We start from the raw sequence: 56,086 nt of genomic DNA on the forward strand, positions 1-56,086 counted from the left end.
GGATCACCTGGCACGGTTCTCTGAGTACAAAACCAAATTCCCCGAAATCACTTTGCTGCCGTTGTTTCTGCCGCAACTGTGTGATGAACGATGTGTTTTTATTGATGCCGATACTTTGGTCGTGTCCGACATCTGGGAATTGTTGGACATGGACCTTGAAGGGCAGGCCTTTGCCGCTTGTGTGGATATGGGTTTGGCGACCCTGGGTGAAGGGCGGTTCCTGCGTCCATCCTTGCAGCACATGTTCAACCCCTCCCGAGAGCACAAGAAATCCCTGAGCCGGGTTACCAAAAGCATTCGATTGGGTTTCATCCCCGGCGAAAGGTACTTCAACGCGGGTATTTTGGTGATGGATTGCCCGGCCATTCGCGACAATCCAGAGCTTCGCGAATTGGGAAACTTCGAGAAGTTGATTCCCCACATCCACGATCTGCCGGAACAGGACAGGATGAACGAGCTTTTCTGTGGCCGGTGGTTCCGCCTTCCCATTCAATGGAACACCCGACCCCAGATCTGGTTTGATACTTTCAGCCCGAAGTTCCGGAATATGTCCGAGACGTTCCGTCGGCATCTGGTCGAGGCAAGCCAAACCCCAAAAATCTGGCACTATGTCGGCGGCAAGAAACCTTGGCGGGCACCGCCGATGTCACGGTTCCTGTTCCGCCGTTCCTATCGGGCCTACCAGACCTACATGAAACGCTTTGAAAAGGAGACGGGTTTGACATTCACCATGTAAGGCGACGCGACCTTACATGGCGGCAGCCAAACGCGTCCCCTGGTTGATCGCCCGTTTTGCGTCCAACTCGGCCGCAACGTCCGCGCCGCCGATCACATGCGGGGTGATGCCGCGTTCGATCAAAGCATCTGCAAGGCTGCGCTCGGGCACCTGACCGGAACACAGAACAATTGTATCCGCTGCAATCACTGTCGGGTCAGCGCGCTCTTCGCCAAAGCTGATATGCAGGCCGTCCTCATCAATGCGCTCATAGTTCACGCCGCCCACGAAACTGACGTCTTTCATCTTCAGCGTCGCGCGGTGAATCCATCCAGTTGTTTTGCCCAGACCCTTGCCATGCGCCTGTTTCTTGCGCTGCAGCAACGTGACCTGACGGGCCGGAGCCGCAGGTTGAGGACCCTCGGGTGCCAGGCCCGAGCGATGTTCACCCGGATCGGTCACACCCCATTCCTTCATCCACGCCGGGAGATCGGTGGTGGTGCTGTGGCCGTCCTCCAACAGGAACTCGGACACGTCAAAGCCAATACCGCCCGCGCCGATCACGGCCACGGATTTTCCAACCTCGGCCTTTTCGCGCAGCACGTCGATATAGCTGAGGACATTTTCGCGATCCTGCCCCGGTATCTGAGGATCACGCGGCGAGACTCCTGTGGCGATGACAACCTCGTCGAACCCGGTCAGGTCATCGGCGCCGACGTCCCGGTTCAGTTCCACCCTGACGCCCAGATCATCCATCATGGTGCGGTACCAATCGACCAGCCCCCAGAACTCTTCTTTTCCCGGCACCTGTTTTGCCATGTTCAGCTGGCCGCCAATCTCGGCAGCGCGGTCGAACAGGGTAACGTTGTGGCCGCGCTGGGCAGCGGTCATTGCGGTAGACAGACCCGCCGGTCCCGCTCCGACGATAGCAACGGTCTTTGGTGTTTCGGCTTTGCCAATGATCAATTCGGTTTCACTGCAGGCGCGCGGGTTGACCAGGCAGGATGTCAGCTTGCCGCTGAAGGTGTGATCCAGACAGGCCTGATTGCAGGCAATACAGGGCGCGATCTGTTCAGACCGACCGGCATTGGCCTTGTTGACGAAATCCGCATCGGCCAGCATCGGACGGGCCAGTGAGACCATGTCGGCGCAGCCGGTCGACAGGACCTCTTCTGCCACTTCAGGTGTGTTGATCCGGTTCGAGGTGATCACCGGGATGCCGACCTTGCCCATCAGCTTTTTCGTCACCCATGCAAAGGCCGCGCGGGGTACGCTGGTGGCGATCGTCGGAATCCGAGCCTCGTGCCATCCGATACCGGTGTTTATGATCGTGGCGCCGGCCCTTTCGATCTCTTGCGCCAGTTGCACGACCTCGTCATGGGTCGAGCCGTTGGGGATCAGATCAATCATCGACAGGCGGTAGATGATAATGAAATCGGTGCCGGTCGCCTCGCGCGTGCGGCGCACGACCTCGATGGGCAATCGCATCCGGTTCTCGTAGGACCCGCCCCAGCGGTCAGTGCGCTTGTTGGTATGCGTCACTAGGAACTGGTTCAGAAAATACCCCTCGGATCCCATGATCTCGACCCCGTCATAGCCCGCCTTCCGGGCCAGAACGGCGGCATTCACGATGTCGCTGATCTGCTTTTCGATCCCGTCCTCATCCAGCTCGTGCGGCGGAAAAGGCGAAATAGGGGATTTCACCGGGCTGGGGGCCACGCATTTCGGACCATACGCATAACGCCCCGCATGCAGGATCTGCATCGCGATCTTGCCGCCCGCCTCATGCACCCGTTTGGTGACGATAGAGTGGTTCGCTACTTCTGTGTCATTGGTCATCATCGATGCGCCTGGCAGCACCGAGCCTTCAAGGTTCGGGCCGATCCCGCCCGTCACCATCAGCGCCACACCACCGCGTGCCCGGTCGGCATAAAACTCGGCCACACGGTTCCAGTCACCGGTCTCTTCCAACCCGGTATGCATCGAGCCCATCAGAACGCGGTTGTTAAGCGTCGTGAAGCCCAGATCCAGCGGTGCCAGCATGTTTGGGTACGCAGTCATGGCGAACTCTCCCTCCCGAATTTGGGGTGTAGATTGACGTTCGCGTCACCTTTGTCACGCGAAACCTAACGTCATCCCCTTTGCGCCTGCCTTGGCGCTTGGTAGAGAGGGCCCGAAGCATTTTCACGAGGCTGCGCATGACCCCCGAAGAAATCGCCAAACTGCCCTATCGCCCTTGTGTCGGGCTGATGCTGATGAATGTTGAAGGCAAGATTTTTGTCGGCCAGCGCAATGACCGCCACAAAGAGGCCTGGCAGATGCCGCAAGGCGGCGTGGACAAGGGAGAAGACCCCCGCGACGCGGCGATGCGCGAGCTGTGGGAAGAGACCGGCGTGACCTCTGATCTGGTCGAATTCCTTGCCGAGACCGAGGGCTGGCTGTCCTATGACCTGCCCCATGACATCGTGCCGAAGATCTGGAAAGGCCGCTATCGCGGGCAAAAGCAGAAATGGTTCCTGATGCGTTTCCTCGGCCGGGATGACCAGATTGACATCAAGACCGAGCATCCCGAATTCACCCAATGGAAATGGCAGAAGCCCGAGCAGCTGACCGCCGAAATCGTTCCTTTCAAACGCGATGTGTACCTGCAGGTGACGGAGGCGTTTCGAGGGTATTTATTTGAAGTTTGACTTTTGGCCATATGGTCGAGTTTTGGCCGCTATGCGGACAAAGCAGACATTGACTAGTTAGACGAAGGCCTTTGTACTGGTCAAAACGATGAGGGATACTTTGACCGAGATAGTCCTAACAGATTTGCCTGACGTCGATGACCGCGAAGCCATTCGGGCATTCGCCGCAGATTTCAACGGCTATGAGTATTTTGGCTCGTTCCAAGCTTGTACCGCAGCCGCCAAAACAAGAGCCCGCGACAGCATCATTAGCCTTCGCAACGAACTCTTCTTCTCTTATCGTGCTTCAAATCATCAAGGTACCGACGACTTTGTTGAGACCTACGCTGAGCTATTACCGTATTTGCGTCGGCAGTTGGCAAAGTAGGGCACTTTGGGCTCAAAGCAGTCCTGCTGCACGCAGCAAGTCCAGCATGTTCGTTTCTGGTCTCGGGCCGATATGGCTGATCACCTCGCGGGCGCAGACATTGCCGATCCGGGCGCAGGTCTCATAGTCGCGGCCCGTGGCCATACCGAACAGGAAACCGGCGGCGAACTGATCGCCAGCACCCGTGGCATCCACCGGCACCACCTTTTCGACCGGCACATCGACCCGCTGCCCCTCGTGCAGAACTGTCACCCCATCCCCGGACCGTGTGCAGACGACCAGAGGGCAGATTGCGGCGGTTTTGGCCAGTGCTTCTTCCAGATCTCCCGTCTCGAACAGCGATTTGATTTCGGCCTCATTGCCGATCACAAAATCCAGCTCATTCTCGATCAGCAGCAGGAAATCCACACGGTGTCGTTCCACGCAGAACGGATCGGAAATGGCGATCCCCGCCTTGCCGCCACCCTTGTGGCAGTTCCGCGCCGCCTCAAGAAACGCGGCTTTGCCCTTTTCCTTGTCGAACAGATAGCCTTCGAGGAACATGATCTGGCTGCCGCCCGCAACCTCTGCCGGAACATCCTTGGAGGACAGCTCGGACGAAATCCCCAGATAGGTGTTCATTGATCGCTCGCCATCGGGTGAGACAAAAATCATCGACCGCGAGGTCGGCAGCTCTCCGCCCGGGACCGGCGGGTTGACGAAATCCACCCCATCTTCATTCATCGCATCCGCGTAGAACCGTCCCAATGCATCATCATGCACTCGCCCAATGAACGCGGCGTCCAGACCCAGCGCGCCCGCACCCGCGATTGTATTGGCGACCGAACCGCCCGGTGTCTGCACCCGGCTTTCCATCGAGGCATAGAGCAGCTCACCCCGCTCTTGCTCGATCAGCTGCATGATGCCTTTCTCGATGCCCATCAGTTCCAGAAAACTGTCATCGGCCTGGGAAATGACATCCACAACGGCATTTCCGATACCGGTGAGCTGGTAAGTCTTCATTGGGTTTTGTCCTCGAATTGACAGAGATCACGGATGATACAGGTCGGGCATTGCGGCTTGCGCGCCTTGCAGTGATAGCGCCCATGCAGGATCAGCCAGTGATGCGCATGGAGTTGAAAGTCGGCTGGGATATTGTCTTCGATGGCGCGTTCGACGGCGTCTACGTCTTTGCCGGGGCAAATACCGGTGCGATTGCCGACGCGGAAGATATGTGTATCCACCGCTTGTGCCGGTTGCCGCCACCACATGTTCAGCACCACATTGGCGGTCTTGCGCCCGACACCGGGCAAAGATTGCAGCGCGGCGCGGGAATTGGGCACCTCGCCACCATAGTCTTCGACCAGAATACGGCTCAGCTTGATCACGTTCTTTGCCTTCTGGCGAAACAGTCCGATGGTCTTGATGTGTTGGATCAGACCTTCTTCACCCAGATCCAGCATCTTTTGCGGCGTATCAGCGATCTTGAACAGCGCGCGCGTGGCCTTGTTGACGCCCGCATCGGTCGCCTGCGCCGAAAGCGCCACGGCGACGACCAGAGTATAGACGTTCACATGCTCCAACTCGCCCTTGGGTTCGGGGTCGGCGTCCTGAAAACGCGTAAATATCTCGCGGATCGTATGGTAGTCGAGTTGCTTTGCCATGGCGCGACGGTATGCACGGTTTTTGAGACAGGGCAACCCGATGTTGAAATCACTTCACGGGCGAGAATCTGCCCACCCGCCGCCAAAGCTGCCCGAAGCCCCGGCATCTATGATATGATAAGTCTGCGCATATTTCATTTTTTAGCGCCGTTTTTGACCGCTTTTGCGGAGAATTTTTATTGTTTTGAAAGGAATAACCATGGCCGATTCAGAGCTCGCCCAGAAAATGCAACGCCGTTACCGGTCTGTCGAACTGGCCCATCAAGGGGACGAGGACCTTGGCCCTCTGATGCTTTTGCCCGGCGTATGGAAGAACGCCGAGCGTACGCAAGGGCGCGGCTGGAACATGATCGCTCTGCCTTTCGCAACCGAACCGGACAGCCGGATCAACTATCGGTTGCTGGTCAACCAGTTTGAAGAAACCCTGCAATTCACCACGGTGGACAAGGCCGTGCCGAACCGGGGCATTCAGCGGCCCAATCCGGCCACGGGTGATCCCACCATCAATACCGATCAGTTTGTCGTGACATTGGACTATCAGCAATCCATCGCCCAACTGGTGGCTGAGGATCGCCCTGAAAGTGGCCTGGCCGGGCCAGCAGACCTTGCCATCCATCATGAGCCCGGGTTGTTCCTGCATATGACCAATTTCACCACCGATGATCTGGATGTGGCGCGTCTTGGCACGGTTCCACATGGGGATTCCCTGTTGGGGCTGGGTCAGTCAGCGATCATTGACGGGCCGCCTTCGATTCCAGCGGTTGATGGTCTACCGGAGGGTGCGACCAAGGACCTCGACAGTGGATATCTGTCGCCCTATCGCCACTATCACGACAACCCGTTCATGGGGAATCTCGCCCCGCCATTTCCCGGATTTGATCCCGTACACCCCCAACTTCTGTTGGAGGCCGGAATGCCGGGCAACGTGAAGCGGACAACCGTGCTGCCTTTCAACACTCAGCTTCAGGACGCAGGCATCGTCAATATCCCCTTCATCGTTCAACAGGCCAATGCAGCTGTGATGGATTCGATCTTCTGGATCCTCGAGCTGGATGAACCGGGCATCGGGAGCGAGCCGAAACTGATGTTGATGTATTTGCAGAATGTCGGGCTGGATTTCTTCCCCCGGTTCGACGGTCTACCCGGCCTGATCCGCTGGCCGCATGTCAGCATCAACCTGATGGAAAAGGTCGCGCCGCCTGAGGAGGCGAACCCTTACACCATCATTCCTGCGGTTTGACGGTGTAGTTAGCGCAAGAAACGGGTCGCACTCTTTTGCGGATCGGCTAGATTCAGTTTAGCAAAGGAGTGTGACCATGAACGTCCAGACCCCCGAAAGCGGATACCACTACAACGTCATGCGTCGCGCGATCGATCTGATCGATCAGGGTGGCGAAGCGCTTGGGCTTGAAGATCTGTCGCGTCAGATGGACATGAGCCCGGCCCATTTCCAACGTCTGTTTTCGCGATGGACCGGCGTGTCACCGAAGCGATACCAGCAGTATCTGACGCTGGGCCATGCAAAGGCGTTGCTGCGTGAGCGGTTCACGACGCTGGAAACTGCGCACAATGTGGGCCTGTCCGGCAGTGGCCGTCTGCATGATCTGTTTCTGAAGTGGGAATCGATGAGCCCCGGTGAGTATGCGCGCAAGGGTGCTGGGCTGACGATCTATTGGGGCTGGTTCGAATGCCCCTTTGGCCCCGCGCTGGTCATGGGCACCGACAAGGGTATCTGTGGCATCGCCTTTGGTGCCGAGACCGGCGAAGAACACGCGATGGAAGACATGATCTCGCGCTGGCCCAAAGCTGCGTTCATCGAAGATCCGATGCGGTTGCGCCCTTGGGTTCTGAGTGCCTTTGGCGTTGCCAGCGACAAACTTGAACCAACGCCGCTGTACCTGATCGGTTCACCCCTGCAGATCAAAGTCTGGGAGGCGTTGATGCATATTCCATCGGGTCAGGTCACCACCTATTCCGAGATTGCGCAGCGTGTAGGGTCCCCTCAGGCGGTGCGCGCGGTTGGTACCGCGGTCGGGCGCAACCCGGTCAGTTGGTTGATCCCCTGTCATAGGGCCTTACGCAAATCCGGCGGCTTGGGTGGTTATCACTGGGGCCTGCCGGTCAAACGCGCCATGCTGGCCTATGAGGCGGCGCAGGCCGACGCCTGATTGACAGAACGACCCGAGGCTGCCAAAAGGCGCGGCAGGTTCGGGTCCCCTGCCGTTCGCGGCCTTCTGGCTTTGGTGAAACCCGGTTGATATCACATCTGTTGCCCTTTCCCGGCGCGCGGATGGCAATGCGAACCCCGTCCAGATTTCGCGCCCGTTTCAGGAAACGAGGCACAGTATGACATTGCCAAAAGATATCGCTCCGGTAGAGGAGTTGAAAGAGCAGGCCAAACGCTTGCGAAAACGGCTGCACGATATCGGCGTTCAGCTCTCCCACAGCAAAGCGCTTGAACTGTTGGCGCATCAGCACGGGTTCCGCGACTGGAATACGTTGCACGCAAGGGCGGGCAACCGCCTGCACCTGCGCGTGGGCGATCGGGTCGAGGGTCGCTATCTCGGTCAACATTTCACGGCCGAAATTCGGGGCCTCACGGTATTGGGTGACGGGGCGCATCGACGGGTGACTCTGCAGTTCGATATACCCGTGGATGTGGTGCGCTTCGACAGCTTTTCGGCCTTTCGCCAGCGCGTCACCGGAGTGATCGGCTGGGATGGCCGCTCAACCCGTCACACTTCAGATGGCGCGCCGCAGCTCGTGGTTCGGCCTGTCTGAAAGACAAAGCGAGGCACCCTTGGGGTGCCTCACATTTTAATAGCAGAAAACCGGGGCTACTCGGCAGCCCAGCCGCCAACAGCCTTCACTTCCAGGAAGTCTTCCAACCCCCAGATGCCGCCTTCGCGCCCATTGCCGGATTGCTTCATCCCGCCAAACGGGGACCCGGCGCTGCGCGACTGGCCGTTCATCTCAACCATACCTGACCGCAACACGCGCGCCATACGGTTGGCCCGCGCCCCGTCCTGAGTCTGGACATAGTTGGTCAGGCCATAAGGTGTGTCATTGGCGATCTCGATGGCCTCTTCTTCAGTATCGAAAGGGATCATGGTCAGGACCGGGCCAAAAATCTCCTCGCGCGCGATGGTCATCTGATTGTTGGCATCGGCAAAGACCGTCGGGCGCACATAATAGCCCTTGTTCAGACCTTCTGGCCGTCCGGTGCCGCCGGCAACCAGACGCGCGCCTTCGTCGATCCCTTTCTGGATCAGGTCCTGAATCTTGGTCCACTGCAGCTCGTTCACCACCGGGCCGATGTGGCGTCCTTCTTGCAACGCGGGGCCAACCGAAACCGTATTGGCGACCTCGGCGGCAGTCTCAACCGCCTGATCATAGACCGGTCGCTGCACCAGCATGCGGCTGGGCGCATTGCAGCTTTGGCCGGTGTTGTTCATCATGTGCAGAACGCCGCGTTTGACAGCCTTTTCATCCGCATCTGCGAAGACCACGTTTGCACCTTTGCCGCCCAGCTCAAGATGAACCTTTTTCAGTGTATCGGCGGCGCTTTTGGAAATTGCCGTGCCCGCACGGGTCGATCCGGTGAAGCTGATCATATCCACATCCGGGTGGGCAGAAAGGTGCGAGCCCACGCCCACGCCGTCACCGTTCACCAGATTGAAAACGCCGGGTGGGAAGCCGGCCTCATCCATCAACTCGGCAAAGATCATTGCGTTCAGCGGGCTCTGTTCCGAAGGTTTCAGCACCATCGTGCAGCCCGCAATTGCTGCGGCCCCTACCTTGAGCGTGACCTGGTTCATCGGCCAGTTCCATGGCGTGATCAAACCGGTGACGCCCACGGCCTCGTAGATGATCCGGTCATTGGGGGCGTGATCGCCCAGTGGGCGTTCGAACTGAAAGGCTTTGGCCGCGCCAACGAAGTTCTTCAGGTGATAGATACCGGCACCGGATTGCTGTGTGCGCGCCATATCGATCGGGGCACCCATCTCAAGTGACATGGCCTGCGCCAGATCTTCCGAGCGGGTCATGTAGATTTCGGCCAGTTTTTCGACCAATGCGATGCGTTCTTCGACCGGAGTTGCCATCCAGCCGGGCAGCGCGGCTTTTGCGGCGGCAACGGCGGCATCCGTATCCGCCTGAGACCCAAGGGAAATAACCGCGCAGGGGTCTTCGGTGGAGGGATTTATTACCTCGAAATCGCGGGCCTCCGACGGGGCAACCCACTGGCCGTTGATGTAGAAATTGCGTTTTTCGATCATGGCGAATCCTCCGGGCCGTGATGTCCGAAACTGGTGTTTCGGCACACTCTGTCACCCACCCCAGTGCGCGGCAAGAGGAGAATTTGATCAAACCCATCCCAAGAATATCACAGAAAATGAGCCTGCCGGATTTGCGGATGGTTTAACTCTGGCGCAAAGTGTTTAGGTTCACAGCAATCGACTCGGTTAGTAACCAAAAAAGGAGATGCACCATGGGTTTGCGCATCAACGATACGGTCCCGAATTTCACCGCAGAAACGGATCAGGGCACCATTCAGTTCCACGACTGGATTGGTGACAGCTGGGCGATCCTGTTCTCGCACCCCAAGGACTTTACCCCGGTCTGCACAACCGAGTTTTCGGCTGTGGCCCAGTTGAACGATGAGTGGGCGTCGCGCAATACCAAGGTGATCGGTGTTTCGGTCGATGGGGTCGAGGACCACAGGAAATGGAAAAAAGACATCGAGGAATATGGCAAGGCCAATCCGGGCTTTCCGATCATTGCCGATGACGGTCTGGCCGTGTCGAAAGCGTTCGACATGCTGCCTGCCGAAGCTTACCTGCCCGATGGCCGCACACCGGCCGACAGCGCCACGGTGCGCTCGGTCTTTATCATCGGGCCGGACAAGCAGCTGAAGCTGTCGATGACCTATCCGATGACCGTGGGCCGCAACTTTGCGGAAATCCTGCGCGCGCTGGACGGGTTGCAGATGTCGGCCAAGGGCGTGGCGACACCTGCGAATTGGGTGCCGGGGGAAGATGTGATCATCCCGCCGACCGTGTCGAACGAAGATGCCAAGGCGAAGTTTGGCGAGTTTGAAACGATCTTCCCGTATTTGCGCAAGACCAAGGCACCGTCGTAAGGCGGATGCCGGGTCAGGGGGGCTGTCTGCCCCCCATCGCGCCTTTTGGCGCGATTCCCCCCGAGGATATTGTTAGCCAGATGAAGCAGGTGCGCCTTGTGGGCGCAGATGCAGCTGTGCCCGATAAGTCGCGCGTTTGAATTCTCGGGAAAGCTTGTCGGTGAGGGGCGGTTTTGTCTGGATGGTCGAGCCGCCGATCTCTCTGGCCACTTCCTGATTGCCACTGCCCAACAGTGAATGGATCGGCTGACCTGTGAGCCAATGCATTTGCAGGAATGTATCCACAGGGCGGTCGATTTGATCTGTCGCGGCGAGCAGGCGTTTGGCGGCGTTGCGCCCCACCATCTGACAGACGCATTGCAGGCCGATGATCTTGGGCAGGATCAGACGCAGGTCGCCCTGTTCTGCAAGGGTGCTGACGGCCACTTCGCGCTGTTTCACGGGTATGCGGATGTAGTGATCGGGGGTTGCGATGGGGCGCACCATCCCGAGCGCCTCGGCCATGATCTTGGGATCCACGCGTAGATCATCCTCGGCGATGATGGCAAGGTCGATCTCTTCCTCCACCAGTTTTTGCCAAAGGCGACGATGGCTTTGGAAAACCCCGATTTCTGCAGGGCGAAGAGTAAAAGGGTAGTGGGGTTTGTGCAAAGTGCCGGGATGCAGGCTGACATCCGCAATCTGTTCCGGATCCCGCCCGTTTACCGCTTCGAACAGCTCGGCATTTGGCAGGTCCTGACCCAGTTGGCCAGCATTGGCGCGACGCGCCGTGCTTGCGGACATATGAATGATGAAGGAGCGCATGCCCCGTGCATAGAACAGGTGGACATAGGGGGGAAGCGAAACCGGTGACAAACGTGCGTTCATTGCGGTCAAAAGGTCTCGCCAGGGCCGAAATTGACGTCGAATGCTGTGGGTGCGTCGAAGGGTTTTTGGTCTCAGGCGGTCGACTTAAGTGGCCTTGAACAACAAAGCCGGCAGATTGCTAGTCCTAGTTTTAGGACCGTTCCGTCAGGGGGGCTGACAGCAGTTCCTCGACAAAGAAACTGAGCAGTTGCAGCCGACCTGAAACGCCCGACTTGCGGTAGACGGCGGCGCTTTGGGCTTTGATTGTTCCTTCCTTGGTGTGTCGCAGTTCAGCGATCTCGGAAATCGAAAAACCCTTGAGAGAGAGCATTGCAACGTCGCGCTCGGCTTTGCTGAGCTTCCACTCGTCAAACTGGGTGTCTATGATTTCGGCAAACGCACCCTGCGCCACGCCAAGCTGGCGCTGGATGTCATGGATGCGCTGGGTCTGGGTACGGATCAGAGAAACCGTTGCGACCAAACCACCCAAAAGTGCCAGAGAGAGCAAAAGCTCAAAACTGTGCAAGTATCGGAAGCCGGCGTTTTCGCCCCCGGTCCAATCCAGCAGGGCGTCTGTCAGGAAAAAGGTGGCGCAGAGGGCCTGCACCACCAACAAGAGCCACAACAAAGACGTTTGCGATATCTTCATGACGCTCCTTCGGGGTTGTGCGGTCAGTCGTCATCCTCTTCAAGTTCAATGGCAGTCACGGTGCCATTGGCTTTGTTCAGGACCAGTTCAGTTTCCACGCCATCCTTGCTGAGTTCAACCTCGATCTCATCATCTTCGATCTCGATCTCTTCAACCACATAGCCCTGCGCTTCCAGCGCTGCGCGGATAACAGTCTCTTCCGTTCCCAGCGTCTCGCCCAGCCCGACATTGGCCAAAGCCAGAACCGGTGCGGTTGCAATCAATCCGGCGAGGGCAAGAATTTTCAGGTTTTCCATATCGCATCTCCTGTTTGTGCGTTTCGATGCGATGGAGTTGGGAAGATGGCCGCGTTGTTTCGATTGGGTTTTGGTTGAAATGGGTGCAATTGGACCAAGGTTTATGTGGTCTATCAGGCCTTTTCAAAGTCACAAAGACAGGGGTTTGAGGGCCTCGCGGCACAAAAAAAGGCCCCGGCGGATCACCGGGGCCTTGATCACTTGAATAAAGAGCAGCTTATTCTGCGTCTTCTTTCTTGTCTTTCTTCTCGGGTACGACCTCTTCGCCGGTTTCCTGATCGACCACTTTCATCGACAGGCGTACCTTGCCGCGGTCGTCAAAGCCCAGCAGCTTGACCTTTACTTCCTGACCTTCCTTCAGAACATCCGAAGGGTGGTTCAGGCGGCGGTTTTCGATCTGGGACACGTGGACCAGACCGTCGCGCTTGCCAAAGAAGTTCACGAAAGCACCGAAGTCGACGATCTTGACCACTTTACCGGTGTAGATCTGACCTTCTTCGGGCTCAGCGACGATCGAGTGGATCATCTCATAGGCCTTCTTGATCGATTCCCCATCGGGCGAGGCGATCTTGATCACGCCGTCGTCGTTGATGTCGACCTTGGCGCCCGACACTTCGACGATTTCACGGATGACCTTGCCGCCGGAACCGATCACTTCACGAATCTTGTCGGTCGGAATGTTCATGGTTTCGATGCGCGGCGCGTGGACCGAGAAATCATTGGTCTCGGACAGGGCTTTGCCCATTTCACCCAGGATGTGCATCCGGCCGTCCTTGGCTTGTGCCAGGGCTTTCTCCATGATCTCGGGCGTGATGCCCGCGACCTTGATGTCCATCTGCAGCGAGGTGATGCCGTTTTCGGTACCTGCAACCTTGAAGTCCATGTCGCCCAGGTGATCTTCGTCACCCAGAATGTCGGACAGGATCGCGTAATCGCCATCATCTTCCAGGATCAGACCCATGGCCACACCGGCAACCGGTGCTTTCAGCGGAACGCCCGCATCCATCATCGACAGCGAACCACCGCAGACCGACGCCATCGAGGATGAGCCATTGGATTCGGTGATCTCGGACACGATGCGGATCGTGTAGGGGAAGTCGGTTGCCGCAGGCAGAACCGCCTGCAACGCGCGCCATGCCAGTTTGCCGTGACCGATCTCGCGACGGCCCGGAGGGCCCACGCGACCCGCTTCACCAACCGAATACGGAGGGAAGTTGTAATGCAGCAGGAAGTTCGATTTGAAGTTGCCGTGCAAGGCGTCGATGAACTGCTCATCATCACCGGTGCCCAGCGTGGTCACCGCCAGCGCCTGTGTTTCGCCACGGGTGAACAGGGCCGAGCCGTGTGTTCGCGGCAGCATCGAAGTTTCCGCAACGATCGAACGGATATCGGTGGTCGAGCGACCGTCGATCCGCTTGCCGCCTTTGACGACGTCGCCGCGCAGGATGCCTGCTTCCAGCTTTTTCATCGCCGAGCCAAGGTTCGCGTCTTCCAGCTGTTCCTCGGTCAAGGCTTCTTTGATCGCGTCGCGGGCAGCGGCAACAGCGGCGGTGCGCTCTTGCTTGTCGGTGATCGCGAAGGCTGCGCGCATCTGCTCTTCACCAGCGGCCTTAATGGCAGCGTAGAGGTCCGAGTAGTCCGGCGCCTGGAAATCGAACGGCTCTTTCGCGGCTTCTTCGGCCAGCGAGATGATCAGGTCGATGACGGGCTGAATCTGTGCATGGGCAAAATTCACCGCGCCCAGCATTTCGTCTTCGGACAACTCGTAAGCTTCGGATTCAACCATCATCACGGCGTCTTTGGTACCGGCAACGACCAGATCCAGACGCTGTTCAGGGTTCAGGCGCAGGTCCTGCATGTCGTCTACGGTCGGGTTCAGGATGTATTCGCCATCTTCGAAACCAACGCGGCAACCGGCGATCGGGCCCATGAACGGCGCGCCAGAAATGGTCAGCGCGGCAGAGGCTGCGATCATCGCGACGATGTCGGGATCGTTGACCAGATCGTGGGACAGCACGGTGCACATCACCAGAACTTCGTTCTTGAAACCGTCAACAAACAGCGGGCGGATCGGGCGGTCGATCAGACGCGCGGTCAGCGTCTCTTTCTCGGTCGGGCGCGCCTCGCGCTTGAAGAAGCCACCCGGAACCTTACCGGCGGCATAGTATTTTTCTTGGTAGTGTACGGTCAGCGGAAAAAAGTCCTGACCGGGTTTTTGTTGCTTGGCAAAGGTCACGTTCGCCATGACGCTGGTCTCACCCAGCGTGGCAATCACGCTGCCGTCAGCCTGACGGGCAACCTTGCCGGTTTCCAGTGTCAGCGTCTCTTCGCCCCACTGAACTGATTTCTTTGTTACATCAAACATATGCGTATCCTAGAAGGGAGCACTCCCGCCCCTGCGGGTCTCCCGTTTTGCATGGCGGCCCCATTGCCGCCGACCCCACTTTATCTTCCATTCGAGTGCCGGGGTCAGGGCACAACGTCTCAGATACCGCGCGCATACAGGAGAATGCGCGCAAAGAAAAGAGCAACCGGACAGACTGGGCAAGGTGCCGCCCTGCCGGTATCGTGATCAATGGTGCAGGAATGGACCTGCCAAATTGTGCTGAACCGCCTATATGTTTCCCAGCGACGTGTGATGGTGAAGGTCATGGCCTCGTTTTTGCAGTATTTGATTGTGTTGGGGGTTGCCGTTTGGGGTGTGACCGCATCGGCCACGCCGACCTTGTTGCGCTGGTCCGATTTACCTGACCCGTCGGCGCAGGAATTCGATGACCCTTTTCGCGATCTCAGCGCCGAGCAATTTGACGATTTTCTGTTTGCTGTCCGTTTGCGTGGGCGCTTGCAGCAGGATATCGGAAGCCCGCAGGAGCGGCAGAAATGGCAAGACCTGCTGACAGAAACCGAAGAGGCTTTGGTCGCGGACCAGATTGATGTTGACTGGCTATTGTCCCAGCGCGAAATCGTCAGCCAACGTCGTCAGGTCGCCGCTTCGGCCGGCAATCCCGCGGTTGAGGATCAGATCGTCACACTGGAGGGGTTTGCGCTGCCCGCGCCACCGGATGAAACAGGGCGGGCAGTGGTTTATCTGGTGCCTGCACCCGGCATGTGCAGCCATCTGCCGCCCCCGCCGCCGAACCAGATGATCCGTGTGCTGCTGACCGGGGATTGGACTCCGGGCTACAATCACGAACCAGTGCGGCTGACCGGCAAATTGTCCATCGCCCCAACGCATTACGACATGCATGTTGTGGATGGTCTGGTGCCTATGCACGCCACATTCCAGTTGGATGCCGAGACTGCCGAGCCTCTGGACGATGATCCGCAAAGCCGAGCAAACATTCAAACCCTGGCCGATCGTCTGCGCGCTGCTGTCCACCGCAAAACTGGCGGCGCAGACCTGCAGGACTGATGTCAAAGCCGCCCTATCAAATTCATAAATTTGAATGATTTTGTGAAAATATGATGCCCGTGTAACCTGTTACCACTGACACCCGCGGTCGAAGAGACGGGAGCACGCCAAGGGGGTAACAATCTCACATCCGTCAGCCGACCGAATACCTTGGCGTTTGCACCCAGCAGACAGAGGGGCACTCGAATGGCTCAAACTAAGAAAATGCTGGATCCGGATCCACGGATTTACGATTTCGAAACCGAATACGAACTGGGACAGGATAATGTCCGACCGTTCGGTCTTGATATCCACAATCCGGTCTTCCTGATCTCAAGTATCCTGATCTTTGCGTTCGTTTTGATCGCATTGGCCAATCAAGAGGCGGCGGCTTCGTTCTTCGGATGGCTACGGCCTTGGCTGACCAGCACGTTTGACTGGTTTCTGGTCATGTCCGTCAACGCGATTACCCTGTTTTGCCTCGTATTGATCGTGCTGCCGGTTGGCAGTGTTCGGATCGGCGGCAAAGATGCCAAGCCTGACTATTCCTATGCCGGATGGATTGCGATGATGTTCGCCGCCGGTATTGGTATCGGTCTGCTGTTTTTCGGTGTGATGGAGCCGGTCTACTACAACTTTGCCGAGGGCGGAAACGCCGTGCCGTTGGGGATCGACATTGCGGTTCCGGGCAATGAATACGCTGGCATTGTTGGCACGATCCACCATTGGGGTCTTGAAGGCTGGGCGGTGTACGCCGCCGTGGGTCTGAGCCTTGCGATCTTTGCCTATAATCTGGACCTTCCGCTGACTCTGCGGTCGGCTTTCTACCCGATCCTGGGCGAACGTGTCTGGGGCTGGTGGGGTCACATCATCGACACGCTTGCGGTGTTCGCCACACTGTTCGGCCTGACCACTTCGCTGGGTCTGGGCGCACAACAGGTTGCGGCTGGCCTGAACGAAGTGTTCGGCATTGAACCCAGCCCGACCGTGGTTGTTCTGCTGATCATCGGTATCACGCTGATCGCGCTGGGCTCGGTCCTGATGGGTATGGATGCGGGCGTCAAACGGCTGAGCGAGATCAACATGATCATGGCCGTGGGCCTGTTTATCTTTGTGATCGTCGTCACCGGTGTTGGAACCGCCATCGCGCGGTATTTCAATGTCATGGTGGATTACGTGACGCACCTACCGGCCTTGTCCAACCCGTTCGGGCGCGAGGATACCAGCTATTTCCACGGCTGGACGACCTTCTACTGGGCCTGGTGGATCGCGTGGTCGCCCTTTGTGGGCATGTTCATCGCCCGTATCTCCAAGGGCCGTACGGTGCGTGAGTTCATTCTCTGCGCGCTTCTGGCCCCCACCGCCGTCTGCGCGCTGTGGATGTCGACCTTTGGCGGTGCCGCCATCGACATGCTGAACGCAGGCGGAGCCGAAGGCGTTCGCGCCACGGTGATCGACAGCTACGCTCCTGAAGGTGCGTTGTTCGGCTTCCTCAAGGAACTGCCGCTTTACAGCATCGTTGCCCCGATCTCGCTGGTTCTGATCGTGATCTTCTTTGTCACCTCGTCGGACTCGGGTTCGCTGGTGATTGATACGATCACGGCAGGCGGCAAGATGGACGCGCCGGTTGTGCAGCGCGTGTTCTGGTGCACGCTTGAGGGTCTGGTTGCTATCGCATTGTTGCTTGGGGGCGGGTTGTCCGCGCTCCAGGGTGCTGCGGTGTCGACGGGTATACCGTTTACGCTGGTGGTATTGATGATGTGCTACTGCCTGTGGCTGGCGCTGAAATCAGAGAAGGCCAAGATGTAGTTCTGGCTCTGCGGAAACGCCTGCAAATCTGGCAGGCGTTTCCGACACGCACGGCGCATCGGGACGTGCAGCTGACCTTTGCGCCCGACCTTTCAACACAGCCAACAGATCCGGCGCTGACGCAAGGAGTCAGTCATGTCCGATCCCTATTCAAACCTTGCCGCGCAGGATGCGGACATACAGAAGCGTATCGCAGATGCGATGGAGGCGCGCTGCCTTGAACCGGCGCAGGTCGATATCCGACGCAGGTATCTGGAACCGATTGACCTGCCATCCGGTGCGTTTGCCGTAGAGCTGGGCTCTGGCACAGGTCATGTGACCCAGGAGCTTTTGACCCATACCGGTGCCGAGCGCGCCCTTGGGGTGGAACCCTCGCCGGTCATGATTGAACGGGCCCGAAAAAGCTTTGATGGTCTCGGTCAGCTCAGCTTTGAAGTCGGAGATGCAAAACGGACGGGCTTGCAGGACAACACGGTCGACCTTGTGCTTGCGCATACGCTTTTGTGCCATGTTCCCGATCCGCAGGATGTGATCACCGAGGTGTTTCGTATTCTGAAACCGGGCGGGGTCTTTGCGATTTGTGATGGCGACTACGACACCGCGACAACGCAGATCGGCAACTATGATCCTTTGGATCAGCTTGTTCGTTTCATGATCAATCAGAATGTGACCAACCTGTGGATCATGCGTCAGATTACCGAGATGCTGACAGTCGCAGGGTTCCAGCTCGGTCAACGCCAAGGCCATGGATATGTAGCCGAGGGGGAAGCCACATACTTTCTTACAGTCATAGACCGGGGCGCGGACCGTATGGTCGAGACAGGTTTGTTGGCACGCGCAACAGCAGACGCCCTGAAAGCCGAGGCAAAATTGCGCGTCAAAGCCAAAAAGTTTTTTGGCTACATGTCGTATGTCAGTCAGATTGCATACAAACCCGCCGCAGCCATGTGAACGGCTGAAGACTTGCCGCGTCACAAAACTCGATCCGCACTCCGCATCGGTGGATGCCAGCTATCCGAGTCGCGGCGGGAAATCGGGATTGTACTGAGCAGGGCGCATAGCGGGACCGTTCCCCTTTGAACCGCGCCACCCAATCACGGGCGAACAATAGCAAAGAGACCTGTGGGTATCCTTGCATTGACGATCCGGTCGGCGCATATCCAGAGAGCTTGAAGTGATTGAGGTTTCTCATGCGTCGTTGGATTTTGTTAGCCGTTTCGGTTGCCCTTGCGTCTACTGCCGGTGCCGAAACCCGTGTACCGCAATCCCAAGCCGAGATTTCGCTGGGATTTGCGCCCGTGGTGAAACAGGCGTCGCCTGCGGTCGTGAACATTTATGCCAAGATCGTCCGTCAGGGGCGGGCGCGGCCTTTGTTCACGGACCCCTTCTTTCAGGACTTTTTCGGGCGTGGTTTCGGAGAACCGCAACAGCGGGTTCAGAACTCGTTGGGATCGGGAGTAATTTTATCGGAAAACGGCTATGTGGTGTCAAACTATCACGTGGTCGGTTCGGCGACTGAAATTCGCGTGGTCACGACGGACCGGCGGGAGTTTTCTGCGCAAGTGGTGCTTGGCAATGAGGAAAGCGATATCGCGATCTTGCGTCTGGACGAGGCGCAAGGGTTGCCGTTTCTCAGTTTGCGCGACTCGGATCATGTCGAAGTTGGAGAGCTTGCACTGGCAATTGGTAATCCTTTCGGGATCGGTCAGACGGTTTCGTCGGGTATCATTTCGGGGCTGGCTCGGACCGGGACGGCAACAGGAAATGCGCGCGGGTACTTCATTCAGACCGACGCCGCGATCAACCCGGGGAACTCGGGCGGGGCGTTGATCGATGTGAATGGTGATCTGATCGGGATCAACACGTCGATCCTGACCCGGTCGGGCGGATCGAACGGGATCGGCTTTGCCATTCCGGCCAATCTGGTGGCAGAGTTCCTGCGTCAGGCGCAGGCAGGAAATGACACATTCGTCAGCCCTTGGGCGGGCATGGCAGGCCAACACATGAGCGCAGACATAGCCGAGTCCCTGGGTTTGGCTATTCCTCTGGGTGTGGTGATTTCAGATTTGCACGCGCTCAGCCCGTTGGCCGATGCGGGTCTCAGGGTTGGGGACGTCGTAACGCATGTGGATGGGGATGAAGTCAACTCGCCCGCCGAAATGAAGTTTCGCATGTCTGTTGCAGGTGTGGGCGGAACGTCAGTTCTGACCCGTTTGCGCGGAGACCAGAAGGACGACATTGAAGTCGCCTTGATCAAGGCGCCTGAAACGCCGGCTGCCGACGAAACGACCCTGGATGACCGCACCGTATTGCCCGAGCTAACGGTTTCAGGCGTCAACCCTTCGGTGATCACAAAACTTGGCCTGCTCTTGTCGCAGACCGGCGTGGTTGTCGTCGATCCCGGACCCTATGGCGCGCGCGCCGGTCTGCGGGTTGGGGATGTATTCCTGAGTATCAACGGTTCCGATATCCAACACCCGCGCGACGTGGCGCGCGCGCTGACAGATCCGGGCCGCCGGGTGCAGATGACGCTTCAGCGCGGTGGCCGCTCTGTGTCTTTGCGATTCAGGTTGTAAGCATGAGTGACCTGTTCGACACAGACGCGACCGAGCCCGCACCCTCGCCGCATCGCCCCTTGGCGGATCGGCTGAGACCTCGGACGCTGGCCGAGGTGATCGGTCAGGAACAGGTGCTGGGTCCAGATGCGCCATTGGGTGTCATGCTTGCCTCTGGCAGCCTCTCCAGCCTGATCTTCTGGGGACCTCCCGGTGTTGGAAAGACAACGATTGCGCGCTTGCTGGCACAGGAAACCGATCTGCATTTTGTGCAGATCAGCGCGATTTTCACTGGTGTGCCGGATCTGAAAAAAGTGTTCGAGGCCGCAAAGATACGGCGTCAGAACGGACAAGGCACGCTGCTTTTCGTGGACGAGATACACCGCTTCAACAAGGCCCAGCAGGATGGATTTCTGCCCCATATGGAGGATGGCACCATTCTTCTGGTGGGCGCGACGACCGAGAACCCCTCATTCGAATTGAACGCAGCTGTCCTGAGCCGATCTCAGGTTCTGGTGCTGGAGCGGTTGGGCCTTGGCGATCTGGAACACCTGACACAGAGAGCCGAAAAAGAGCTGGACAGAACCTTGCCATTGACAGCCTCCGCGCGCGCTGCGCTGCACCAGATGGCGGATGGCGACGGGCGCGCGCTGCTGAACCTGATCGAACAAGTGGTCGCGTGGAAGGTGGACGCAGCGCTGGACCCGGATGCGTTGGCGACGCGGCTGATGCGCCGTGCGGCGAAATACGACAAGTCCGGCGATGAGCATTACAACCTGATTTCGGCTTTGCATAAATCGGTGCGCGGCTCGGACCCGGATGCGGCGCTTTATTGGTTTGCCCGGATGCTGACCGGGGGGGAAGACCCGCGCTATCTGGCCCGCCGCATCACCCGAATGGCGGTCGAGGATATCGGGCTGGCCGATCCGCAGGCACAGGCGATCTGCCTGCAATCGTGGGAGACCTACGAACGATTGGGTTCACCCGAAGGGGAATTGGCGTTGGCACAGGCGCTGGTCTATCTGGCGCTGGCCCCGAAGTCGAACGGGGCTTATGTGGGCTACAAGGCCGCGATGCGCCTGGCCAAGCAGTCCGGCAGTGAGCCACCACCCAAGCACATCCTGAACGCGCCCACGTCACTGATGAAGGATCAGGGCTATGGCGCGGGCTACGCCTATGATCACGACGCCGAGGATGGGTTTTCAGGGCAGAACTACTTTCCGGAAACGATGCCGCGGCCTGTGCTCTACCAGCCGGTCGAACGCGGGTTCGAGCGCGAGTTGAAAAAGCGGTTGGACTATTTTGCCAAACTGCGCACGCAGCGCAACGGGTAGCGGACCGATCCTTGACTCTTGCCCCGTTGCAGGTCACAGACGCGCATGTTTTCTAGGGCAATGGCAATAGCACAATCCGGGCGGTCAAACTGCGCGGTGCAAGGGGCAATGGCATGAGTGGCGTGCAGATGATTTCGGTCGCAGAAGGTGATGGCGATCAGCGGGTAGACCGCTGGCTGCGCCGTCTGTTTCCGCATGTCAGCCAGGGGCGCATCGAAAAGATGTGTCGCAAAGGTGAGCTGCGTGTGGATGGCAGCCGCGCCAAGGCCTCGACCCGGCTGGAGGTGGGACAGGTCGTCCGCGTACCACCGTTGCCCGATGCGGATCACAAACCGGCCGAGGTGAAACGGCGCGTGTCCGAGGCGGATGCCAAGATGATCCAATCCTGCGTGATATACCGTGACGATCACGTTCTGGCGCTGAACAAGCCGCACGGCCTGCCCGTACAAGGCGGCAGCGGGCAGACGCGCCACGTGGACAACCTGTCCGAGGCATTGCGTTTCGATCATGACGAAAATCCGCGTTTGGTCCACCGTCTGGACAAGGACACGTCCGGCGTACTGCTGATGGCCCGCACCCGCGAGGCCGCAAAGGGGCTGACGGCCGCATTCCGTCACCGCGACACGCGCAAGATTTACTGGGCCTTGGTGGCTGGTGTACCGACGCCTTATCTCGGTGAGATAAAGACCGGACTGGTCAAGGCCGCAGGGCATGGCACGCAAGGCGAAGGCGAGAAGATGATCCCTGTGCATATGGGCGACATCGACAGCACGCCGGGGGCGAAACGGGCCCATACGCTCTATGCAACGCTATACCGTGTCGCAGGTCGCGCCGCTTGGGTGGCGATGGAGCCTGTCACGGGCCGCACCCATCAGTTGCGCGCGCATATGGCTGCCATTGGACATCCAATCATCGGGGATGGGAAATACGGCGGATCGGGTCAGGAAAACCTCGGCGATGGTTGGGGGGCGCAACTGGGCGGGATCATCAGCAAAAATCTGCACCTGCATGCGCGGCGTCTGTCTTTCAAGCATCCGATGACCGGAAAATCGATCAGCATCCAAGCGCCCCTGCCCGAACATATGAAACACAGCTGGGACACCTTCGGCTGGACCGAAGATCTTGCCGCTGACGATCCGTTTGAGGCGCTGCAATGAGCGCACCCTTGCGGTTGGTCCTGTTCGACGTCGACGGTACGCTGGTCGACAGCCAGGGCAGCATAGTTCATTCGATGACGACCAGTTTTCACGCCGCTTCGGTCGCGGTTCCAAGCCGTGACGATATCCTGTCGATTGTCGGTCTGTCGCTGCCCCACGCGATCGAACGATTGGCTCCGGATCAGCCTGTCGGGGTTCAGGCGGACTTGGTCGATGGCTATAAACAGGCGTACCATGCACACCGGTTGGAAGTTGGGGCAGCCAGTTCTCCGCTCTACCCGGGGGCGCTTGAGGCGCTTGAAGCGCTTCATGCAGTTCCCGAAATCCTGCTGGGCGTTGCCACAGGCAAATCGCAACGCGGTTTGGATGCTTTGATCGAAGCGCATGCGCTGGAGCGCTATTTCGTGACCCGGCAGGTGGCCGACCATCACCCGTCAAAGCCCCATCCCTCGATGGTTCATACGGCGTTGGCGGAAACCGGCGTCGATGCCGCGCATGCGGTCATGATCGGCGATACCAGTTTTGACATGGATATGGCGGCTGCCGCTGGCGTCGCCGGGATCGGCGTGTCCTGGGGCTATCACGCATCCGAAACACTGACTGCCGCAGCCTGTGTGATCGAGACATTCGACCAGCTGCCGGATGCGCTGACCACTCTTTGGGACTGAATAAATGAGCGACTGGAAACCGAAACGCTTCTGGACAAACAGTGCCGTTGTCGAGGTCGAGGGCGGCTACACAGTGGAACTGGACGGTCGCCGGGTCAAAACCCCGGCAAAGGCTGCGTTGATCCTGCCGTCGCCGGCCATGGCGCAGGCCGTGGCCGCAGAATGGGACGCGCAGGAGAAAGAGGTGGACCCGACCACCATGCCCTTTACCCGATCCGCAAATGCGGCGATCGACAAGGTGGGTGTCCAGCACAAAGAAGTCGCGGATATGCTTGCCGATTATGGCGATTCCGACCTGCTTTGCTATCGCGCGACCTATCCGCAGGAACTGCAGGACCGTCAGGTTGCCGATTGGGATCCGGCGTTGGATTGGGCAGCGGATGCCCTGGATGCGCGCTTGGTTCCGATTGCCGGTGTTTTGCACCAGCCACAATCCTCGGATGCGCTGTCAAAACTGCGCCAGCGGGTCCATGCACTGGATTCGTTTCAGCTGGCTGCGTTTCACGATCTGGTCAGCTTGTCAGGCTCGTTGATTCTGGGCTTCGCAGCAGCAATGGATTGGCGCAATCCGAACGAGATATGGCGCATTTCAAGGCTGGATGAAAACTGGCAGGTTGAGCAATGGGGCCATGATGACGAAGCCCATGCCGTGGCCGAAACAAAGAAAGCGGCATTTCTGCACGCCAAACGCTTCTTCGATCTATCGGTTTGATCCTTCCTGTCCCTATTTTTGTGCGATTGTTCAAAAACCTGCTGCGCTGACCTATCGTTTTCACTGATCCAACACTTGACGTTTGTTCATGATTGCGCCCAAACTCATGCGCACTAAAGGGGAGACACCTTTGGACATCCTTTCCGGCATCCACTTGCCGGGCAGAACCGTTCCTTTCGGGATGGATAATCAGGAAGAGGTAAAAATGAAAAAATCCGTAATCTTGGGCGCGGCAACGGTTGCCGGTCTGGCCGCGAGCGCTGCTGTGGCGGGGACTGTAGACGACGTTAAAGCGCGCGGGAAACTGAACTGTGGCGTGAACGTCGGTCTGGTGGGCTTTGCTGCGCCGGATGCCAACGGCGAATGGCAGGGCTTTGACGTTGCAATTTGCCGCGCTGTTGCCGCAGCTGTTCTGAATGACGTAAACGCGATCGAGTTCGTTCCCACCACCGGCAAGACCCGCTTTACCGCTCTGGCCTCCGGCGAAATCGACATGCTGGCTCGTAACACCACGTGGACCTTCAGCCGCGACGTCGACCTGAAGTTCGAATTCACCGGTGTGAACTACTATGATGGTCAGGGTTTCATGGTTCCCAAGTCGCTGGGCGTAAGCTCGGCCAAGGAACTGGACGGCGCGACCGTCTGCATCCAGACCGGCACCACCACCGAGCTGAACCTGGCCGATTTCTTCCGTGCCAACAACATCAGCTACGAGCCGGTTCCGATTGAAACCGACGCCGAAGCGCAGCAACAGTACCTGGCCGGTGCGTGTGATGCGTACACCACCGATGCATCGGGTCTGGCCGCATCCCGCGCCACCTTCGAAAACCCCGATGAGCACATCCTGCTGCCCGAAATCATCTCGAAAGAGCCGCTGGGCCCGCTGGTCCGCCACGGCGATCACGAGTGGGGCGACGTTGTGCGCTGGACTCTGAACGCGCTGATCACGGCTGAAGAGCTGGGTGTGACCTCGGCCAATATCGAAGAACTGTCCGGCGGTACCGACAACCCGGAAATCAATCGTCTGCTGGGCACCGAAGGTACCCTGGGCGAGATGCTGGGTCTGGACGCCGACTGGGCGGCCCGTGTCATCAAGGCGGGTGGTAACTATGGCGAGCTGTTTGCCAAGAACATCGGTGAAGAAACACCGATCGGTCTGGCGCGCGGTCTGAACGCGCAGTGGACCGAAGGCGGCCTGCTGTACTCGCCGCCGTTCCGGTAAGTCATCCACGGAAAAGGGCGCAGGACATCCTGCGCCCTTTTTCACTAAATAATTGCTGCGAGCGGACGCAGAGCGGGGACAACCTCGCCAGAGAACAATAGGTCCGCAAGCTACGGGGATTCCATAACATGTCGACTATGACTGACCCACCGAAAGCTGATTTTCGGTTGTCGATGCTCATAAACGATACGCGGTACAGATCACTGACGTTCCAGGTGATCGCCGCAATCGTGATTGCGCTTTCCATTTGGTATCTGGGCAACAACCTGATCCAGAACCTGCGGGCCGCAGGGCTCAACATTTCCTACACATTCCTTGGCGATGCCGCCGGGTATGACATCAACCAGCGTCTCGTTGAATATGACAGCCAGTCCTCGCACGGTCGGGCCGCTGTGGTCGGTATTCTCAACACGCTACTGGTTGCGGTTCTGGCCTGTATCACGGCAACCGTGTTCGGCGTGATTGCCGGTGTGTTGCGACTGTCGAACAACTGGCTCGTGTCGAAACTGATGGCGGTTTACGTCGAGATCTTCCGCAATATTCCGGTACTGATCTGGATCATCATCATCTTCACGATCATGACGGCTGTTTTGCCGGGGCCGCGGGCGTTCCGAGGCGAAGACCCGTCATCAACGATGCTGTTTGATGCAATGGCCTTCACCAACCGCGGAGTCTACATTCCGCGCCCCGAATTCACCAACGGGCTGTTTGGCGCAACCGTGTTGAATTGGCTGCTGGTTGTTGCGGTCCTGATCGGGTCATGGTTCGTGTCGCGTGAAGTCGACAAACGTGCGAGCAAGAAACAAGAAGAAACCGGTGAACGCCCAAATACTCTGGTCGTGAAACTGGCTGTCTGGTTCGTGCCTGTTGCTCTGCTGATGCTGCTGATGGGGCTGACATGGGATGTTCCCGCCCTGAAAGGTTTCAACTTCAGCGGCGGTATCAAGATTGGCGGCCCGCTGATCGCCTTGTGGTTCGCACTGTCGATCTACACCGGCGCCTTCATCGCGGAAAACGTCCGGGCCGGTATTCAGGCAATCTCGAAAGGCCAGACCGAGGCTGCGGCCGCTCTGGGTCTGCGTCAGGGCCGGATCATGAATCTGGTGATCCTGCCGCAAGCGCTGCGGGTGATCATTCCGCCGCTGATTTCGCAATATCTGAACATCACCAAGAACTCGTCGCTCGCGATCGCCGTGGGCTATGCAGATATCACTGCAACGCTGGGTGGTATCACGCTGAACCAGACGGGGCGCGCAATCGAGTGCGTGCTGCTGCTGATGCTGTTCTATCTGACGGCTTCGCTGCTGATTTCGATGGTGATGAACCTGTACAACGCATCCGTCAAGTTGAAGGAGCGCTGAGCCATGACCGATCAAACGACCAATCCGATCGCTTTCGTGGCCGAAGGCACCATCCCGCCCTCACCGCCACCGGCAAATGAGACGGGTATCGTCAAATGGCTGCGGGACAACCTGTTTTCGGGTGTATCCAACACCATCCTCACGGTGCTGTCCCTGATCCTGATTTATCTGCTGCTGAAAAACACTCTGCCGTGGATTCTGAACGGGGTATGGAACGCAAACTCACTGGCCGAGTGCCGTGAAATTCTGGATGGCACAAAAGGCGCGTGTTTCGCCGTTCTGGCAGAGCGTTGGCCGCAGCTGATCTACGGGTTCAAATACCCGGCTGATGCCTATTGGCGTCCCAACCTGGCTTTTGTGCTGATGCTTGTGGCGTTTGCGCCGGTGCTGTTCTTCGATTTGCCGCGCAAGATGTTGCTGTTCACTGCAATCTACCCGTTCCTGGCGTTCTGGCTGATCTGGGGTGGCACCATCCTTGGGCCGCTTGTCGCTCTGCTGGGCTGTGTGGCTGCATTTGCCGTGTTCCAGAAGCTGGGCAAGAACAGCTTTGCAGTCGGCTTTTTCGGGGGCATCGCCGTCGCGCTGATCGTGTGGAACGTCGGGGCCGCCTTGATCCCCGAGGGAGCATCGGAAAACGCGCTGTTGCCAGCTGTTCCCAGCCGCGATCTGGGTGGCTTCATGTTGAACATGATGCTGGGTGTGACCTGCGTCTCGCTCTCGGTGCCTTTGGGCATTGCGCTGGCTCTGGGTCGTCAATCCGACATGCCGCTGATCAAATGGGTGAGCGTCATCTTCATCGAGTTTATCCGAGGCGTTCCTCTGATTACGCTGCTGTTTGTGGCGTCGGTGATGCTGGCGTTCTTCTTTCCGCCCGAAAGCACGGTCGATCTGTTCCTGCGCGTGGTGATCATGATCACCATGTTCTCGGCTGCCTATATCGCCGAGGTGATCCGCGGCGGTCTGGCAGCGCTTCCGCGCGGGCAGTATGAAGCAGCAGACAGCCTTGGCTTGGATTATCCGCAGGCGATGCGCCTGATCATCCTGCCGCAGGCTCTGAAGATCTCAATCCCTGGGATCGTGAACGTGGCCGTTGGCCTGTTCAAGGATACCACGCTGGTGTCGGTCATTTCGATGTTCGATCTGGTGGGCATGATCCGGGGTCCCATCTCAGCGTCTACCGAATGGAACGGCGTATATTGGGAACTCTGGGGCTTTGCCGCACTTTTGTTCTTCGTCGTCTGCTACGGCATCTCTCAATATTCACAGTGGCTCGAGCGTCGCCTTGCCACCGATCATCGTTAAGGAGTTCAACACATGTCTGAACTTGCAGTAGAACGCGAAATCGACCGCTCCAAAATGCAGGTGAGCGACGAGGTCGCCATCGAAATCAACGGCATGAACAAGTGGTACGGCTCGTTCCACGTGTTGCGCGACATCAATCTGACCGTCAACCAAGGCGAACGGATTGTTATCGCGGGCCCGTCGGGCTCGGGTAAATCCACCCTGATCCGCTGCCTGAACGCGCTGGAGGAACACCAGCAGGGCAAGATCGTCGTGGACGGGATCGAGCTGTCGAATGACCTGAAAAACATCGACAAGATCCGGTCCGAGGTTGGCATGGTGTTCCAGCACTTCAACCTGTTTCCGCATCTGACCATTCTGGAAAACTGCACGCTGGCCCCGATCTGGGTGCGCAAAACGCCGAAGAAAGAGGCCGAAGAGCGCGCGATGCATTTCCTGGAAAAGGTGAAAATCCCGGATCAGGCTCTGAAGTATCCGGGCCAGTTGTCGGGCGGTCAGCAGCAACGTGTGGCGATTGCCCGCTCGCTGTGCATGATGCCGCGGATCATGTTGTTCGATGAACCAACATCGGCGCTGGACCCCGAGATGATCAAAGAGGTGCTCGACACCATGATCGAGCTGGCCGAAGAAGGCATGACCATGCTCTGTGTGACCCACGAGATGGGCTTTGCCCGTCAGGTCGCCAACCGCGTGATCTTTATGGATGCCGGTCAGATCGTGGAACAGAACGAACCGGAAGAGTTCTTCAACAACCCCAAAAGCGAACGCACCAAGCTGTTCCTCAGCCAGATTCTCGGCCACTGAGCGGAAGCAAAATCTGGAAAAGGCGGGGTTTTGCCCCGCCTTTTTCTATTCCAGCAACTCACGTGGAATGGTGAAACCCAGAACCTGCCCGCTGTGCCACACGATGTCGGGCCACCGGTCGATGTCAAATTGGACCACCGTGGTGGCACAGGTCGGGTAGTCGTGAAACCGCGCGTGGTCGGGCGCAGACGCGACGATCTGATTGGTAAAATGCGCGATGCCGGGGTTGTGGCCCAGCATCATCACCGTCCGGCCTGTGGCCGTCTTCAGTTCCGCCATCATCTCATCAGGACCAGCCAAATAGAGGTCGCGGGCGAAATAAGCGTTTTCGGCGTGAAGGCCCATACGCTCCCAGGTTTCCCGCGTTCGGACCGCGTTCGAACTGAGAAGTTCGTCGGGTATCCAGCCATTCTGTCTAAGCCAGTCCCCTATCGCCGGGGCCGAGGCCCGCCCGCGTTTGTTCAGTGGTCGATCGTGATCGTCCAGCTTTGGATCATCCCAGCTGGATTTCGCATGTCGGGTCAGAATCAGAGTGTGGGTCATGATGGATGAAAAGCCCTCATATGGTGAGCGGATTGTTCAGGGTCACGCCCTGAGCGCGCGGTAACGGGACAGGCGAGGCGTGCCAGGCAGCCGCCTGTCATACAGGTCTGCCCCTCGGGCGTGGACAGATGGCCGTGGCAGGCCTCCACATTGTAAAAGCTCTGATCGTTCAAGGCTCCAACCGGGCAGGCCTGTGCGCACGGGGCCGCGCAAGAGAGACATGGAGAGGGTGCTTTGGCCTCGGGGATATCGAATTCCTCGGCGAAATGCAGTGCACCCCGGAATGAGATCATCATACCGACCGTATCATGCACCAAGGCGCCTACCGGACTACTGAACGTGCGCCCGGATTTCAGCGCCCAATCGATGAAAGGTGCGTAAGGGGGGCCACCGAACGGAAAATGGGCCTCTGCCGCCAGCTGCTTTGCCATCTCTCCGATCACGCGCAATGACCAGCGGTCTACCGGATCATCACCCTGCCATTCGGGCGCCGTCTTTAGCGTAGGCCAGAACGCAGATCCGGCCCCCAAAAGCATCAGGGTACCACCGTCCAGCTGCTTGGCTTCGGTCACGCGCGGATGCAGCGCGCCCATGACAATCAGCCCAGCCTTTCGCGCCACCTGTTCAACGTGATCATACCTAGTGCCAGAGGAGTTTTGCCGTTCCGTCATGTCTCCTCCGTTGCGGGCTCAGTCGGGGCGGATCAGAGATCCGGCACCATGTTCGGTGAACAGCTCAAGCAGAACTGCATTAGGAGCCCGCCCGTCCAGAATAACCACCGCCCGCACGCCGCTGTGCAGCGCGTCCAGAGCGGTTTCTGTTTTCGGGATCATACCACCCGCAATCGTCCCTTCGAGAGTCATTTCGCGGATTTGACCGGCTTTCAGCTCGGTTACCACGTCACCAGCGGCGTTCTTGACACCCGAGACATCCGTCAGCAGCAACAGGCGATCCGCTTTCAGCGCCGAGGCTATGGCGCCGGCGGCGGTGTCGCCATTGACGTTGAAGGTCTCGCCATTTGTGCCAGCGCCCAGTGGCGCGATGACCGGGATGACGTCGTGCGCGAACAGGTCGTGCAAAACTTTGGGGTTCATCTCTGACGGCGACCCCACAAAGCCCAACGAGGGGTCCGTCTGCTCGCAGGTCATCAGGTTGGCATCCTTGCCAGACAGGCCGACCGCTGTGCCGCCCTGACGGTTGATTGCCTGCACGATGCGTTTGTTCACGAGCCCCGAAAGGACCATCTCGACCACTTCGACCGTGGCCTTGTCGGTGACGCGTTTGCCGCCCACAAACTCGGACTGGATATTCAGCTGATCCAGCATGGCGTTGATCATCGGGCCGCCACCATGCACGATCACCGGATTCACACCGACCTGACGCATCAGAACCACGTCGCGGGCGAAACTGTCCATCGCTTCGTCGCTGCCCATGGCGTGACCGCCCAGCTTGATGACGACTATCGCCCCGTCATAGCGCTGCAGGTAGGGCAGTGCGCTGTTCAATGTGGCGGCGGTGGCAATCCAATCCCGGTTCATGTCTCTTGTCTTCATGGCTAAGGTCCCTCTGGCCCTCCCTGTTAGGGCCTTTGAACGATGCTGCCAAGGACCAAGCTATTCCAGATGCGCAATGATCGAGCGCAGTGTTGGAATACCGTCGCCTTTTTCGGATGAGGTCAAAACGATCTCGGGGAAGGCGGCGGGGTGTTTGGACAGCGCGGCGCGGACCTGATCCAAAACCTTGTCCCGGTCTTTGGCTTTTACCTTGTCGGCCTTGGTCATGACGCATTGAAAGGTCACCGCACTGGTGTCCAGCAGTTTCATGATTTCGTCGTCCACAGGCTTTACCCCATGGCGCGAGTCGATCAGGACAAAGGCCCGGCGCAGGGTTTGGCGCCCGCTGAGATATTGCTTGAGCAGCCGTTGCCATTTTTCGACCACTTTGACCGGCGCATTGGCATAGCCATAGCCGGGCAGGTCGACCAGATACAACTCTGGTCCCTGAGTGAAGAAATTGATCTCTTGCGTGCGGCCCGGCGTGTTTGATGCGCGTGCCAGCCCCTTGGTTCCGGTCAATGCGTTGATCAGACTGGATTTTCCGACGTTGGAGCGTCCGGCAAAACACACCTCCAACCGATCAGGTTCTGGCAGACCATTCATGGCCACAACCCCTTTGACGAATTCGGACGGGCCTGCGAACAGCTTGCGCCCCCGCTCAAACGCGAACTCATCCGGATCTTCGACAAGTGGAAACGGCAATGCGGTCATAGTACGCGAACCTCGTCGTCAACGCTGATCATGCCGCCCTGAATCACCTCGGCGTAGACGCCAAAGTCCTGGTGGTCCCAATTGCTCAGCGCACCCAATGTGTCTGCATCCCGCACGCCCGTTTCAGGGTTGGCGGTGGTCGCCAGACAGCGGGTGATGCGCTCGCGCACGTTCAGGACAGTCTCTCCGATCTGAATGTCGCGCCCCAGCCAGTCGAACTCTTCCCATAGGGGTAGGCCGTCAAACCAGATGTTTCCACGCCAGCGATTGATCGACAGATCCTGGCCCAGCGTCTGTTCGACAGCGCGATGCGAGGCCATGTTGCACAGGCTGATTGATGGAAAATCACTATCGGTCATGCCGCGACCGGGCACGCGGATGATGCGGGCCGAGGCCGCCCGGTCTGCGGGCATCAATGGGGCTACCCACGTCAGAAAGGTTTCCTGATCGCGATCCGGCTCAAAGCGCAAGTCTGGTCTGCCCGGATGGCTGAGGGTAACGGTCTCGCCCTCCAGCCGTGCCGAGATCGCCATCAAGCTGGGCGCTTTGGATCCCCGGCTGAAATTGGCGCAGGGAACCCATTGCGATCCGTCCGCCTTGGATGCCTCATGCGCGACCGCCCAAACGCGATCCCCGGGCATGGTCTGCCCGGGGGTCAATGCAACGTCGTTTAGCGCTTCGCGCCCATGACTTTTGATGGGATGGCGCCAGAGGCTGGTAATCACACCGGTCATTTGTCATCCGTCTTCGGGGTCCGCTTGAAGCCGGACCTGATATTGCCGAACACATCTGGCTTATAGCCCTGGCTGCGCATGATCAGATATTGCTGAACGAACGTGATCGTGTTGTTGGCGATCCAGTATACCACCAGACCACTGGCGAACCCGCCCAGCATGAACATGAAGACCCATGGCATCCAGGCAAAGATCATCGCCTGAGTTGCATCGGTTGGTGCCGGATTTAGTTTCTGTTGCAGCCACATCGAGATACCCAACAGCAATGGCAGGATGCCAATGAATATCAGCGCCATGAGACTTTCGGGTGCAGGCGCGGCCCAGGGCAGCAGGCCGAAGAAGTTGAAGATCGAGGTCGGGTCTGGTGCGCTCAGATCCTGGAAGGGTCCGAACCACGGGGCCTGACGCAATTCGATGGTGACAAAGATCACCTTATAAAGAGAGAAGAAGATGGGAATCTGCATAAGGATCGGCAAACAACCCGCGGCGGGGTTCACTTTTTCCTTCTTGTACAGCTCCATCATACCCTGCTGCATCTTCTGACGATCATCGCCGGCGGCTTCTTTCAGGGCTTCCATCTGTGGCTGCAATTCCTTCATCTTCGCCATAGAGACGTAGGATTTGAAGGCCAACGGCAGCAGGATCGCCTTGATGATCAATGTCAGGCCAATGATCGACCAACCCATGTTGCCGATCAGGGCATTGATGTTGTGCAGCAGCCAGAAGATCGGCTTGGTCAGGAAGTAAAACCAGCCCCAGTCGATGCTGTCGATGAACTTCTGAACACCTTCTGCCTGATACTCGCGGATGGTTTCCCATTCTTTCGCGCCGGCAAACAGTTGGGTTGTGACCTCTTCGGTGGCTCCGGGCGCAACCAGCAGGGTCGGCAGAACGGTTTCCGTTTGATAAATCTTGCGCCTTGCATCGTATTTTGCAGCTGCCTTGAATGTCGCGCCTTCGGCGGGGATCAGGGTGGTCATCCAGTAGTGATCGGTAAAGCCGACCCAGCCCCCCTCTTTGACCTGAAACACCTCGGCTTGGGCGCGTTCGTTTTGGTCGATGTCAAAGTCGCGCACATCACCATAGTCGATTTCATCCAGCACACCGTCGGCCATGACCATCACGCCTTCATGCAGGATGAAGAAATTCTTGAGGCCGGGCAGGTCGCCATCTTCACCGATACCGTGGCGGGCGAGGATGCCGTAAGGTGCCATCCCAACCTCGGCCTGCGTGTTGTTCTCTACGGCTTGTGTGACTTCGAACATATAGTTCTCGTCCACTGATATTGTGCGGCGGAAGGTCAGGCCATTGTCGTTGTTCCACACCAGGGTAATGGGTGTGTCCACGCTCAATTCTTCGCCGCTTTCCAGTGACCACAAGGTATTGGGACCAGGCACATCGGCTCCGCTCAGGCCTGTACCCGGGGCCCAACCATAGAGCGCGTAATAGGCAGACTCCGACCCGACCGGGGACAGAAGTTCGACAATGGGTGCGCCTTCGTCGATCGAAACCTTATAGTCTTTCAGGAACAGCTCATCGATGCGACCACCCGACAGCGACAGACTGCCTTTCAAGCGGGGTGTGTCGATTTCGACGCGCGGAGCTTGTTCGTCAGGCTGCGTTTCTTCAGCTGACGCCGTCGCCTCGCCCACTGTACCGGTATCTGCGGCGCTGGGTGTCTGAACCTCGGTCCCGTCAGATGTAGAAATCTCGGTCTGCTCGGTGCTGGGTGCAGGTTCCGGCGGGGGGAACAATACGAACCAGACCAGGATCACGAGAAAGCTGAGCGCGGTTGCTAGGATGAGGTTCTTGTTCTGATCGTCCATCGGGGACAGCCACCTTGAGCAGTGAAAGACACCCGCAGGGTTCAACAGAGTGCAGGCCCAAAGGTCAAGCGGAATCGGCCTTCATTTCGTTACGTAGAGGTATTCATGGCCGCTCGTTTGCTGAATTTAACCCGTTTGCCCCCCGATTTTGGGAACGCCCTTCATCTTGCTTTTGTGAGACGCGATCCAATCCAGCGTTTTTTCGAACGGCATCGGCTTTGCGATACCAAACCCTTGAACATGGTCGCATCCAAGCTGGGCCATCAACGCATGTTCGCCCGGAGTTTCGACGCCTTCGGCCAACGTCTCCAAATTCAGACGTTCGGCCATGGTCAGGATTGCGCTTGCCATCTGTTGCTGGCCGGGGTCTTGATCGGACTTGGCCACAAACGTGCGGTCAATCTTGATCCGCGAAACATTGAACCGTTTGATTGATGCGATTGAGGCATGACCGGTGCCGAAATCGTCGAGATCGATACAACACCCCAGTGCGGCCAGCCCGGTGACATTGCGGGTTATTACATCATCGGGACGACGGGAAAACACGGTTTCCAGAACTTCGACCGTCAGTCGATCCGGGGTCAGGTCGAACTGATCCAACTCCCACTTTAGACGGTCGATCAGATTGGGCGCGCGCAGCTCATCTGATGAGAAATTCACCCCGATGCGCGGAACGATCACGCCAGCTTTGTCCCAGGTCTGCATGGCGGCGAAGGCGTGGTGTCGGATGGCCTGTCCCAAACGTTCCATCAATTCGGCCTGCTCGGCGAAGGGCAGGAAGACCTGAGGACCCAGCACGCCCTTATTTGGATGCTCCCAGCGCGCCAGTGCTTCGAACCCCGTGATGCGCCCGGTGTCGGTGGATATCTGGGGCTGAAACCATGGGCGAATATCCCCATTGTCCAACGCTGTTTCGAATTCCCTGCGCAGATTGCTGCGAACCAGCGACCGACGCCGAGTCTCGGTCGAATAGGCGCGAATCGTCGATGGCCCATTTCGTTGGGCTTCGACAAGGGCATCGTGGCTGGCGGTCACCCAGTCTGCGGGCGCGTCGCCCGGCACGGATTTGTTCAAGCTGAATCCGATCGAACAGGACAAGTAGACTCCGGTTCCATTGAGCATGATCGGGTCTTCCACAACGGATTGTATGCGCCCGGACATCTGTATGCAGGCCTCAAGGTCCAAGTGCTGAGAAGGGTTCAAGCCGATCATGATGCCGTCATTCGCCGTGCGCCCGGCAATGTCGTCGTCGCGGATCATCGACAGCACCCGGCTGCAGAACTGTTCGGAAATGTGGGTTGCGGCTGCTTGGCCGTGAATGTCGACAATCTCGGTATAGTCATCGATTTCGACGGATATGCAGGCCGTAATGCTTCCTTGCCGTCGGGCGGTTTCGAATATGTCTGTCAGTGCAGCATCGAACTGATCATTCGGTAGCAGTCCACGGCTTTTTTGATGCGCCTTTTCGCTTGTGCGCGCTTCCAAAATTCCGGCGATGGCAAACATGAGCGGCACGCCCAGTGCGACGCACACCAATGCACGCTCTCCGCCCAGCCAAAATGCCCCGAGGCTGAGCGCGGGAAGAAAGGCCAGCGCGGATGGTCCGCTGAAAGCGGCGGCTACGGGTTTCAAGAAACGATCAAAGACAGGAGATTTCCGCATCAGTATTCCGGGCCTTGGGCATCAAACGCTCAAGAGGAACCGTAAGAGACCAGTCTGAGTCAGACGTTAACGGAGCTGCGGAATTTCATCTGAATTTTCGTCTTTTTTGCCGGCAGTCACGGAAAGCCCTGCAAAATCGAACAGTTTCGGGTCCAGCAAATGAGAAGGCCGCGCATTGGTCAGGGCGCGGAACATGACCTGACGACGCCCCGGACTGTTCTTTTCCCATTGGTCGAGAATCTGTTTGACCTGCTGGCGTTGCAAACCGTCCTGGCTGCCGCACAGATCACATGGAATGATGGGATACTTCATCGCTTTGGCGAATTTTTCGCAATCGGCCTCGGCTACATGGGCCAACGGGCGATAGACAAACAGGTCGCCCTCTTCGTTGACCAGCTTTGGCGGCATTGTGGCCAGACGACCGCCGTGGAAGAGGTTCATGAAGAAGGTTTCCAGAATATCGTCCCGGTGATGGCCCAGTACCACGGCCGAGCAGCCTTCTTCCCGTGCGATGCGATACAGGTTGCCGCGACGCAGGCGTGAACACAGGGCGCAATAGGTGCGGCCTTGGGGAACTTTGTCCATCACGACGGAATAGGTGTCCTGATACTCGATCCGGTGTGGGACACCCATGCGTTTTAGAAACTCGGGCAGGACAGTGGCCGGAAAGCCCGGTTGACCCTGATCCAGATTGCAGGCCAGCAGATCGACGGGCAGCAGACCACGCCATTTCAACTCGTGCAGAACAGCCAGCAAGGTATAGCTGTCCTTGCCGCCAGACAGGCAGACCAGCCAGCGAGGTGGTTTGGCGTCCTTGTCATGGGCCGCCGCATCGACCATCCCGTAATGCTCGATAGCTTCGCGCGTCTGACGCACGATGCGCTTGCGCAGCTTTTTGAACTCGGTCGTCGAGGGCGCGCCCGCAAACAGCGGATGGATATCGTCTGCATCATCAAACATGGGCGTGCCCTACAGCTTTTGAGGCAACCGGGCAAGACGTTCGGCGGATGTCGCAGATTAGCCTTGGTCTTGGCCATTCTCGCAGTCGGGCACCGGATCGTATCCGTCGCCGCCCCACGGATGACACCGCCCGATCCTGCGTGCAGCCAGCCATGCGCCTTTGATCGCGCCGTGCTTTTCCAAAGCCTCAAGCGCATAGGCCGAGCATGTGGGCTGATAGCGGCAATTGAACCCAACCCAAGGGCTGAAGACCAACCGATAGGCCCGCACGGGCAGGGCGAGGATATGCGCGAGCAGGGTCACGTCTTGGAGCCGTGGATTTTGCGAAGCGCGTAGCGCAGGTCTTCCAGCAACGCCTTGTAGTCGCGCGTGGCGGTAACCTCGGCACGTCCGATCAGCACGTAGTCCCAACCTGGATGGCCCTGTACAGGCAAAATAGCGCGCGCGGCTTCACGCAGACGGCGTTTGGCACGGTTGCGGGCCACAGCATTGCCAACCTTCTTGGAACAGGTGAACCCCACCCGAATCCCGGATGCTTCGTCCGGCGCGCGTTTGCGGGCCTGTACCATCATAGAAGACGTGCCCTGCCGACGCGCGCGTGCAGCTTTCAGGAAATCGGACCGTTTCTTTAGAACGGTCAAAGAGCAAGGCGCGCAAACGGACGCCGCCGGGGGCGTCACCCTCGGTTGGTTACTACCATCCTCAGGGGCCTCCGGCGGCGTCATGTTCATAACCTGATCGGTGAGCGGTTTACGCGCTCAGCGACTTGCGGCCACGTGCGCGGCGCGCGTTCAGGATCTTGCGGCCGGCCTTGGTGGCCATGCGCGCGCGGAAACCGTGGCGGCGTTTGCGAACCAGGTTCGAAGGCTGATAGGTGCGTTTCATCGCTCCGTCTCCAATCTATAGCGGTGGGTGCGGCGCGGATTCGCCTGGCCCGAGTGTTCGAAGCCCGTCCTCTACTGCCAAGCGGGGGGTAAGTCAAACCCCAAGGCACGGGTTTTCGTGGCTTTTGCAACAATTCTGTAACCTGACCCGCGCAAAGGTTTCAGAATCCGGGTTTTCTGCTTCAAACCCTCACATTCCCTGCCACATAGTTCAAGGCCGCGTGAGGACCCTGTTGCCGGCGCGGCAGAGGGCGCATGTTGGGGCCAGAATGAAACAGCCAAAACCGGACAGCCAGATGAGCGAAACGACCCAGGCACCGCGCAGCGGGTTTGCACGTCACATTCCCTTGCTTGTGATTCTTGCCGTCGCCACGGCGGGGTTCTTTACGCTTGGGGACTTTCTGACTTTCGAGACCTTGCGGGACAATCGCGAGGCCCTTTTGGCGTGGCGAGACGGTCACTATTGGGTCATGGCCGCGGCGTTTGTGGCGATCTACATCCTCATCGTGGCCTTTTCGCTTCCCGGCGCGGCGGTTGCGTCCATGACCGGAGGTTTCCTGTTCGGCCTGTTCGCAGGCACGGTGTTCAACGTTTTTGCGGCAACAATCGGCGCATCAGCAATCTTCCTCGCCGCGCGCTGGGGTCTGGGTGAAACGCTGACTGCACGGTTGGAATCGTCTGAGGGCTCAATCAAAAAGCTGAAAGATGGCCTGCGGGAAAATGAGATTTCGGTCTTGTTCCTATTGCGGTTGGTGCCGGTGGTGCCATTCTTCGTGGCCAATCTGGTGCCTGCCCTCGTCGGAGTGAAGTTCCGCAACTTTCTGATCACCACGGCGTTGGGCATTATCCCGGGCGGGATTGTCTACACCTGGATCGGCGTCGGTCTGGGCGGTGTTTTTGATCGCGGTGAGACCCCGGATGTCTCATTGTTATGGGAGCCTTTTGTAATCGGCCCGATTGTCGGCTTGTGCGTACTGGCGGCTTTGCCAATTCTCATCAAGGCCCTGCGTGGCAAAAAGGACGCCTGACCAATGAATCAATTGAAAACGGATATCCTGGTTGTCGGCGCCGGGTCAGGAGGTCTGTCCGTCGCAGCCGGTGCGGCGCAGATGGGTACCGATGTGATCCTGCTGGAGGGTCACAAGATGGGCGGCGACTGTCTGAATTTCGGCTGTGTTCCGTCCAAAGCGCTGATCGCCAGCGGCAAGATGGCATACGGGCAGGCCCATTCGGCAGCCTTTGGCGTAGCTGATGTCGCCCCTCAGGTGGACTATGCAGCCGCCAAGGATCACGTCCACGACGTCATTGCCCAGATCGAGCCGATGGACAGCCAGGAGCGGTTCGAAGGGTTCGGCGTCAAGGTGATCCGCGAGTTCGGCACTTTCCTGTCTCCAACACAGGTACAGGCGGGCGAAAACGTCATCACCGCGCGGCGGGTTGTTTTGGCAACCGGATCGTCGCCGCTTGTGCCGCCGATCCCGGGGCTGGACACGGTGCCCTACTACACCAACGAAACCATCTTTGATCTGCGCGACAAACCGGATCATCTGTTGATTGTCGGAGGTGGCCCTATCGGCATGGAGATGGCGCAGGCCCATATTCGGCTGGGCTGCAAGGTTACTGTGATCGAAGGTGCAAAAGCACTGGGCAAGGACGACCCCGAAGCCGCCACCATCGTGCTGGACAGTCTGCGTGCCGAAGGCGTCGACATTCAGGAACAGGCAATGGTCGCTCAGGTCCGAGGCTCGGATGGCGGGGTCGAGGTCGTGACCCAGACCGGGGATATCTTTTCGGGCACGCATCTTCTGATGGCCGTTGGACGCAAAGCCAACGTCGAACGCCTGAATCTGGACGCCGCAGGGATCGAGCGAACGCGCTCAGGCATCAAAGTGGACAACACCCTGCGCACGACCAACCGCAAAGTATATGCCATCGGCGATGTAGCAGGTGGTCTGCAATTCACGCATGTGGCCGGGTATCACGCAGGGATCATCATCCGTTCCGCTCTGTTTGGCCTGCCCTCTAAGGTCAAAACGGCCCACATTCCATGGGCCACCTATACCGACCCCGAACTGGCACAAGTCGGCCAGACCGAGGCGCAGGCGCGCGACCAGTATGGCGGAGCGATGGAGATTGCGCGGTTCGACTATCACCACAACGACCGTGCGATATCGGAACGCAAGACGAAAGGCTTCATCAAGGTAATGGTCGTCAAGGGCCGTCCTGTAGGGGCTACAATTGTCGGGCATCAGGCGGGTGAATTGATCAACTTGTGGTCCCTTGCGCTGGCCAATAATCTGAAGATGGCGCAGATCGCCGCGATGGTTTCACCCTATCCGACGATCGGAGAGCTTAACAAACGCGTCGCGGGGGCTTATTTCTCGCCAAGGCTGTTTGAGAATCAAACAGTTAAACGGGTGGTCCGCTTCGTCCAACGCTGGATTCCCTGATCCGAGGAGGAGCGCAAAGTGAATTCGCTGTCGGGCAGATTTCTGATCCTGACGACGGTCTTCGTGATGTTGGCCGAGGTCTTGATCTTTGTGCCTTCGATTGCGCGCTTTCGTGAAGATTTTCTGTTGAACCGTTTAGAGCGTGCCCAGATCGCATCGCTGGCATTGCTGGCCGATGATATGCTGGCCGACGAGCTTGAGGCAGAGCTACTTGCCAATGCCGGGGTCTACAACGTCGTCTTGCGGCGCGACGAAGTGCGGCAGCTCATGCTTTCCTCACCCATCCCCGAGCAGATCACCAATACTTTTGATCTGCGGGACGCTGGCCCGTGGAGTCTGATCCGGGACGCGATGAACCGGATATTCACTGTCGAGAACGAGGTCATCCGCGTGATCGGTGAACCGGTCAAAGGTGCCGGTCTGCTCATTGAAGTCACCATCGACAGCATGCCCTTGCGCATGGCGATGGTGGATTACGGGCTGCGTATCCTCGGCCTGTCCTTCGTGATTTCAATCATCACCGCCTCACTTCTATTTCTCGCCGTCCGGGTGGTGCTTGTGCGACCGATCAAGAGCGTTGTCGGCTATATGCAGCGCTATGCCAGCGCACCGGAAGATGCCCGCGGCATCATCTCGCCCAACTCCAAGGTGACTGAACTGCGCGAAGCGGAAGAAGCTCTGAAAATGCTGCAAACCGACTTGACGCAAGCGCTGAAGCAGCGCGAGCGCCTGGCGCAGCTGGGCGGCGCCGTGGCCAAGGTCAGCCATGACCTGCGCAACATTCTGACCTCGGCCCAGCTGTTCACGGACCGGATCGAGGCCAGCGACGATCCGTTGGTCAGTCGTATGGCCCCCAAGCTGGTCAATTCGATCACGCGCGCAGTCTCGCTGTGTGAAAGCACCTTGGCCTTTGGTCGTGCAGAAGAGCCCGCCCCCACCCTAACCATGGTGGGTGTCCGCGACATCGCCGCCGATGTCGCCGCAAGTGAACAACTTGCAGTGGCAGATGCCTGTGTCGAAATCCTCAACGAAGTCCCCGAGGAACTGGTCGTGCGGGCTGATCCCGAGCAGTTGTTCAGGGTACTCATGAATCTTGTGCGCAATGCACGCCAGGCTCTTGTTGCCTCCGGCAAACCCGGACGCGTGACCATCGCGGGCTCTGAGCTGGATACGAGCTGGTGCATAGAAGTGCGCGACACGGGCCCCGGCCTGCCGCCAAAAGCCCGCGAGAACCTGTTCACGCCGTTCCAGGGCGGAGTGCGCAAAGGCGGGTCGGGCTTAGGTCTTGCAATATCGCAAGAACTGGTGCGCGGGCATGGTGGCGATCTGGTTTTGAAAGACACGGGATCAGAAGGCACAACCTTCGAATTGACGCTTCCACGCGGGGACGTGACTTTTTGAAGATTTTTTGCAGAATCGGCTTGCGCGTCCCCCGCCCGAGGTCTAAACAGCGCCTCACCAACGCGGACCGATAGCTCAGCTGGATAGAGTACTTGACTACGAATCAAGGGGTCGGGGGTTCGAATCCTCCTCGGTCCGCCACTGGCCTCCTGTTGAACGTCACACGAACCTGACCCAACCGTCATAGTTGGACCAGAAACTAGGTGAACGTTCGACATCAGAAGGCACCCTAACGTTGGACATCAGTTGAATTTGACCTTTGCGTAGTCAACTAACACGCCGCTGCAATTTTCAGACTCCCGTAGACAGTTTCGTTTGATCTGACTTCCCTTCCGGAAATCAGGGCTGATTTGCAGATCAGACGGCGAACCCGCCTGTTCCTGCTGATCTGCTACGTGGCGAACGCGGGAGGGGGCGAGGCAATACTATTCGACAGGGGTGGTGCGGCCCGCAGGCGCAGCCGAGGACACGGCCCTGTCTAATGGGGTTGCCCGAGGGGGAGGGCCGCGCCCTCTCCCTGACGGCCAAGAGCGTTTGGCTTGTCCAAATCCCTCTGGCCCACGAAGGGAAAGTAAGGGGAAAGAGGACCCGCCGCCATTTGCGATTGTACCATTCTGTCAAACTGCAAAAAGCAATAGGGCCACACTGCTGCCGTTCGCTGCATGCGAGAAAAATCCTCTGCTTGTGCAAAGCACTCCGCCGGGCGGGCGGAAAGTGTGAATTCGCCGCTTTGCAGCGCGATTTAGAGTCAACCGTGAAAGCGGACCTTGGTCACCGGGATCTCAGGATTGTCTTGCTTCAGGACAGTTCATTCAGGAAAGCCGACCTTCGCTGCGTTTTCAAGCATGAACGTCACAAAAGGCCAAAAGCAGACTTCCGAACCCGGATCTCCCACATTCTTGCTGCACGGGTTTGCGGCAAATGCTAGCTTCGAGAAAAACGATAGGGAAAACGTGATTTGAGCAGGGCTCTGTTGCAAAGTTTTGGCTGTTGACGCGCTAGGGTTTAGCGCGTGGATGGCATTCGGTCCCAACTAGTCGAAAGCCAGCTCATGATCTCCTGCAATGGCGCACAATATCCCAAGGATGTAGTCCTCTTTGCTGTGTTCTTCTACCTTCGATACGGCGTGTCGTACCGTGACCTTGAAGAAATCATGTCCGAGCGTGACGTTGCGGTAAATTACTCGACGCTGAACCGTTGGGTGACAAAATACGCTAGTACAATTGCTGATGTCGCGCGCAAGCGAAAGGGACCGTGCTACCGTTACTGGAGAATGGACGAGACTTACATCAAGGTAAAAGGAGCGTGGGTTTATCTCTGTCGAGCCGTCGACAAGCACGGCAAGACACTTGATTTCATGCTTTCGCAGCGTCGAAACAAACCCGCAGCCACCAAATTCTTCGGCGGATGCTGAAAGTTTTAGGCCTTCCGAGAAAGATCGTCATCGACAAAAGCGGAGCTAACACGGCCGGTATCAAAGCCATCAACAAAATGCTGAAAGGCTTTGGCTGTCCGATCCCGATCGAGATGGTGAGGCGGAAGTACCTAAATAACAACGTGGAACAAGATCACAGGTTTATCAAAAGACGAACCCGCCCGATGCTTGGCTTCAAGGCCTTCGCTTCCGCGACGGCTACACTGGACAGGATCGAAGTGGCGCACATGATCCGCAAAGGTCAGCTTACGCCCGGAATCTGTCCGTTACGTCAATTTGCAGAACTGGCGGCATGAGCCGGGGGTTCGGTGCCAACTATTTGGCCAGTAAGAAACTTTGCAATAGATCCCGATCAGGTCCAAATATTTGAATAATATGATCGAGCAGGATCACAGATTCATCAAACGACGGGTGCAGCACATGTGTGGGTTCAAGTCGTTCAGATCGGCTTCAGCCAAACTGGATAGCGTTGAGGTAGCCAACATGATCCGGAGGAATCAATTCTCCTTTGAAACGACCTCTGGCTTTCGGATGTTTGCTGAGATTGCGGGATAACTGCATCTAGCATAACGCTGACTTTGGTCTATCGATAAGTTTGCAACACAACCATTTCTTTTCAGTTTCCTGGCAGTGTGAAACGCGCGTTGTGCATCGGCCCGTTTGGGCGACGCCGATGCGTGAGACTTGCGTTCTCGACCCGTTAGTTTAGCTTTCCGCGATCTCTATCAACCAGGTCGTCTTCGATTGTGCGCACGCGCCGTGTCGTTTCGTCATGGGGATCAAAACCCTCGTTGACCACCGCTTCGACCCGGCAGTCTTCGCAGAGTTCTAGGATCTTCAAACGCTGCTCGCCGCTTTCTCCGGTAAACATCCAGTGGTCGGACAGGCGGTCCTGGATGCGCTCGATGCCAGTGGGTGTGGCGAAGGGCTTGCCACAGGTGTTGCAACAAAAGGGGTGCTCTTCCTTGAGAATGCGGCGGGGATTGTCCCAGGCCTTGAAATCGATCTGCGGCTTCAGCGTTATGGCGTTTTCGGGACAGGTCTGTTCGCACAAGCCGCATTGGACGCAGGCCGTTTCGGTGAACCGCAGCATGGGTGTCTCGGGATTGTCGATCAGTGCGTTGGCCGGACACGCACCCGTGCAGGCCATGCAGAGCGTGCATGACTCGCTGTTCAGATGAACTGCACCAAATGGTGCGCCCGGTGTCAGCGACACGGTGTCGGCGGGTCGCGGCGCGCTGCGGTTCATTTCGCTGAAGGCCATCACGAGCAGACCCCGCTTGTCTTCCGGCGGAAGGAACCCGGCGGGGCTTTGGAACCGAGCTGTTTTCGGGAAACTGGACAACGCGTCTTCCAGAACATCCGGATCATCGGTCTCGATAAGCTTGACGGGACCGTGTCCGATTTCAGAGGACACTGTGTTGACGAGCGCGAGACTATCGTGAAGTCCAGTCAGGTCGTGCAAGGGGCGGGCACGGCCCAGCAACGCGACCGCGCCTGCTCCATAGGCCAGCGCTGTGGCCATCACCTCGGGTCCGACCTGCGAGATTTCGTTGACGGCAAATGGGATGACATGTGCTGGAAGCCCACTGCCAAAACGCGCCGAGGCGTCAATAAGCGGTTCGCCGTGGTCGGTGTCATGGAACAGAACCATCGGCGCCCACTTTCCGCCCGCCTGGTGCCATGTGCGTAGACCTGCTCGGAGTTGGTTGGCCAACGTGGCGACGTTCGGCAGGGCATAGGAGGCCGCACCTGTCGGACAGGCTGCTGCGCATTGTCCGCAGCCCGCGCAGATGTTTGGGTCAATCTTCACACTGTCGCCATCCGTTTCTATGGCTCCGGTGGGGCATAGGTTCAGGCATTTTGTACAGCCGGTGATTTCATTGCGGGAATGCGCACAGATGTCAGCGGTGAAATCAATGAACACTGGTTTGTCAAACGTACCGACCATCTGCGCCGCCCTATGCACAAGTCGAGCAACGGCAGTCGGGTCTCGCGGATCGGCCCGGAAATAGCCGGGCCGCAGATCCGCAGCTGGGAACAGCGGGGTCTTGCCGGTCAGGTCGATCACCAGATCGGCCTGTGAAACCGCACCATGCTTAGGGTTTTCAAATTGCAGGAACTGGCGCGACGACGGAGAAGGAGCGGCATAGTTGTCAATGGTTAGCTTGAAGGCTCCAAGATACCCTTCGGCCTTGCCAACTTCGCCTTGCAGGACCGGAAAAATCGTTTGGCGGGGGGGCGCTACCATGGCTCCGGGGGTCAAAAGAACGGTGATGTCGAGCGTCTCAGCCAGATCCAGCGCCGCGGTCACGGCCACGTCGTCGCGGCCAAGTACCAGCGCCACGCCGTTGCTTTCCATGGCCGTGTAGGAAAACGCCGAAGGTGCCACTTCGGCCGCAGCGATCATCGCCGCCATCTTTGGCCCGCTATCAGACGCTTCCGCCGTCCAGCCAGCGGTTTCACGGATGTTGACGAAACTCAGATCGACCTCAGGTGCATCGGCCTCGGCAATCTCGCGAAACAGCGGCGCCTCTTGTGTGCAGGTGACCGTAACCGGATCACCTATCGCCAATGCGGCGCGGAACCGATCAAGATTGGTACGGCAAAGCTGGTTTGCCGCCGGATCACCGCCGCAACCGGATTTGTTCAGTGCCGTTTCGTCCAGGGACATGGTCCCCTCGCATGTACAGGTCAGAACGGTCCGTTTGCGATCAGGGTACATATTGTCGTTGCCTTGTGGTCGGTTGTCGATATCGGCCCTTTGGGGCCAGCACTTGAGGTTAAGGAAAGATGTTCTATGTCTCTCGCAGATCAACCCATGATGTCAGGACCCCGTTGTGCTGGATGAGATTCCGCCGCCCAGAGAGCTTACCCTTCCGCCCCCCTACACCGCGCACTGGCTGCCGCTTGGTTGCGCATTTGACGACGCGTGCCGTCGCGCGCCGGAAGAGGGTGCGGGGTGTTTGACCTGGCATCACAGCGTCGGTGGCGATGGGCCTGGTCGCTTTGAATTTGCTGTTGTTCTGGAACCTGAGATGCCGGTTGAGGAGGCGCGCAAGGCTGTCATCGTCGGAATGGTCGCGCTTGGCGAAGCGGTGGCGGCGCATTGCCCGCCCGAACGCGATGTCAAGTTTGGCTGGCCGACAGAATTGGTTCTCGATGCCGGTCGATTGGGGGGCATGCGGCTTGCTGTCGCGCCAGACACAAAAGATGGGGAAACGCCCGAATGGATGGTTTTGGGCGTCGAATTGATCGGTGATCGAAACCATCTGGATCATGCCGGTGATTGCCCCAACTCGGTCTCGCTGCAGGAAGAGGATTTTGCGGATCCCGCAGCAATTCTGGAAAGCTTTGCCTCCTATCTCATGCTGAATTTTGACCGCTGGACGCATTCGGGATTCGCGTCCGTTGCCGAGCTTTATGCCGGCAGGCTGGCCGAGGCGGGACAATTGGGTGAGGCAGGCGAATTGGTTCGCGACGGTCGGGTGATTAGCCTGACCAAAGGTCTCGCAAACGCCTCTTGGCGGGGTGCCGAGGGTCCGTCTTTGTGACCCGATTGTTGCGAACCATTCGTTTGGACAAGTCTGATGGGGTCATATTTGCTCCGGCAGCCGAGCCCGGTGAATGGGCGGTGCCCGGCACATTTGTCTTCGCTGGACGGCCCCTGGATAGCATGAGCCGCAAAGAGCAGATCGCGTTTCGTTCAGGTCTGTTAGGGATTACCAGTTTCGGCTGGTCGACGCTGGTTGTCGTGAGCGAAGCGCGCGGCGATGACCGCGCCGAGGCGGTTGCAGGGTTGGCTCATCAACTGGTTTCGCATTTGGGGGCGCCCGGGCTGCAGGTCGCGCTGCCGGCTGCTGAAGAAGAGATTGCGTTGTCAGAAGAGCTGTGTCGCGGGCATGACGAGGGCACGCTGATCGCGATTCATCGTCGTGTTGACGAAACAGGAGCGGTGCGTGAGCAATTTCGCACCCTGAAGCCAAGGGATGAAACGGCATTCTCAGCGGGGTATTTGCAAGGTCATGATCGTGCCTTTCACTTTGTCGAAACAGATGAGGACGACGAAGGCATGGATATTGATCTGGCCACCTTGAGCCAGGAGGAGAAGAAACAATGAGAGAGTTCTGGGTCGCCTCCGGGCACCAATTGACGCGGCTTGACGGGTCTGCGCGCATGCAGGTCACAGACGAGTTGATCTTGGCTTGGCTGGCTCGGCCGGAAATTCTGCCGCCACAGGAGGCATGTGACGCGGAACTTGCGCTGCACACCAAGCTGCTGGCTGCGCCCAAGGCTCCGGTTGCCGCAGGAGAAATTGATGCGATTGAGGACGCGGATGCTCGGGAAAACTGGCGTTTCCTTTTGCGGCTGCGCGATATCTTGCTGGCAGAAGGTAGCATCGAGGCCGGGTATCTAAGGCTAGTCCGTGAAGCTGTTGCGTTGCCTGTCCTCTTCTATAACCAATTGGTCCAGCTGATCCTCAGAAACGCTCTGGAAGGGTGCGAGGACACCCGTGTTCTGCGGGCAGCAGAGCTGTTCTTTCGGTCCCAGCGCGCCTATGTCACCGATGGCGCGTTGATGCTTGCAGATGATGAACTTGTGGCGGAAATCGAGGCGGACAAACACGCCAACCCGCTTGGTGCAATGATGACAGGCGGTGTCGAGGCGCTTGATGTTCTTGGCGACAATAACGGATGGACGTATTGGAGCCGCTCTGACGCCCATTCCATGGTGCTGCCATTTGGGGCCGATCCAAAGGCCAGGAATGCCTTGGGACGTGTGATCGGAATATGGGTTGAGCACCTTCTGGGTCGCAAGGTCAGGGTCACGGCCCTGAATGAAGTGCCAAATGCAGACCTGCGATGGTTCGTCGGTCTCGATCCGGTCGGTACTGAAATCGGAAATGCGCTCTGGAATGGTGCTGTGCCAAAAAACAGTCTGGTGGGCATCTACGCGCTTACATTTGCAAGTTATGATGGGATCGAACCCGGTATCGAGGGACATCCGGTTTACCTCTTGCTTGGAATGGGCAGCGACAATGTGATCCGGTGCAAGCCACAAAACCTCTTGACCAATCTACCGATTGTGGAGACGGGCGCGCGGCAATCGGTGCCCGCGCCCGTCGAAGGCGCCTAATGCCTCAGAAGGTCATTCGAGTAGGCATTGTTGCCGCGTCACATCCGCCCGCCAACCAATGGAGCACCCGTGTGCCGCGGCCGGTCGCAGCGATCGCCGAGCTGCCGATGATGGCGGCAGGTACGCTGATGTCCGAACGGGACGGCGTACAAACGACGTACATGGGCGATCATGCACTGGCATTGCACTCCGGCGAGACGCGGCACTACATCGACAATCTCACCGCACAGCGCCCCTCGATCTGGGTGGCGTTGGACGGGGGTCGGGTCAGCGTGATCACTGTTGATCCCTATGAAGGCGAAGCGTTGGCCAGTGATCCGGAGCGTCTGGTCGAAGCATTGCCAATGCCGCCATCTCTGGCGGCGCAACTCGACGCTTTCATAGCGGACCATCATGTCGAGGAAGTGTTTCACAAGCGCAAGCGGGTGCCGGCGACGTCCGCAGATGATCCGCGCGCGCCGCGCGTATTGCAGCCCGACGAGAACTGGGTGAAGACTCGCGGGCGCTCGGGTCGCGGACCACGTGGGAAGGGCTGACATGGCGGAGGACGATCAGCGCAGGGATGGCGAGGGTGTGTTCAGCGCCTGGTCACGTCGAAAACGGGCCGCGCGAAAGACCGACGAAGCAAGAGAGGTCGAAACCGCAGAGCAGAACGCTCAAGAAATCAAAACTGGCGCAGCGGCAGAGCCAGAAGGCGTGGAAGTTGATGAGCAGTATCTGGCTTCGCTTCCCACAATTGACGAAGTTACGGGCCAGACAGATCTGCAACCCTTCCTCAAACATGGTGTCCCCAGCGCATTGCGCAATGCTGCCATGCGCAAAGTGTGGCTGGCAAATGCGCTGATCAGGGATCACGACGATCCAGCGGTTGACTACGCTTGGGACTGGAACGCGCCCGAAGGCGTGCCTGGCGCAGGCGGGACGCTCAACCGCGATGGCGTGACAAAGATGGTCAAAGATTTGGTCAATCGTGAGCGTCCGGACCAACCCGAACAATCCGCGCAGGCTGAGGCGCTATCTGTCGAGGGTGTGACAGACGAAGAATGCGACGCGCCAATCGCCGAAGATAGGGCCGAAGCAGATCAAAAGGATGAAGAGGCTGTACTGCAGACATCGTCCGTTCGAGGCACCGACCCAGCCGCCCCAGCGGCAACAGCCTCTGCCGAAGACTTAGGTGATCCAATAGAGGATGGGGCAAGCGTCTCGACGAATACCGATAACCGTGCGCAGATACGTTCGGCTCGACATGGTGGTGCAATTCCAAAGACATAGCTTCGTTCGAGAAATCTGATAGGATTTGTCTATCAGCTACTTTGCCCGTGGCAGACACATACCCAAGCGACTACCTTCAACTCACCAAAATCTGAGATACTCAGGCCGAATGCCAATTGGGGAGTTGAGTGGCATTGACCCAGGTCGTCAGCGCACAAACGCGCGAATTTGCAGAAATAGATTCGCTTCGGGCTCAGCAGTGGTCCCTTCTGGCGCGGTTGCTGGATTCCCCACCCGACGCTGAGATGCTGAGCTCTTTGTCGCGTCTCGACGGCGATCAGACGCCACTTGGCCAAGCCTATCGGATGCTTGCCAGAAATACAGCCAAGGTGAGCGTGAAAGACGTCGAAGACGAGTTCTTTGAACTGTTTGTGGGCGTTGGCCGGGGTGAATTGCTGCCTTATGCCTCGTTCTACATTACCGGGTTCCTGAACGAACGACCGCTTGCCGATTTGCGGCGCGATTTGGCCGTAATGGGGATCGAACGCGTCAAGGGCCGGTTCGAACCCGAGGACCATATAGCCAGTTTGTCTGAAGTGATGGCTGGACTTGCCGCAGGTGAGTTTGATGCTGCCCCATTGGGATGCGGCGGTGCCGGTGAGGCCGGGTTTTTTGCCCGACATCTGCAGCCCTGGGTAACGCAGTTCTTTGATGATCTGGCGGTAGCCCCCAGCGCAAAATTCTACCGTGCTGTGGCCGAGATCGGCAGAACATTCACCGATGTTGAGATGCGCGCCTTTGAATTGGCGCGGAAAGAGGCCGGTGGCTAGTCAAAAGCCAGTGGCTCAAAACCATGCTTCAGCGGTTTTGGGGACTATCGCGGCGCGAAGCCGTCGGACGAGGTTTAAGGAGGTACGTATGCGCGACAAGAAAACAAAAACCGGAGAGATGGGCCGGCGAGGCTTTTTTGGAGCAATTGCCGGGGCATCCGTCGGTGTTGTCGCGGCAGGTTCAGCGCGTCCGGCCTTCGCCGAAGAGTTGGGCGATGAACGTACCAAGGCACGGTATCAGGAAACCGATCACGTGCGCGCCTTTTACCGCACCAACCGCTACTACAAGAAGGATTGATCATCGATGCTTGTGAAACGCAGATCCTCTGTTGCCGCGCGTGGTGGCCTCCAAACCTTTGCCAAGAACGTAGCCGCGCGCCCCGTGGACCGCCGCTCTTTCCTTCGTGGGTCAGGTCTTGCAGTTGGTGGTTTGGCGGCTGTCGCCACGATAGGTAGCGGTACGATGCGGCGGGCCGAAGCCGGCCCGACCGATCACAGCAAGCCAATCGAGGTCAAGACCAATATCTGTACCCATTGCTCGGTGGGGTGCACCGTGAAAGCAGAAGTTCAGGACGGCGTCTGGGTCGGGCAGGAACCGGCCTGGGAAAGCCCGATCAACCGTGGCACCCATTGCGCCAAGGGCGCATCCGTACGTGAGCTTGTTCATGGCGACCGCCGCCTGAAATACCCGATGAAAAAAGAGAACGGAAAATGGGTCCGTATCTCGTGGGATCAGGCCATCGACGAGATTGGTAGCAAGATGCTGGAGGTTCGCGAGAAAAGCGGCGCCGACTCTGCCTACCTTTTGGGCTCGGCCAAGTTCTCCAACGAAGGCGCGTATCTTTTCCGCAAGTTTGCAGCGTTCTGGGGTACCAACAACGTGGACCATCAGGCCCGTATCTGCCACTCGACCACCGTTGCGGGTGTTGCGAACACATGGGGCTACGGCGCCATGACCAACAGCTACAACGACATACGCAACTCGAAGACGATCGTCTTTATGGGATCAAACGCGGCCGAAGCGCACCCGGTATCCCTGCAGCACATTCTGACCGGCAAAGAGACCAACCGGGCCAACGTGATCGTACTGGATCCACGCTTCACGCGAACTGCGGCACATGCAACGGACTATATCCGGATGCGCCCCGGCACCGACATTGCGGTGATCTGGGGCATTATGTGGCACATCTTTGAAAACGGTTGGGAAGATACCGAATTCATCGACCAGCGCGTCTGGGGAATGGATCAAATTCGTGAGGCCGTGCAGGCCTATCCGCCAGAAGAGGTGGAGCGCATCACCGGCATTCCGGGCGAGACGCTGCAACGTGTGGCTCAGACCTTTGCCACCCAGAAACCCGCCACCTTCATCTGGTGCATGGGCGGCACCCAGCACACGGTTGGCACCGCAAACGTGCGCACCTACTGCAACCTGCTTCTGGCGACTGGCAATGTCGGCAACACCGGCAATGGCGCCAATATTTTCCGCGGTCACTGCAACGTGCAGGGCGCGACGGATTTCGGCCTCGATATCGGTTCGCTGCCTTGCTACTATGGCCTGTCCGAGGGCGGATGGAGGCATTGGTCCCGGGTCTGGGACGTCCCCTATGATTTCTTGGAAAGCCGGTTTGACGAAGTTCCGGCCAAGGGTGGCCGCGACGCTCGTACCCGCAAAGAGAACATGAGCGTTCCAGGCATTCCGTCGACGCGCTGGTTCGACGCCGCCACGCTTGATGCCGAAGAAGTCGATCAGCGCGATAACATCAAGGCGATGATTGTCTTTGGCCATGGCGGCAACACCGTGCCGCGGATGGGCGCGTCGCTGCAGGGTATGAACGCGCTGGACCTGCTTGTTGTGGCCGACCCGCATCCGACGACCTTCGCCGCGCTGCATGACCGGACAGACAACACGTACCTGTTGCCGATCTCGACACAGTTCGAATGCGATGGCAGTCGGACGGCGTCGAACCGCTCGGTGCAATGGGGCGAAAAGGTTGTCGACCCGATCTTTGAAAGCGACAATGACTATGCCGTGATCTACCGTCTGGCACAGAGCCTTGGCTTCGCAGACGAGATGGTCAAGAACTACGAACTCGTCGATGGCAAGTTCGGTCCAGAGCCGACCGCGGAATCCATTTTGGAAGAGATCAACCGGGGCGGCTGGTCGACCGGCTATACCGGGCAGTCGCCGGAACGGCTCAAGGCGCATATGCAAAACCAGGGCGCATTCGACCTGGTCACATTGCGCGCCTTTGACGATGCACCGGATGAGGTCAAGGGCGACTACTATGGCCTGCCCTGGCCGTGCTGGGGAACGCCGGAACTGCGGCATCCCGGAACGCATATCCTGTACAATCCCAACATTCCGGTGGCCGAGGGCGGCGGTGCATTCCGTCCCCGGTTTGGGCTGGATCGCGAAGGTCAGACCCTACTGGCCGAAGGCAGCTACCCTGTTGGCTCGGATATTCAGGACGGTTATCCGCAATTCACTTATGGCGTGCTGCAAAGCCTCGGCTGGGATGGCGAACTGACCCCGGAAGAGCTGGCGACCATTCAGCGGATTGGCGGGAACGATCCTGAGCGCATGGCCTCGGTCAGTTGGTCCCTTGATCTGTCCGGTGGTATTCAACGGGTGGCAATCTCGCATGGCTGTGTCCCCTTCGGCAACGGCAAGGCCCGGGCGGTTGCCTGGAACCTACCCGATCCGATCCCGGTCCATCGCGAACCGATCTATAGCCCGCGCCCCGATCTGGTGGCTGACTACCCGACCCGCGAAGACGGACGTCAGTTCCGCGTGCCGAATATCGGTCGGACCGTGCAGGACTCGGCGGTTGAGCGGAACGTTGCGACCGATTTCCCGATCGTGCTGACATCGGGCCGTCTGGTGGAATTCGAAGGCGGCGGCGAAGAGACCCGGTCGAACCCGTGGCTGGCAGAGCTTCAGCAGGACATGTTCGTCGAGATCAATCCGGCCGACGCCGAGGCCCGTGGGATCACCGACGGCGGCTGGGTCTGGGTCCGCGGCGCCGAAATGGACAGTAAAGCGCGAGTCAAGGCGCTGGTGACCGAGCGCGTCGCGCCCGGAGTGGCCTTCATGCCATTCCATTTTGCTGGCTGGTTCCAGGGCGAAGATCAGCGCGGCAAGTATCCCGAGGGCACCGACCCGATTGTTCTGGGCGAGAGCGTAAACACCGTCACGACCTATGGGTATGACCCGGTGACAGGCATGCATGAAGGCAAGGTGACCCTTTGCCAGATCGCTGCGGCGTAAAGGAGGAAGACGAAAAATGGCAAGGATGAAGTTTCTTTGCGACGCGGACCGCTGCATCGAGTGCAACGCCTGTGTTACGGCCTGCAAGAACGAACACGAAGTGCCGTGGGGCATCAACCGTCGCCGTGTTGTCACCATCAATGACGGCTTGCCGGGCGAGCGCTCGGTCTCGATGGCGTGCATGCACTGTACCGACGCGCCCTGCGCGGCCGTGTGCCCGGTGGACTGCTTTTACACCACCGATGACGGTGTGGTGCTGCACTCCAAGGACACCTGCATCGGCTGTGGCTATTGCTTCTTTGCCTGCCCTTTCGGAGCGCCGCAATATCCCAAGGTTGGCAACTTCGGTACTCGCGGAAAGATGGACAAATGCACGTATTGCGCAGGTGGTCCGGAGGCGGACATGACCGAGGCCGAATACATCAAATACGGCGCCAATCGATTGGCGGAAGGCAAACTGCCGATCTGCGCCGAGATGTGTTCGACCAAGTCTCTTTTGGCCGGTGACGGAGATATCATTGCCGACATCTATCGTGAGCGTGTTGTGACCCGCGGCTATGGCTCGGGCGCATGGGGCTGGCGCAGTGCCTACGGTGAAACCGTCAATGTGTAAGAGGGAAGGAAGCGAAACGATGAAACCATCATCACTCACGGCTCGTATCGTCGCCATCCTCTGTTTCGGTCTGGTCGCGCTCTTTGCGTTTCCACAGTTGGCCGAAGCGCAGCAGGTTAACCCGACGGCGCAATCTGTGACCGAAGAAACGCTGATGCAGGCGTTGAACCCGGACGGGCAGGTCGCAGGGCGGGTTTCGATTCCCGATGGCCTTTCGGCCGGGCTGATCAAACCTGGCAACAAGGACTGGGCCTCAACCCACGGAGGCCCGGTCCGTGTTGTGACAATCCTTTCGTTTGTCGGGATTCTTGCAGTTCTCATGGCGTTCTACATGATCCGCGGTAAGATTCGCATTGATGCCGGACGATCGGCCGAGAAAATTCTGCGTTTCAACAGTTTTGAGCGTTTTGCCCACTGGCTGATGGGCGTGTCGTTCATCGTGTTGGCTTTGACGGGCCTGAACCTGATTTTTGGTCGGGCGGTTATCTTGCCGCTGTTTGGCGAAAACGCGTTTGGCACCCTGTCGGCCTGGGGCAAAGTTGCGCACAATTATATGGGATTTGCCTTTATGCTGGGTCTGCTGATGGTTTTCCTGACCTGGGTGGCACACAACATTCCCAACAAGCTGGACGTTCAATGGATCAAACAGGCGGGCGGTTTGTTTTCTAAAGGAGTCCATCCACCAGCGAAGAAGTTCAATGCCGGGCAGAAAGTCATTTTCTGGTCGGTCGTGTTGGGCGGAGCCGCCTTGTCTTTCACAGGTGTGATGCTGCTGTTCCCCGATTGGGCAGGCGGCGAAGGGACGTGGCAGCTGTACCAGATTTTGCATGGTATCATTGCAGCGCTTCTGACAGCCATCGTCATTGCGCATATCTACATCGGCTCGGTCGGTATGGAAGGCGCCTTCGACGCGATGGGATCTGGCGAGGTGGATTTGAACTGGGCCAAGGAACACCACTCGCTCTGGGTCGAAGAAGTCCAGGGGCAGAGTGAACAGCCCGCCACTGACAAAAAGCTTCACCCCGCAGAGTGACGCCCATCAAGGATGTGGTCGGCGGGAGACCCTTGCCGACCCTCTGCTCAGGTTGGCGCTTTGATTGGCAAGACCGGCAAACGCGCGCTTTCAGAGATATCAGATGAAAATGACCGAAGATGATCAGCTATCCGCTGCCCGCGCGGCACTTGAGGGAGTTTCTCTTCCTGACGGGTCACCGGTTTTGGGTGCGGAGAGAGTTTCAGGCCCGGTTTTAGCGGCTGGCAGAGTCAATCTGGCAATTTCAATTCAGGCGAGGGAGGCCGCGGCCTATGCCGAAACCCGTGCTCGCGTGGAAGCGGCCTTAAGATCAGTGCCGGACTGCGAAGATGCGGTCGTCGTACTGACTGGCGAAAAACCCGCATCAACCCCGCCACCAAAACTAAGAACACCTGACGCCAATCAGAAGGTCCCACCACCGGTCCTCTCAGGTGTACGTCACGTGATCGCTGTGGCCTCGGGCAAGGGCGGGGTCGGCAAATCGACGACATCCGTCAATCTGGCGCTTGGTCTGCGCGCGTTGGGCCTAAAGGTCGGGATCATGGACGCCGACATCCACGGGCCGTCCCTTCCGACCTTGCTGTCCCTCTACGGTCGTCCACGCGTCGGATCCGATCGTCGCATGCAGCCAATGCAATCACACGGGCTTCTTGCCATGTCGATGGGCATGCTGGTTGATGCGGAAACGGCGATGATCTGGCGGGGACCGATGGTTATGTCGGCAATTACGCAGATGCTGGCCGAGGTGAATTGGGGTGAGTTGGACGTCTTGGTTATCGACATGCCGCCGGGCACCGGAGATGCGCAGCTGGCAATCGCGCAGGGCACCGAATTATCCGGTGCAGTCATAGTATCGACGCCTCAGGATCTGGCCTTGATCGACGCCCGCCGCGGTATCGCAATGTTTCGAAAAGTTGAAGTGCCGATCCTTGGTGTCATCGAAAACATGGCACATTTCATTTGTCCCGATTGTGGATCGACACATGAGATATTTGGCGCTGGTGGTGCGGCGGCAGAAGCCAACCGGATGGGCGTGCCCTATCTGGGTGCCGTGCCCTTGACGATGGAATTGCGAACCGCCTCGGACAATGGTCAACCGATCGTGGCTCGGGACCCGGACAGTGTTCTGGGCGAGATTTACATCGATATGGCCAAAACGCTGTGGAGCGCT

The 56,086-nt window shown here is 58.3% G+C and carries 54 protein-coding genes, 1 tRNA gene and 1 pseudogene (2 of these 56 cut by a window edge); 36 read left to right on the forward strand and 20 right to left on the reverse strand.

Annotated elements, in window-relative coordinates; translation table 11 throughout:
• Positions 1-736: the 3' portion of a glycosyltransferase family 8 protein gene (locus tag ACR0L4_RS18435; RefSeq protein ID WP_480514523.1), read on the forward strand. Its footprint begins 197 nt before the window's first position; the window shows 736 of its 933 coding nt (coding positions 198-933); its start codon lies off the left edge, out of view; it ends in the stop codon at positions 734-736.
• Between the two features lie 12 nt (positions 737-748).
• Here the strand turns inward: ACR0L4_RS18435 and ACR0L4_RS18440 are convergent, their stop codons facing one another.
• On the reverse strand, positions 749-2,776 hold the full coding sequence (locus ACR0L4_RS18440; protein WP_480514524.1) for a 2,4-dienoyl-CoA reductase FMN-binding domain-containing protein: 2,028 nt from the start codon (positions 2,774-2,776) through the stop codon (positions 749-751).
• A gap of 137 nt (positions 2,777-2,913) precedes the next feature.
• Between ACR0L4_RS18440 and ACR0L4_RS18445 the strand changes: the two genes are divergently transcribed.
• Both ACR0L4_RS18445 and ACR0L4_RS18450 read left to right on the forward strand, forming a co-directional pair.
• Positions 2,914-3,405 (forward strand): RNA pyrophosphohydrolase, encoded by a 492-nt coding sequence (locus tag ACR0L4_RS18445; RefSeq protein WP_480514525.1) that lies wholly within the window; start codon positions 2,914-2,916, stop codon positions 3,403-3,405.
• Between the two features lie 100 nt (positions 3,406-3,505).
• The gene (locus tag ACR0L4_RS18450) at positions 3,506-3,772 is read left to right on the forward strand and encodes a hypothetical protein (RefSeq protein ID WP_480514527.1); all 267 of its coding nucleotides are present in this window, start codon (positions 3,506-3,508) and stop codon (positions 3,770-3,772) included.
• A 12-nt stretch (positions 3,773-3,784) separates the two neighbouring features.
• Here ACR0L4_RS18450 and ACR0L4_RS18455 read toward each other — a convergent pair whose 3' ends face one another.
• On the reverse strand, positions 3,785-4,774 hold the full coding sequence (locus ACR0L4_RS18455) for an adenosine kinase (protein WP_480514528.1): 990 nt from the start codon (positions 4,772-4,774) through the stop codon (positions 3,785-3,787).
• On the reverse strand, positions 4,771-5,415 hold the full coding sequence (nth, locus tag ACR0L4_RS18460; RefSeq protein WP_480514529.1) for an endonuclease III: 645 nt from the start codon (positions 5,413-5,415) through the stop codon (positions 4,771-4,773). Before nth ends, ACR0L4_RS18455 begins: the two co-directional genes overlap by 4 nt.
• A gap of 199 nt (positions 5,416-5,614) precedes the next feature.
• Here nth and ACR0L4_RS18465 point away from each other — a divergent pair, with 199 nt between their 5' ends.
• The 3 genes from ACR0L4_RS18465 (at position 5,615) to ACR0L4_RS18475 (ending at position 8,196) form a co-directional block, all read left to right on the forward strand.
• The gene (locus ACR0L4_RS18465; protein ID WP_170751830.1) at positions 5,615-6,655 is read left to right on the forward strand and encodes a heme-binding protein; all 1,041 of its coding nucleotides are present in this window, start codon (positions 5,615-5,617) and stop codon (positions 6,653-6,655) included.
• 76 nt (positions 6,656-6,731) lie between these two features.
• Positions 6,732-7,583 (forward strand): methylated-DNA--[protein]-cysteine S-methyltransferase, encoded by an 852-nt coding sequence (locus ACR0L4_RS18470; protein ID WP_480514531.1) that lies wholly within the window; start codon positions 6,732-6,734, stop codon positions 7,581-7,583.
• A gap of 178 nt (positions 7,584-7,761) precedes the next feature.
• The gene (locus ACR0L4_RS18475) at positions 7,762-8,196 is read left to right on the forward strand and encodes a glyoxalase superfamily protein (protein WP_480514532.1); all 435 of its coding nucleotides are present in this window, start codon (positions 7,762-7,764) and stop codon (positions 8,194-8,196) included.
• A gap of 56 nt (positions 8,197-8,252) precedes the next feature.
• Here the strand turns inward: ACR0L4_RS18475 and ACR0L4_RS18480 are convergent, their stop codons facing one another.
• Complete coding sequence (locus tag ACR0L4_RS18480) at positions 8,253-9,692, reverse strand: aldehyde dehydrogenase family protein (RefSeq protein WP_480514533.1); 1,440 nt, start codon at positions 9,690-9,692, stop codon at positions 8,253-8,255.
• A gap of 212 nt (positions 9,693-9,904) precedes the next feature.
• On the opposite strand from ACR0L4_RS18480, the gene ACR0L4_RS18485 reads away from it, so the two are divergent.
• A complete protein-coding gene (locus tag ACR0L4_RS18485; RefSeq protein ID WP_480514534.1) occupies positions 9,905-10,555 on the forward strand; it encodes a peroxiredoxin in 651 nt (216 codons plus the stop codon).
• Positions 10,556-10,627: 72 nt separating this feature from the next.
• Here ACR0L4_RS18485 and ACR0L4_RS18490 read toward each other — a convergent pair whose 3' ends face one another.
• The 4 genes from ACR0L4_RS18490 to pnp all read right to left on the reverse strand — a co-directional run bounded on the left by ACR0L4_RS18490 (position 10,628) and on the right by pnp (position 14,711).
• Positions 10,628-11,422, reverse strand: a complete 795-nt coding sequence (locus ACR0L4_RS18490) for a glycosyltransferase family 25 protein (RefSeq protein WP_480514597.1) — start codon at positions 11,420-11,422, stop codon at positions 10,628-10,630.
• Between the two features lie 130 nt (positions 11,423-11,552).
• Positions 11,553-12,050, reverse strand: coding sequence for a helix-turn-helix domain-containing protein (locus ACR0L4_RS18495; protein WP_170751821.1), 498 nt, complete (start codon positions 12,048-12,050; stop codon positions 11,553-11,555).
• Positions 12,051-12,073: 23 nt separating this feature from the next.
• A complete protein-coding gene (locus tag ACR0L4_RS18500; RefSeq protein WP_480514536.1) occupies positions 12,074-12,346 on the reverse strand; it encodes a PepSY domain-containing protein in 273 nt (90 codons plus the stop codon).
• 217 nt (positions 12,347-12,563) lie between these two features.
• Positions 12,564-14,711, reverse strand: a complete 2,148-nt coding sequence (gene pnp / locus ACR0L4_RS18505; RefSeq protein WP_480514537.1) for a polyribonucleotide nucleotidyltransferase — start codon at positions 14,709-14,711, stop codon at positions 12,564-12,566.
• A 285-nt stretch (positions 14,712-14,996) separates the two neighbouring features.
• On the opposite strand from pnp, the gene ACR0L4_RS18510 reads away from it, so the two are divergent.
• The 12 genes from ACR0L4_RS18510 to ACR0L4_RS18565 all read left to right on the forward strand — a co-directional run bounded on the left by ACR0L4_RS18510 (position 14,997) and on the right by ACR0L4_RS18565 (position 28,661).
• On the forward strand, positions 14,997-15,758 hold the full coding sequence (locus ACR0L4_RS18510; protein ID WP_480514538.1) for a DUF3299 domain-containing protein: 762 nt from the start codon (positions 14,997-14,999) through the stop codon (positions 15,756-15,758).
• 186 nt (positions 15,759-15,944) lie between these two features.
• Positions 15,945-17,546 carry a BCCT family transporter gene (locus ACR0L4_RS18515; RefSeq protein ID WP_170751812.1) on the forward strand — a complete coding sequence of 534 codons (1,602 nt, stop codon included), beginning with the start codon at positions 15,945-15,947 and terminating at the stop codon, positions 17,544-17,546.
• 135 nt (positions 17,547-17,681) lie between these two features.
• On the forward strand, positions 17,682-18,497 hold the full coding sequence (locus ACR0L4_RS18520; RefSeq protein ID WP_480514540.1) for a methyltransferase domain-containing protein: 816 nt from the start codon (positions 17,682-17,684) through the stop codon (positions 18,495-18,497).
• Between the two features lie 239 nt (positions 18,498-18,736).
• Entirely contained in the window at positions 18,737-20,122 is a 1,386-nt protein-coding gene (locus ACR0L4_RS18525; RefSeq protein WP_480514541.1) for a trypsin-like peptidase domain-containing protein, read from the forward strand.
• Positions 20,123-20,124: 2 nt separating this feature from the next.
• The gene (locus ACR0L4_RS18530) at positions 20,125-21,435 is read left to right on the forward strand and encodes a replication-associated recombination protein A (RefSeq protein WP_480514542.1); all 1,311 of its coding nucleotides are present in this window, start codon (positions 20,125-20,127) and stop codon (positions 21,433-21,435) included.
• A 113-nt stretch (positions 21,436-21,548) separates the two neighbouring features.
• Positions 21,549-22,592, forward strand: a complete 1,044-nt coding sequence (locus ACR0L4_RS18535) for an RluA family pseudouridine synthase (RefSeq protein ID WP_480514543.1) — start codon at positions 21,549-21,551, stop codon at positions 22,590-22,592.
• A complete protein-coding gene (locus ACR0L4_RS18540) occupies positions 22,589-23,260 on the forward strand; it encodes an HAD-IA family hydrolase (protein WP_480514544.1) in 672 nt (223 codons plus the stop codon). Before ACR0L4_RS18535 ends, ACR0L4_RS18540 begins: the two co-directional genes overlap by 4 nt.
• Before the next feature lie 4 nt (positions 23,261-23,264).
• A complete protein-coding gene (locus tag ACR0L4_RS18545; RefSeq protein ID WP_480514545.1) occupies positions 23,265-23,972 on the forward strand; it encodes an ATP12 family chaperone protein in 708 nt (235 codons plus the stop codon).
• Positions 23,973-24,177: 205 nt separating this feature from the next.
• On the forward strand, positions 24,178-25,194 hold the full coding sequence (locus ACR0L4_RS18550; RefSeq protein WP_170751798.1) for an amino acid ABC transporter substrate-binding protein: 1,017 nt from the start codon (positions 24,178-24,180) through the stop codon (positions 25,192-25,194).
• 128 nt (positions 25,195-25,322) lie between these two features.
• A complete protein-coding gene (locus ACR0L4_RS18555) occupies positions 25,323-26,555 on the forward strand; it encodes an amino acid ABC transporter permease (protein ID WP_480514546.1) in 1,233 nt (410 codons plus the stop codon).
• Positions 26,556-26,558: 3 nt separating this feature from the next.
• Positions 26,559-27,857: an amino acid ABC transporter permease gene (locus ACR0L4_RS18560; protein ID WP_170751794.1), complete on the forward strand. Its 1,299-nt coding sequence runs from the start codon at positions 26,559-26,561 to the stop codon at positions 27,855-27,857.
• 12 nt (positions 27,858-27,869) lie between these two features.
• Positions 27,870-28,661, forward strand: coding sequence for an amino acid ABC transporter ATP-binding protein (locus tag ACR0L4_RS18565; protein WP_480514548.1), 792 nt, complete (start codon positions 27,870-27,872; stop codon positions 28,659-28,661).
• A 45-nt stretch (positions 28,662-28,706) separates the two neighbouring features.
• Here the strand turns inward: ACR0L4_RS18565 and ACR0L4_RS18570 are convergent, their stop codons facing one another.
• The 11 genes from ACR0L4_RS18570 to rpmH form a co-directional block, all read right to left on the reverse strand.
• Positions 28,707-29,204 carry a SixA phosphatase family protein gene (locus ACR0L4_RS18570; protein ID WP_480514549.1) on the reverse strand — a complete coding sequence of 166 codons (498 nt, stop codon included), beginning with the start codon at positions 29,202-29,204 and terminating at the stop codon, positions 28,707-28,709.
• Entirely contained in the window at positions 29,201-29,875 is a 675-nt protein-coding gene (locus ACR0L4_RS18575; RefSeq protein WP_480514551.1) for a ferredoxin, read from the reverse strand. The genes ACR0L4_RS18570 and ACR0L4_RS18575 overlap by 4 nt, the downstream gene beginning before the upstream one ends.
• An 18-nt stretch (positions 29,876-29,893) precedes the next feature.
• A complete protein-coding gene (gene argB / locus ACR0L4_RS18580; RefSeq protein WP_170751788.1) occupies positions 29,894-30,757 on the reverse strand; it encodes an acetylglutamate kinase in 864 nt (287 codons plus the stop codon).
• A 60-nt stretch (positions 30,758-30,817) separates the two neighbouring features.
• The gene (yihA, locus tag ACR0L4_RS18585) at positions 30,818-31,471 is read right to left on the reverse strand and encodes a ribosome biogenesis GTP-binding protein YihA/YsxC (protein WP_170751786.1); all 654 of its coding nucleotides are present in this window, start codon (positions 31,469-31,471) and stop codon (positions 30,818-30,820) included.
• Positions 31,468-32,205, reverse strand: a complete 738-nt coding sequence (locus ACR0L4_RS18590) for an MOSC domain-containing protein (protein WP_480514553.1) — start codon at positions 32,203-32,205, stop codon at positions 31,468-31,470. Before ACR0L4_RS18590 ends, yihA begins: the two co-directional genes overlap by 4 nt.
• Complete coding sequence (gene yidC / locus ACR0L4_RS18595) at positions 32,202-34,031, reverse strand: membrane protein insertase YidC (RefSeq protein ID WP_480514554.1); 1,830 nt, start codon at positions 34,029-34,031, stop codon at positions 32,202-32,204. The genes ACR0L4_RS18590 and yidC overlap by 4 nt, the downstream gene beginning before the upstream one ends.
• 126 nt (positions 34,032-34,157) lie before the next feature.
• The gene (locus tag ACR0L4_RS18600; protein ID WP_480514555.1) at positions 34,158-35,693 is read right to left on the reverse strand and encodes a putative bifunctional diguanylate cyclase/phosphodiesterase; all 1,536 of its coding nucleotides are present in this window, start codon (positions 35,691-35,693) and stop codon (positions 34,158-34,160) included.
• Positions 35,694-35,759: 66 nt separating this feature from the next.
• Positions 35,760-36,653, reverse strand: coding sequence for a tRNA 2-thiocytidine(32) synthetase TtcA (gene ttcA / locus ACR0L4_RS18605; protein WP_480514556.1), 894 nt, complete (start codon positions 36,651-36,653; stop codon positions 35,760-35,762).
• 57 nt (positions 36,654-36,710) lie between these two features.
• Positions 36,711-36,956, reverse strand: coding sequence for a membrane protein insertion efficiency factor YidD (gene yidD, locus ACR0L4_RS18610; RefSeq protein ID WP_170751776.1), 246 nt, complete (start codon positions 36,954-36,956; stop codon positions 36,711-36,713).
• Positions 36,953-37,378: a ribonuclease P protein component gene (rnpA, locus tag ACR0L4_RS18615; protein ID WP_480514557.1), complete on the reverse strand. Its 426-nt coding sequence runs from the start codon at positions 37,376-37,378 to the stop codon at positions 36,953-36,955. Before rnpA ends, yidD begins: the two co-directional genes overlap by 4 nt.
• 25 nt (positions 37,379-37,403) lie before the next feature.
• Complete coding sequence (gene rpmH / locus ACR0L4_RS18620) at positions 37,404-37,538, reverse strand: 50S ribosomal protein L34 (RefSeq protein WP_005980833.1); 135 nt, start codon at positions 37,536-37,538, stop codon at positions 37,404-37,406.
• Positions 37,539-37,806: 268 nt separating this feature from the next.
• On the opposite strand from rpmH, the gene ACR0L4_RS18625 reads away from it, so the two are divergent.
• The 6 genes and pseudogenes from ACR0L4_RS18625 to ACR0L4_RS18650 all read left to right on the forward strand — a co-directional run bounded on the left by ACR0L4_RS18625 (position 37,807) and on the right by ACR0L4_RS18650 (position 43,378).
• Complete coding sequence (locus tag ACR0L4_RS18625) at positions 37,807-38,565, forward strand: TVP38/TMEM64 family protein (RefSeq protein WP_480514558.1); 759 nt, start codon at positions 37,807-37,809, stop codon at positions 38,563-38,565.
• Between the two features lie 3 nt (positions 38,566-38,568).
• Complete coding sequence (locus ACR0L4_RS18630; protein ID WP_480514559.1) at positions 38,569-39,987, forward strand: dihydrolipoyl dehydrogenase family protein; 1,419 nt, start codon at positions 38,569-38,571, stop codon at positions 39,985-39,987.
• 18 nt (positions 39,988-40,005) lie between these two features.
• The gene (locus tag ACR0L4_RS18635) at positions 40,006-41,388 is read left to right on the forward strand and encodes a sensor histidine kinase (protein WP_480514561.1); all 1,383 of its coding nucleotides are present in this window, start codon (positions 40,006-40,008) and stop codon (positions 41,386-41,388) included.
• A gap of 64 nt (positions 41,389-41,452) precedes the next feature.
• Positions 41,453-41,529, forward strand: a tRNA-Arg gene (locus ACR0L4_RS18640).
• A gap of 985 nt (positions 41,530-42,514) precedes the next feature.
• A pseudogene (locus ACR0L4_RS18645) lies at positions 42,515-43,119 on the forward strand (IS6 family transposase).
• Positions 43,120-43,189: 70 nt separating this feature from the next.
• Positions 43,190-43,378, forward strand: a complete 189-nt coding sequence (locus tag ACR0L4_RS18650) for a DDE-type integrase/transposase/recombinase (RefSeq protein WP_480514562.1) — start codon at positions 43,190-43,192, stop codon at positions 43,376-43,378.
• Positions 43,379-43,523: 145 nt separating this feature from the next.
• On the opposite strand, the gene ACR0L4_RS18655 is transcribed toward ACR0L4_RS18650, so the two are convergent.
• Positions 43,524-45,497 (reverse strand): 4Fe-4S binding protein, encoded by a 1,974-nt coding sequence (locus ACR0L4_RS18655; protein WP_480514563.1) that lies wholly within the window; start codon positions 45,495-45,497, stop codon positions 43,524-43,526.
• Positions 45,498-45,663: 166 nt separating this feature from the next.
• Here ACR0L4_RS18655 and ACR0L4_RS18660 point away from each other — a divergent pair, with 166 nt between their 5' ends.
• The 11 genes from ACR0L4_RS18660 to ACR0L4_RS18710 all read left to right on the forward strand — a co-directional run.
• The gene (locus ACR0L4_RS18660; protein ID WP_480514564.1) at positions 45,664-46,377 is read left to right on the forward strand and encodes a biotin/lipoate--protein ligase family protein; all 714 of its coding nucleotides are present in this window, start codon (positions 45,664-45,666) and stop codon (positions 46,375-46,377) included.
• On the forward strand, positions 46,374-46,943 hold the full coding sequence (locus tag ACR0L4_RS18665; protein ID WP_480514565.1) for a DUF6505 family protein: 570 nt from the start codon (positions 46,374-46,376) through the stop codon (positions 46,941-46,943). The genes ACR0L4_RS18660 and ACR0L4_RS18665 overlap by 4 nt, the downstream gene beginning before the upstream one ends.
• A complete protein-coding gene (locus ACR0L4_RS18670) occupies positions 46,940-47,959 on the forward strand; it encodes a DUF6352 family protein (protein ID WP_480514566.1) in 1,020 nt (339 codons plus the stop codon). The genes ACR0L4_RS18665 and ACR0L4_RS18670 overlap by 4 nt, the downstream gene beginning before the upstream one ends.
• The gene (locus ACR0L4_RS18675; RefSeq protein ID WP_480514567.1) at positions 47,959-48,495 is read left to right on the forward strand and encodes a DUF3305 domain-containing protein; all 537 of its coding nucleotides are present in this window, start codon (positions 47,959-47,961) and stop codon (positions 48,493-48,495) included. The genes ACR0L4_RS18670 and ACR0L4_RS18675 overlap by 1 nt, the downstream gene beginning before the upstream one ends.
• A 1-nt stretch (position 48,496) precedes the next feature.
• A complete protein-coding gene (locus ACR0L4_RS18680; protein ID WP_480514568.1) occupies positions 48,497-49,231 on the forward strand; it encodes a DUF3306 domain-containing protein in 735 nt (244 codons plus the stop codon).
• Between the two features lie 128 nt (positions 49,232-49,359).
• A complete protein-coding gene (locus ACR0L4_RS18685; protein WP_480514569.1) occupies positions 49,360-50,001 on the forward strand; it encodes a TorD/DmsD family molecular chaperone in 642 nt (213 codons plus the stop codon).
• An 88-nt stretch (positions 50,002-50,089) separates the two neighbouring features.
• Complete coding sequence (locus ACR0L4_RS18690) at positions 50,090-50,299, forward strand: hypothetical protein (RefSeq protein ID WP_480514570.1); 210 nt, start codon at positions 50,090-50,092, stop codon at positions 50,297-50,299.
• Between the two features lie 6 nt (positions 50,300-50,305).
• Positions 50,306-53,269 carry a formate dehydrogenase subunit alpha gene (locus tag ACR0L4_RS18695; protein WP_480514572.1) on the forward strand — a complete coding sequence of 988 codons (2,964 nt, stop codon included), beginning with the start codon at positions 50,306-50,308 and terminating at the stop codon, positions 53,267-53,269.
• 16 nt (positions 53,270-53,285) lie between these two features.
• Complete coding sequence (fdh3B, locus tag ACR0L4_RS18700; RefSeq protein WP_170751752.1) at positions 53,286-53,882, forward strand: formate dehydrogenase FDH3 subunit beta; 597 nt, start codon at positions 53,286-53,288, stop codon at positions 53,880-53,882.
• A 19-nt stretch (positions 53,883-53,901) separates the two neighbouring features.
• On the forward strand, positions 53,902-54,915 hold the full coding sequence (locus tag ACR0L4_RS18705; protein ID WP_480514574.1) for a formate dehydrogenase subunit gamma: 1,014 nt from the start codon (positions 53,902-53,904) through the stop codon (positions 54,913-54,915).
• A gap of 103 nt (positions 54,916-55,018) precedes the next feature.
• Positions 55,019-56,086 carry the 5' portion of an Mrp/NBP35 family ATP-binding protein gene (locus tag ACR0L4_RS18710; RefSeq protein WP_480514576.1) on the forward strand. 48 nt of this gene lie beyond the right edge of the window, so 1,068 of the gene's 1,116 nt are visible here — the first part of the coding sequence; its start codon is at positions 55,019-55,021; its stop codon lies off the right edge, out of view.

The sequence above is a fragment of the Ruegeria sp. AB5 genome, assembly GCF_056542645.1.

Bases quoted from the DNA above. Each gene is read 5' to 3' on its own strand.
- ACR0L4_RS18440 (WP_480514524.1), bottom strand. From the start codon at position 2,776: ATGACTGCGTACCCAAACATGCTGGCACCGCTGGATCTGGGCTTCACG.
- ACR0L4_RS18445 (WP_480514525.1), top strand. From the start codon at position 2,914: ATGACCCCCGAAGAAATCGCCAAACTGCCCTATCGCCCTTGTGTCGGG.
- ACR0L4_RS18455 (WP_480514528.1), bottom strand. From the start codon at position 4,774: ATGAAGACTTACCAGCTCACCGGTATCGGAAATGCCGTTGTGGATGTC.
- nth (WP_480514529.1), bottom strand. From the start codon at position 5,415: ATGGCAAAGCAACTCGACTACCATACGATCCGCGAGATATTTACGCGT.
- ACR0L4_RS18465 (WP_170751830.1), top strand. From the start codon at position 5,615: ATGGCCGATTCAGAGCTCGCCCAGAAAATGCAACGCCGTTACCGGTCT.
- ACR0L4_RS18470 (WP_480514531.1), top strand. From the start codon at position 6,732: ATGAACGTCCAGACCCCCGAAAGCGGATACCACTACAACGTCATGCGT.
- ACR0L4_RS18475 (WP_480514532.1), top strand. From the start codon at position 7,762: ATGACATTGCCAAAAGATATCGCTCCGGTAGAGGAGTTGAAAGAGCAG.
- ACR0L4_RS18480 (WP_480514533.1), bottom strand. From the start codon at position 9,692: ATGATCGAAAAACGCAATTTCTACATCAACGGCCAGTGGGTTGCCCCG.
- ACR0L4_RS18485 (WP_480514534.1), top strand. From the start codon at position 9,905: ATGGGTTTGCGCATCAACGATACGGTCCCGAATTTCACCGCAGAAACG.
- ACR0L4_RS18490 (WP_480514597.1), bottom strand. From the start codon at position 11,422: ATGAACGCACGTTTGTCACCGGTTTCGCTTCCCCCCTATGTCCACCTG.
- ACR0L4_RS18495 (WP_170751821.1), bottom strand. From the start codon at position 12,050: ATGAAGATATCGCAAACGTCTTTGTTGTGGCTCTTGTTGGTGGTGCAG.
- ACR0L4_RS18500 (WP_480514536.1), bottom strand. From the start codon at position 12,346: ATGGAAAACCTGAAAATTCTTGCCCTCGCCGGATTGATTGCAACCGCA.
- pnp (WP_480514537.1), bottom strand. From the start codon at position 14,711: ATGTTTGATGTAACAAAGAAATCAGTTCAGTGGGGCGAAGAGACGCTG.
- ACR0L4_RS18510 (WP_480514538.1), top strand. From the start codon at position 14,997: ATGGCCTCGTTTTTGCAGTATTTGATTGTGTTGGGGGTTGCCGTTTGG.
- ACR0L4_RS18515 (WP_170751812.1), top strand. From the start codon at position 15,945: ATGGCTCAAACTAAGAAAATGCTGGATCCGGATCCACGGATTTACGAT.
- ACR0L4_RS18520 (WP_480514540.1), top strand. From the start codon at position 17,682: ATGTCCGATCCCTATTCAAACCTTGCCGCGCAGGATGCGGACATACAG.
- ACR0L4_RS18525 (WP_480514541.1), top strand. From the start codon at position 18,737: ATGCGTCGTTGGATTTTGTTAGCCGTTTCGGTTGCCCTTGCGTCTACT.
- ACR0L4_RS18530 (WP_480514542.1), top strand. From the start codon at position 20,125: ATGAGTGACCTGTTCGACACAGACGCGACCGAGCCCGCACCCTCGCCG.
- ACR0L4_RS18535 (WP_480514543.1), top strand. From the start codon at position 21,549: ATGAGTGGCGTGCAGATGATTTCGGTCGCAGAAGGTGATGGCGATCAG.
- ACR0L4_RS18540 (WP_480514544.1), top strand. From the start codon at position 22,589: ATGAGCGCACCCTTGCGGTTGGTCCTGTTCGACGTCGACGGTACGCTG.
- ACR0L4_RS18545 (WP_480514545.1), top strand. From the start codon at position 23,265: ATGAGCGACTGGAAACCGAAACGCTTCTGGACAAACAGTGCCGTTGTC.
- ACR0L4_RS18550 (WP_170751798.1), top strand. From the start codon at position 24,178: ATGAAAAAATCCGTAATCTTGGGCGCGGCAACGGTTGCCGGTCTGGCC.
- ACR0L4_RS18555 (WP_480514546.1), top strand. From the start codon at position 25,323: ATGTCGACTATGACTGACCCACCGAAAGCTGATTTTCGGTTGTCGATG.
- ACR0L4_RS18560 (WP_170751794.1), top strand. From the start codon at position 26,559: ATGACCGATCAAACGACCAATCCGATCGCTTTCGTGGCCGAAGGCACC.
- ACR0L4_RS18565 (WP_480514548.1), top strand. From the start codon at position 27,870: ATGTCTGAACTTGCAGTAGAACGCGAAATCGACCGCTCCAAAATGCAG.
- ACR0L4_RS18570 (WP_480514549.1), bottom strand. From the start codon at position 29,204: ATGACCCACACTCTGATTCTGACCCGACATGCGAAATCCAGCTGGGAT.
- ACR0L4_RS18575 (WP_480514551.1), bottom strand. From the start codon at position 29,875: ATGACGGAACGGCAAAACTCCTCTGGCACTAGGTATGATCACGTTGAA.
- argB (WP_170751788.1), bottom strand. From the start codon at position 30,757: ATGAAGACAAGAGACATGAACCGGGATTGGATTGCCACCGCCGCCACA.
- yihA (WP_170751786.1), bottom strand. From the start codon at position 31,471: ATGACCGCATTGCCGTTTCCACTTGTCGAAGATCCGGATGAGTTCGCG.
- ACR0L4_RS18590 (WP_480514553.1), bottom strand. From the start codon at position 32,205: ATGACCGGTGTGATTACCAGCCTCTGGCGCCATCCCATCAAAAGTCAT.
- yidC (WP_480514554.1), bottom strand. From the start codon at position 34,031: ATGGACGATCAGAACAAGAACCTCATCCTAGCAACCGCGCTCAGCTTT.
- ACR0L4_RS18600 (WP_480514555.1), bottom strand. From the start codon at position 35,693: ATGCGGAAATCTCCTGTCTTTGATCGTTTCTTGAAACCCGTAGCCGCC.
- ttcA (WP_480514556.1), bottom strand. From the start codon at position 36,653: ATGTTTGATGATGCAGACGATATCCATCCGCTGTTTGCGGGCGCGCCC.
- rnpA (WP_480514557.1), bottom strand. From the start codon at position 37,378: ATGACGCCGCCGGAGGCCCCTGAGGATGGTAGTAACCAACCGAGGGTG.
- rpmH (WP_005980833.1), bottom strand. From the start codon at position 37,538: ATGAAACGCACCTATCAGCCTTCGAACCTGGTTCGCAAACGCCGCCAC.
- ACR0L4_RS18625 (WP_480514558.1), top strand. From the start codon at position 37,807: ATGAAACAGCCAAAACCGGACAGCCAGATGAGCGAAACGACCCAGGCA.
- ACR0L4_RS18630 (WP_480514559.1), top strand. From the start codon at position 38,569: ATGAATCAATTGAAAACGGATATCCTGGTTGTCGGCGCCGGGTCAGGA.
- ACR0L4_RS18655 (WP_480514563.1), bottom strand. From the start codon at position 45,497: ATGTCCCTGGACGAAACGGCACTGAACAAATCCGGTTGCGGCGGTGAT.
- ACR0L4_RS18670 (WP_480514566.1), top strand. From the start codon at position 46,940: ATGAGAGAGTTCTGGGTCGCCTCCGGGCACCAATTGACGCGGCTTGAC.
- ACR0L4_RS18675 (WP_480514567.1), top strand. From the start codon at position 47,959: ATGCCTCAGAAGGTCATTCGAGTAGGCATTGTTGCCGCGTCACATCCG.
- ACR0L4_RS18680 (WP_480514568.1), top strand. From the start codon at position 48,497: ATGGCGGAGGACGATCAGCGCAGGGATGGCGAGGGTGTGTTCAGCGCC.
- ACR0L4_RS18690 (WP_480514570.1), top strand. From the start codon at position 50,090: ATGCGCGACAAGAAAACAAAAACCGGAGAGATGGGCCGGCGAGGCTTT.
- ACR0L4_RS18695 (WP_480514572.1), top strand. From the start codon at position 50,306: ATGCTTGTGAAACGCAGATCCTCTGTTGCCGCGCGTGGTGGCCTCCAA.
- fdh3B (WP_170751752.1), top strand. From the start codon at position 53,286: ATGGCAAGGATGAAGTTTCTTTGCGACGCGGACCGCTGCATCGAGTGC.
- ACR0L4_RS18705 (WP_480514574.1), top strand. From the start codon at position 53,902: ATGAAACCATCATCACTCACGGCTCGTATCGTCGCCATCCTCTGTTTC.